Origin of the sequence: Thermovibrio sp. (assembly GCA_015488335.1) — a bacterium.
Lineage (GTDB): Bacteria > Aquificota > Aquificia > Desulfurobacteriales > Desulfurobacteriaceae > Balnearium.
In genome coordinates this window covers 1-55,445 of the sequence record WFNZ01000051.1, presented here as the reverse complement: position 1 = coordinate 55,445, position 55,445 = coordinate 1, and the positions used below count along the sequence as shown (strand labels likewise).

Genomic DNA, 55,445 nt, shown 5'->3' with positions numbered 1-55,445 from the left:
CCCCCCACCGTTCCGCAGCCGACGATTCCAACCTTGAAACTCTCCACCACCTCCTCCAGAGTCAGACGTTGATGTTCCGCAGACCATACTTCTCAAATGCCCTCTTTATTCCCCGAACTGCCTGCTTTATCCTCAGCTCATTCTCAACCAACGCAAACCGGACGTATTTGTCTCCATACTCCCCAAAGCCTATTCCAGGGGAGACTGCAACTTTACCGTCTAAGAGGAGCATCTTCGCAAATTCCAGAGAGCCCATAGACTGGAACTTCTCGGGTATTTTTGCCCAGACAAACATTGTTGCTTTCGGCTTCTCAACGTGCCAGCCTATCCTGTTTAGCCCTTCAACTAACGTGTTTCTCCTGCTCTCATAGATCTTCCTGTACTCTTCAACGCAGGACTGGTCTCCCTTTAGAGCTATTATTGCCGCTATCTGGATGGGCTGGAACATTCCGTAGTCTAAGTAGCTCTTCATTCTGTAGAGGGCGTGGATTATCTCCTTATTTCCGGCGGCAAACCCCACCCGCCAGCCGGCCATTGAGTAGGTTTTTGATAGGGAGTAGAACTCAACGGCAACTTCTTTCGCTCCTTTTACCTGGAGGATGCTTGGCGGAACGTAGCCGTCAAAGGCTATTTCTGCGTAGGCAAGGTCCTGAATCACTATGAGGTTGTTGTCTTTCGCAAAGTCAACGATCTTTTCAAAGAAAGGTAGTTCAACGGTTGCCGTTGTAGGGTTGTGAGGGAAGTTCAAAATTAAAACCTTTGGCCTTGGCCAGCTCTCTTTGTAGGCTTTTACGATGGACTCAAAGAATGCCTCTTCATCAAACCCTTCGTCTGTGAGGATGGGAACGCTCCGAACGTCTCCGCCGGCAATGATTATTGAGTAGGGGTGAATCGGATACGCCGGAGTTGGAACTATTGCTACGTCTCCCGGGTTTATGAGTGTAAGCGCAAGGTGGGCAAGCCCCTCTTTTGAGCCAATTGTTGTGATAACTTCAGTTTCAGGGTCTAAGTCAACGTCATACTTCCTCTTATACCAGAGGGCTAAGGCTTCCCTCAGTTTAAAAAGGCCTTTTGTTTGGGAATACCTGTGGTTTTTCGGGTTCTGTGCAGCTTCACACAGCTTGTCTACTATGTGCTGTGGGGTTGGAAGGTCGGGGTTTCCCATTCCAAGGTCAACGATGTCCTCTCCCGCCCTTCTCAGCTTCATCTTCAGGTCGTTTACAACTGCGAAAACGTAGGGTGGAAGCCTGTCTATCCTTGCAAACTGAAACTGGGGCATTTTCTTACTCCTACCTTTGAGTAAGACCTAATTATACAGCCCTTTTGTTAGAATTTGGCTGCACGGGTGAACGGGAAGTCCGGTGAGAGTCCGGCGCTGTCCCCGCAACCGTGAGCAGGGAATAACCGGGCCTTTGCCACTGGAGTGGAGAGGTTAAGAGCCGCCACTCCGGGAAGGCACTGGCCTAAATGAACCCTGCGAGCCGGGAGACCGGCCCGTGCGAAAACTCGTCTGCCCTGCGGGGGGTCAGGGCAGGGAGGTAGAGTGAAGAGGGTTCTTTTTGTCTTTTTCTGGGTAGTTCTATTTGGTTTAAACGGTTTCTGTTTTGACAGGGTTGTTTCTCTCTCTCCTGCCCTTACCGACATTATCGCTTACGTTGGAGCGGAGAAGAAGTTAATCGGCGTAACGGTTTTCTGTTCGGGAGAAGTCTGCAGGGGAAAGGAGAAAGTTGGCGGAATTGTTAACCCCAACGTTGAAAAAATTTACTCCCTCCATCCAGATCTTGTTATAGCCACGACTTTAACACCAAAAAGAGATGTTGAAGCCTTAAAACGTTTAGGTTTAAAAGTTCTTGTTTTCAGACTTGTTTCTCTTGAGGATGTAGTTGATGCTACCGGGAGACTGGGGGAGCTCCTTGGAGGAGATGGGGCAAAGGGGAGGAAACTCTTAAGAAGAATAAGAAGAGCTGTTCTCCCCCTCTCCCGGTGTTTAAAGGGAAAGAGGGTAGTTATTGTTATCTCTTCAAGGCCTCTATACGTTGCCGGGAGTAAGAGCTACTTAGGAGAAATCCTTAAACTGGCCGGAGCAGAGGTTGTTCCGGATACTACATTCTCTGTTATTTCTTACGAATCCCTGGTGGAGCTCCGCCCCGATACTGTTCTTCTTGTAGGGAATGGCAACCTGTATCTGTTAGCCCGTTTTCACGTTGTAAGGGTGAAGCCTGCCGATGAGCTGCTCCACCCCAGCCCTCAGGTTTTAAAGGGAATTGGGGAGCTCCGGAGGGCGGTTTGCGGAAAGTAGCTGTTGTTCTGGCAGTTTTTATACCTTCTCTTCTTCTCCTCTTCTGGGGCTTTCCCCCAACGAATATTGTTTTGGAGCTCAGACTTCCCGAGCTTCTCCTCTCCTTTGGCTTCGGCGGTTCCCTCTCTGCCGCCGGAGGCGTTTTCCAGGGAACTCTGAAGAATCCCCTTGCCGAACCTTATACCCTGGGAACAGCTGCAGGGGCTGCCCTTGGGGCGGCGGTAGCCTCTGTTTTCCGATTTCCTGTTGAGTGGGGGGCTCTTGTCGGGGGGCTCCTTTCAGTTTTCTTCATAGTTCTCTCTTTCAGGGTTTTCAGCGACCCTCTCTCCGTTCTCCTCTTCGGCGTTGGCTTAACGGCCTTCTTCTCAGCCTCAATTCTCTTCCTCTACGCGCTCTTTCCCGTTTACACCCTTCAGGAGGCACTTCTCTTTACCCTCGGCTACATTATGCCTGTGAAAATTTCCCTTTCACTGTTTCTCTTCGTCGTTTCTCTTGTTTCCCTTGCGCTCCTTATATTCCGTTCAAGGAACCTTGACCTCATCTCTTTAGGAGATGAAACCGCCTTCTTCTCCGGCGTTGACCCGAAGAGAGAGAGATTTCTCCTCTTTCTCATCTCTTCCGTTCCCGTTTCACTCTTTGTTGCCTACTGCGGTGTTATCGGCTTTGTGGGGATAGTTGTTCCCCACGCCGTCAGGTTTTTGGGATACAGAACGGGGAAACTCCTTCTCCCTGTCTCTTTCCTTGTAGGTGGTGGAGCTCTCTCCCTCTCCCAGTGGCTTGCAAGGACTCTTCTCTACCCGACTGTTCTCCCTGCTGGAGTTATTACGGCTCTTCTTGGAGTTCCACTTTTCCTCTATATCCTCTGGAGGTATACAGGTGGTAGAGGTTAGGGAGCTCTCCCTCAGGGTTTTAAAGAATATCTCTTTTACCGTTCCGGAAGGTTCTGTTGTTGGAGTTGTTGGGAAGAACGGTGCCGGGAAGACTACCCTTCTAAAGTGTTTGGGCGGTTTCTACAGCTACTCTGGGAGTGTAAAGGTTAACGGCAGAGAGATTAGGGAGCTCCCACCGGAAGAGCGAATAAAAGCGGTTAACTACCTGCCTCAGGACTTCTACCACCCGTTTCCATTCACAGTTTACGAGTTTCTCTCATCTACCACGGGAAAGAGAGATGAAGAGATAGAGGAAGTTCTCTGCCGCCTTGGAATTTCAGCTTTCAAGAACAGGCTCTTAAACGGCCTGAGCGGAGGAGAAAAGGTTAAGGTTCACCTTTCAAGACTCCTTTTGATAGACCCTGAAGTTTACCTTTTAGATGAGCCCGTTGCTTACTTAGACGTTTCTGTTGTTCCTTTAATTGGAGAGCTTGTCAGGGAAATCTCTAAAAGGGGAAAAACTGTTTTCATAACTTCCCACGATGTCAACTTCCTCTATGAACTCTGCCAGCTGTTTTTGGGGCTTAAAGAGGGGGAGCTCCGTCTGTTTGGAAGTGGAGGGGAGCTCCTTGAAAAGAGCCGTGAAATTTTCGGTGTTGAGCTGAAGGCCTTTGAGTGCAACGGAGAAATTTTCATAAAAACTGTTTAAGGAGGTGAAAAGTGAGGAGATTTTTAGCCGCTGCAACTCTTTTAGCTTTGTCGGTTCCTGCCTTTGCCCAGAGTAATGAACCGGAGATAACGGTAACCGCCACAAGGGTTTCAGTTCCACTTGAAAACGTTGGAGACGACGTTGACATCATCACACAGGAACAGATAAAAGAGATGGGCTTTACCTCAATAACAGATGTTCTTAAATACGTTGCTGGATTAACTATCTCATCAAACGGAGGCCCCGGTCAAACAACGAGTCTTTACATGTTAGGTCTTCCAACAAAGCACATTCTTTTAATGATTGATGGTGTTCCTGTTTACGATCCATCTACGACAGACGGTCAACCAAATTTGGCATATATAGATTTAAGCAACGTTGATAGGATAGAGGTTTTAAAGGGACCTCAGGGAGCTCTCTACGGCTCCGATGCAGTTGCTGGTGTGATAAATATCATTACAAAAAAACCTAAAAAAAGCACGATTTCTTTGAATTTTGAGGGAGGTAAGTATAAAACTTTTAAAGAGCGTATTTATTCGGCTTTAAAGCTCAAAGATGGTTTTCTTTCTTTCACCGGTGAAGGTTTTAAGACAAACGGTTTTAGTGCTACTAATAAGAAATCTTATTCCTACGAGCCTGATAACGACGGTTACAGATATAAAACAGGCTGGTTTAGTTTCGGATGGAATCCCATTTCCAGAGTTAAGATAACAGGAAATCTGAAGATGAAAGGGGGTTCTGCAGATTATGATTCTTCTGTTTCGGGAGCTAAAACATCTTTTAATCAGTTCTTTGCTAGTTTAAAGGTGGATACCATTCTAACGGATAAGCTTACTGTTTCTACGCTACTGGGAAATAATAGAGAGTTAAGAAATTACGGAAGTGATTATATAGGTATTGTTAGATACTTCTCATTTCAACCTGTTTACTACCTGACAGATAATCTTTTCATTACCGGTGGAGCTAACTACAGACAGGAGAAAGCAGAAATACCATCAAAACATGCAGTAAACTTGAAATCCCTCTTTTTAGAGGCGCACAGCGAATACTACGGTTTTTATCTGACCGGAGCTGTAAGAAGGGATTTTCACAGCACCTTTGGAGATAAGACAACCTATAAAGTTTCTGCAGCTTACGGAGTTGAGAAGACGAGAACGACTTTTAAGGGAGAGTACGGAACAGGATTTAGAGCTCCCTCTATCTTCCAGCTTTACGGCTACGGTGGAAATGAGAATCTTAAAGCTGAAACAAGTGAAGGCTGGATTGTAGGTATTAAACAGTCTGTTCCAGAAGTTCATGGAGTTGAAACCTCTTTTGAAGTTGATTACTTCAAGAACCACGTCTGGAATATTATTGATTGGGATTTCAACCTTCCTGTAACTCCCTGGGGAGGTTATAGAAATTACAAGAAAGCCATTACTGAGGGTGTAGAAATAAAGCTTAACGTTAAACCCTGCAGGTATTTCTCCATTTTTGGTAGCTATACCCATACAAGGGCAAAAGAGTTTGATGGCGTTAGCTGGAGTAAGCTTGCAAGAAGACCGAAGTTTAACTATACCGTTGGTCTAAAAAGTGGATATAGAAATATTAAGTTCTCTCTATGGGCTCTTCACTACTCCGATAGAGAAGATTCAAATGGTAATACTCTTGGCGGATTCACAACATACAACTGCTACGTTTCCTACGCGCTTAACGACAGGGTTAACATCTACGCTAAGGGAGTTAACCTTACAGATAAGGACTACGAGCTTGCCTACGGCTACAACACTATGGGGAGAGCTCTCTTTATCGGAACCGATTTCAGGTTTTAACTCCTTTTCGGGGCTCTGTGCCCCGCTATAATTTTTCTTATGGGAAAGAGAGTTCTGATTGCAGGGGCTTCAGGTTTCATAGGTTCCCATACGGTTAAAGTTTTATCTGAAAAGGGTTATGAGCCCATTCTGATCTCAAGGAATCCTGAAAAGCTCAGAGGAAGATTTCCCGAATTCTCTGTTTTTTCCCTTTCAGATATCAAAAAGGCCTTTTTGCTAAAACCCTTTGCAGTTGTTAACTCTGTTGGGATTTTAAAAGAGGAAGGCTCAACCTACGAGGAAGTTCACGTTGAGCTTACAAGGAAACTTGTGGGGCTCTCTAAGAAACACAGCGTTGAAAAGTTCGTCCAGATTTCAGCCCTTGGAACGTCGCCGGAAGAGAAGAGCCGCTACTTTAAAACGAAGTGGGTAGCCGAGGAGATTGTTAGAAATAGTGGAATTCCATACGCAATCTTAAGACCTTCAATAGTTCTTGGAAAAGGGCAGAAGCTCTACGACGATTTAAAGAGGCTCTCACGGTTTCTTCCGGTTCTGGGAGCTCCCCGTATGAAAGTCCAGCCCGTTAAAGTAGAGAAAGTTGTTGAGGCTGTTTTGAAAGCTGTTGAGTGCCAGATTTCTGGAACCGTTGAGCTCTGCGGAGATGAGGTTATTACAATGGGGGAGCTCTTCAGGAGAGCTTTAAAAGAGATGGGAATAAAGAGGCCTGTTGTTGAGGTTCCAAAAGTTTTCCTGTTTCCTTTTGCCGTTTTGAAAATTGGAGGCCTTGACTTAGAGCAGTTTAAGATGATTAAAGACAACACCTGCGGAGGAGAGGTTGGAAAGGTTAGATGAGCTCTTTGATACTGCAGAGAGGGTTCTGAAGGGAGAAGAGAGCGTAGAGAAGTTAAAGGAGTTCCCCGAGGGGAAACCGGTAAGGAAGCCTGTTGAGAACCCCTTTAAAAGGTCTGCACTCATCGTTTCTGGAGACCGTGTAAAACATTTAAGAAAAGTCTTCTCAAGGCCTGCCGATGTAATCATATTCAATGTTGAAGACGGGGTTTCAGATGAGAGGAAGCCCTTTGCAAGGCTCTTAATCAGAAAGCTCCTACTAAACACCGATTTTGACGGAAGTAAGGAGATAGTTGTCAGGGTTAACCCGATAGACTCCCGGTTCTTATACGACGATTTAACGGAGCTCCTTCCTACCATTCCCCACGCTTTTCGCCTCAGTAAAGTCCGCTCTCCTGAGGACGTTGTCGCTTTAGACAGGCTAATCTCCGCTTTTGAAACTTCAAGAGGAGTGGAAAAGGGCTTCATAAAGATTCAGCTCTCCATAGAGACTCCAGAGGCCGTTGAGCGTTTAGCTGAAATTCTTTCGGCATCAGAAAGGATTAACGCCGTTTACCTTGGGATTTTAGACCTCTTTGGGGAGCTCTCCCTTCCCCAGAAGTTCCAGTCTGGAAAGCTCGGGGAGTTCATAAGGGAATCATTCGTCTTCCACTCCCGTTCCCGCGGCGTTTACCCTATAGCTCCTGCGTATCAGGACTACAAAGACCTTGAGGGCTTTGAGAGAGAGGCAAAAGCTGAGAAAGAGATGGGGTTTGCCGGTAAGATGTGCATATCCGTTAAGCAGGTTGAGATTGCAAACAGGGTCTTCTCACCAACGGAAGAGGAGATAGAGGAGGCGAGAGAAATTGTTAAAGTTTACGAAGAAGCGCTGAAAGAGGGAAAGGGAGGAGTGGCCTACAGTGGGAAATTCATAGACCAGCCCATTTACAAAAGTGCCCTTAACACTCTCCGTTTTTCCCGTTCTTGAAGAGCTTGTCTAACCTCTCCCACAGCGTTCTCACTACCGGTAGGGGAGTAATATCCTTTCTCCTTACTGCGAAGAAGCACCTCTTTATTGAAAGCCCTTTAACCTTTAGAACTTTCAGCTTCCCGCACTGAACCTCATCCTCAACGGAGTATTTGGAAACCAGACCGTAGCCAGCTCCTCGCTTTACGGCCTCTTTAATTGCCGTGTTGCTCCCAAGGTAAGCAACAACGTTCAGTGTTCTCGGGTCGATTCCGGCTTTCTTCAGCTCCTCCTCAACAGTTCTCCTCGTTCCGGAGTCTGCCTCACGGAATATGAGGGGAAGTTTGGGGAGTTCCTCAAGGTTTACGGAATCCCCTTTGTGGTAGGGTGGAGCTATCAGAACTATCTCGTCGTCGTGAATCTTCTTTGCCTCAAGCTTTGGGTCTTTAACCTCAAGGCCAACAAACCCTATGTCAAAAGCGGGGAGCTGTTCTTTAAGTATTCCTATAACCTTGTTTGAGTCAAATATCTCAACGATAAACGTCACCTCAGGGAAGATATCCCTCAATCTTCTTAAAACGTGGGGAATCAGGTAATCTCCGGGAATGTTGCTGGCTGCAATCTTTACAGTTCCCGTGTGGGGTTTCTTGTCTAACGAGAGGAGCTCCGCCAGAGCCTCCTCCCTCTTCTTCAGTATCTCAACGGCGTGGCGGTAGAGTATCCTGGCCTCTGCTGTAGGAATTACCTTCCTTCCAACCCTGTCAAAGAGCTTTTTCCCTAATACGTCCTCAAGGTGCTGAATGTGGGTGCTGACAGTGGGCTGAGATAGACCCAACTGCTGTGCAGCTTTGGAAAAACTCTGGTTCTCAAAAACCCTAGCAAAAACCTCTAACTGTTTAATGTCCATCTCTTACTCTAACCCCAAAATCTTTAGTACTACGTCAACTGTTACGAAGAAGAGAACTCCAGACATGATTATTGAAATCATTGCGCCAAATCCCCAAACAATAGGTGGAAGCTTAAGGCTTTTAACGTAGCGGATATAGTAGAGAAAAGTTATGAGTGAGAAAATGGCAGCCAGTCCAATTTTCAGTCCAAAGTAGTCTTTAAGGTTTAAAACCTTTGAAAAGATACCGAGTGGAAGAAGAGAGAACATTGTCATCATGTAGAGCCCTACGATTGTTGCTCCTATCCCAAGCCCCTTGGCAAGGCCGTCGTTAAAGCTCCTGGCCATACTACACCTCCGTTAAAATGTCTGAATTTATATTCTATCAAGTTTCTGTTATTTTTTATTGAGAAGAATTTAATCCTTTGTCCTCCTTTGCTTTCAACGGGAAAAAATTTTACCTGTAGTTGACGCTTTTTCTTTAAAGTGTTAAATTAGCTTCCCAGATACGGAAGGCAGCACGACGGAAACTGAGTAAGGCCCCAGAAGGCATGCCGTTTCTGCCTTCTGGGGCTTTTAACTTTTTAAGAAACTTTTAGAGAGGTAAGGAACATGGAAAAGCTCACAGGAACAGTGAAGTGGTTTGACTCAAAGAAGGGGTACGGCTTCATCACAGCCGACAACGGACAGGACGTTTTCGTCCACTACACAGGCATCAGCGGAGAAGGATTCAGAACCCTTGAAGAGGGTGAAAGAGTATCCTTCAACGTTACAGAGAGCGAGAAAGGCCTTAAAGCTGTAGATGTAGAAAGGCTTTAACTTAGAGAACAACTTTAATTAGAATAGTTGCCACGGTTTCCGTCTGAAACGGCGGCGGGAATCGTGGCAATTTTTATTTAAGGAGGACACATGGAGTTCAGTTTTGATCAATTAGATGAGAGAATTCAGAAATCTCTGGAAGAGATGGGGTTTGAGTCGCCTACTCCCATTCAGAAAGAGGCTATCCCTGTTGCTCTTAAAGGCGAAGACATTGTTGGTCAGGCGCAGACAGGAACGGGAAAGACGGCAGCTTTTGGAATTCCCATTGTTGAGGGAATAAGCCCGAGAGAGAGGGGAGTTAAGGCGATAATCCTGACTCCAACAAGGGAGCTTGCCATTCAGGTTGCCCACGAGATTTCGCTGATAGGGAAGAACAAGGGAATTTCAGCCTACCCTATCTACGGCGGGGTTTCCATAGAGAGGCAGGCAAACATTCTGAGAAGGGGCAGAAACCAGGTAATTGTTGGAACTCCCGGAAGGGTGAAAGATCTTATAAACAGGGGAATTTTAAGGCTTGATAGAGTTCGCTACGCCGTTTTAGATGAAGCAGACCAGATGTTAGACATGGGCTTCATTGAGGACATTGAAGAGATCCTCTCAAAGACTCCCAAAGAGAAACAGACGATGCTCTTTTCGGCCACGATGCCTTACGAGATTAGAAAGCTGATAGATAGCTACCTGAAGCCCGGCTATAAGTTCATCAAGGTCAGCAAACAGCTTATCACTCCTAAGGTTAAGCAGAGGGTTTTACTTGTAAGGAGTGAGGACAAGCTGAAAGCCCTTGAGAAGATTCTGAAGGAGAACGAGGGAACGGCAACTATCGTTTTTGTGAAGACAAAGAGGGACGCTGCCGATATTGAGAGGGAGCTCCAGCGCCGGGGCATAAACGCAAGGGCCATCCACGGAGACCTTTCACAGAGGCAGAGGGAGAACGTTTTAAGGGCTTTCCGGGAAGGGAAAGTTAAAGTTCTCGTTGCTACAGACGTTGCAGCCAGAGGCCTTGACATTAAAGACGTTGGCCTTGTTATTAATTATGAACTCCCTGAAAACCCTGAGAGCTACGTCCACCGAATCGGTAGAACTGGAAGGGCCGGAAGGGAAGGAACGGCGATAAGCCTTGTTGCAGAGCCTGAGAAGAGAAGAATGTACAGGATTAAGGGACTTAAAGGCATAAGGCCTGAGAGGTTCAGGGTAAACGACGTTAAAGAGCTGAAGGAGAAGCTCCTCTCTGCAGATGTAAGCCGAGTTCCTGAAAGGGTTAGGAAACTTGCAAAGGAGCTCCTTCAGGAAAGACCTGCTGAGGAGATTGTTTCTCTCCTCCTCTCAAAGGTTATGAGGTAGGCCTTCCGCCTGCCTCTTTAAAAAGCTCCAATCTTTCTGAACTTCTGATACCTGTCTTCAACGAGTTCTTCAGGTGAGAGTTTTTTCAGTTCGTCAAGGTGTTTCTTAACGTAGTTTCTGAAGTTCTCAAATGTTGTTTCCCAGTCCCTGTGGGCACCCTCTAAAGGCTCAGGAATTACCTCATCAACGATTCCTAATTTTTTGAGCTCTTCAGCGGTCAGCTTTAGAGCCTCTGCTGCCTCCTTAACCTTATCCTGAGACTGCCAGAGAATTGCTGCACACCCTTCTGGGGAAATTACTGAGTAGATAGAGTTCTCAAACATTAAAAGCCTGTTTGCAACTGAAACTGCAAGAGCTCCTCCGCTTCCTCCTTCTCCAATAACAACGCTGATTACTGGAACTTTCAGCTTTGACATCTCAAAGAGGTTCCTTGCAATGGCCTCAGACTGGCCGTGCTCCTCTGCCTCTATTCCGGGAAAGGCTCCAGGGGTGTCAACTAAAGTGATGATGGGCCTTTTGAACTTCTCTGCCAGCTTCATAACCCTTAGGGCCTTCCTGTAGTCCTCGGGAAGGGGCATTCCGAAGTTCCTCTCTATCTTCTCCTTTGTCTCCCTTCCCTTCTCCTGGCCGATTACACAAACGCTCTCGCCTTCAAACTTTGCAAATCCTGCAACTATCGCCTTTCCGTCTCCGCAGTGGCGGTCGCCGTGGAGCTCCACAAAATCCTCAAAAACTGCCCTTATGTAGTCAACGGCGTGGGGGCGGTTGGGGTGGCGGGCAATCTGAACCCTATCCCAGGCGGAGAGGTTCCTGTAGAACTCCTCAATCTTCTTCTGGAACTTCTTTTCTATCTCCTCAATTACGGCAGGGTCGTGCTTTCCCATGCTCTTTAGTTCCTCAATCTTCTTTCTGAGTCTATCTACCTGAAGTTCAAACTCGTGCAGTCCGGCCATTTTTTCAACCTCAGTTTACCTTCACTTTTTTGAGCTGCAGGCTGTTTTGAAGCTCCTTAAGAATATGTGCATCAAGGGGTAGCTTCAAGTCCGGGTCTATTTGCAACTTTACAAAACAGTCGGGGAGCTCCGCCTCAACAACAACCGGTTTCCCGTCGGGTGAGGAGTTCTCCTCTATGAAGCTCCTGAGCTTCGTTAGGGTTTCCTCTGAAATCTGATTTCCCTCAATTGTTATAACAATCTCGTTTACCTGCCCAGAAACCGCTTCACGGACGGAAACTATCTCCCTTGCTATAACGCTCTTGCTCTCCTCCTCTTCTCTCACCTGTCCTCTGATGGCTATAAGGTTTCCTTCAGTGAGGAGCTCCGAAACCTCCCTGTAAACGTTTGGAAAGACCAGAACGGATACGGTTCCGTCAAGGTCTGTAAGTTCTAAGGTTGCCCAGAGCTCTCCCCTCTGAGTCCTCCTAAGCTTCACTTCAGTTATGGCTCCTGCAAGGAAAACCTCCTCTCCATCCTTCCACTCCTCTTTCTCAGACGAGGAGTTGAACTTCAGCTCAACAACACCCTTATACTCCTCCAACGGGTGGCCGGAGAGGTAGAATCCTATGGCTTGTCTCTCATACTCCCACTTAATCCTGTCGTTCCACTCTGGAATATCGGGAAACTCCTTTTCAACAACTGCCGTCTCATCTCCAAAGAGGCTCATAAGCCCCTTGCTCCTTGACTTCTGAATGCTCTGGGCTGCGTTCATTGCCCTGTCTAAAACCTCGTAGTTTGCAGCCCTTGAAATTCCCGTTGAATCAAAAGCTCCAGCCTTTATAAGGGCTTCAATAACCTTCCTGTTTACAATCTTCAGGTCAACCCTCTGGCAGAAGTCGTAGAGGTCTTTAAACTCCCCACCCTTCTTTCTTACCTCCTCAATGTGGAGAGCGGCTTTCTCTCCAACGCCCTTAATTCCTGCAAGCCCAAAACGAATTCCCTCACCTTCAATCTCAAAGTAGGCACCGCTCTTGTTTACGTCCGGCGGGAATACAGGAATTCCGTTCTCCTTGCAGTCCTTCATGAACTTCACAATCTCGTCTGTCTTGTCAAAATCAATAGACATCATTGTTGCCATCAGCTCTTTCGGGTAGTGGGCTTTCAGGTAGGCGGTTACGTAGGCAAGGAATCCGTAGGCTGCAGAGTGGGACTTGTTGAATCCGTATTCTGCAAACTTTGCAATATCGTCAAAGAGCTTCTCTATCTTATCTTTCGGGTATCCTCTCTCAACAGCCCTTGAGACGAAGATTCCCCTCTGCTCCTCCATTATCTCCTTCTTCTTCTTACCCATTGCCCGCCTTAAAAGGTCTGCCTCTCCTAAAGAGTAGCCTGCAAGTATGTTGGCTATCTGCATTATCTGTTCCTGGTAGATGAAGAGGCCGTAGGTTTCTTTAAGAACCGGCTCAAGCTCGGGGAAGATGTAGTCAACCTCCTCCTCTCCGTGTTTCCTCTTTATGTAGCTTTCCGCCATTCCTGAGTTAAGGGGACCGGGCCTGTAGAGGGCAACAAGGGCGATTATGTCCTCAAAAACGCTGGGCTTTAGCCTCTTCATCAGGTTTCTCATTCCCCTTGATTCTAACTGGAAGACGCCGATTGTGTTCCCCTCCTGAAGAAGCTTAAAGGTCTTCTTGTCGTCTAAAGGAAGTTTTGTCGGAACTATCTCAACGCCGTGCCTTTCCTTTATGAGCTTTATGGTTCTATCTATGATTGTTAATGTTTTAAGGCCTAAGAAGTCCATTTTCAGAAGACCCAAGGCTTCAACCTGACCCATGTCGTACTGTGTTGTGATGTCTCCGTCTTTACTCTTTGCAAGGGGGATGTAGTCTGTGAGGGTTTCAGGTGCTATAACGACGCCTGCTGCGTGGACTCCCGTCTGGCGGGCAAGCCCCTGGAGCCTTCTGGCTATTTTTATGAGCCTTTCAATTGTCGGGTTTTTCTCCATCAGGTCTTTGATTTCGGGAGCTCTCTCAACAGCATCTTCAACAGACTTTGCGTCGTTGGGAATGAGCTTTGCTAACTTATCTACCTCTTTCGGCGGGATTCCAAGAACCCTTCCAACATCCCTAACAACCATTTTTGTTTTCATGGTTCCAAAGGTGATAATCTGGCAGACCTTGTCCTCTCCGTACTTATCCCGAACGTACTGGATTACTCTGTCCCTTCCCTCCTGACAGATATCAACGTCAATATCTGGCATCGTTACCCTTTCAGGGTTCAAGAACCTTTCAAAGAGAAGATTGAATCTCAGCGGGTCTATGTCTGTAATTCCTATAGCGTATGCAACTAAAGAGCCTGCCGCCGAACCCCTTCCCGGTCCCACTGGTATTCCGTTTCTCTTTGCCCAGTTGATAAAGTCCCAGACTATGAGGAAGTAGCCCGGGAATCCCATATCACTGATGATTTTCAGCTCGTGGTTGAGCCTTTCGTAGTATTTCTGTCTCTCCTCTCCGTCTAAAATTCCCTGTTCTTTAAACCTTTTTTCAAGGCCTTCCTCTGCAAGTTTCCTTAAATAGCTTTCGTAAGTGTGACCTTCTGGAACCTCGTACTTTGGAAGCAGGTATCCTCTGTTCTCAAATGTTTCCAGTGTGTCTTCCACCTTTTCTGCTATTTTCAGCGTGTTAAAAACGGCCTGGGGAACTTCACTGAAAACTTCCATCATTTCCTGGGCGTTTTTGAAGTAGAACTCCTTGCTCGGGAACCTCATTCGTTTTTCGTCAGCAAGTTTTTTGCCTGTTTGAAGGCAGAGGAGAACGTCGTGGGCTTCCCAGTCCTTTTTGTTGAGGTAGTGGGCGTCGTTTGTTGCAACAAGGTCTATGTCAAGTTTCTTGGAGAGCTCTATCAGGAACCTGTTGGCTTTTTCCTGTTCCTTAATTCCATGGTATTGGATTTCTAAGTAGAAGTCGTCTCCGAAAAGTTCCTTATACCACTTTGCAGCTTCTTCGGCTTCTTTCTCCTTACCCATAAGGTAAAGAAGAGGAATTTCTCCCTGAATGCAGGCAGAGAGGGCTATTAAACCTTCGCTGTACTTTTCCAGAACCTCTTTGTCAATTCTCGGCTTGTAGTAGAAACCCTCAATGAACCCTATTGAGCTGAGCTTCATAAGGTTCTTGAGTCCTGTATCGTTCTTTGCAAGGAGTATCAGGTGGTAGCTCCCCTTCTCTCCCTCTTTTCCCTTGCTCTTGTCAAAGCGGGAGCCTCTGGCTATGTAGAACTCCTGGCCGATTATTGGCTTTATCCCATTATCTTTACAGGTTTTGTAGAGCTCGTAAGAGGCAAACATGTTCCCGTGGTCCGTTACTGCAACGGCAGGCATTCCATACTCTACAGCTTTATCAACAAGGTCTTTTACCTTTATTGCACCGTCTAAGATGGAATACTGTGAGTGGAGATGAAGGTGGACAAAGTCTCCGGGTTTTACTGCCATTCTTTTCTCCCTTTACGTTTCGTTAGAAAGGTCAATATACTTTGAAAGGATTTCTCTGTCCACAGAGGGAATCAGGCTTTTTTTGGTGTCCAGACAACGCTCCAGAGTAGAACTCCTATGAGGAGCAGTATGCCTATAAATATCAAAAGACCTGCAACTGTTGCCATTAATCCTCCAGTGAGTTGATTCTGTTTTTCCACTTTTTCAAACTAATCCCAACAGCCAAGATGGAGAAGTAAAAACCTACAATTCCAGCCGCAACCCAGATGGAGAAACCCTCCTTATGCCAGACGGCCAGGGTGCCAGCTCCTACAAGAATAGAAATGGAAATGAGCTTTCCCGAAATTTCTTTGTAGAACTCAATCTCTTTTTCTACTCTGCTCAAGAGCTATTCCTGATAAGAATTTCTTGAAAATTCTATCAGTTGAGTAGACTTGTTATAAAATTGGCCTGCATAAAGGCTTGGAGTTGGAGTATGGCCAAAAGCCGTGGATTCTGGGCAGACTGGACTTTCGGTAAGGTTGCAGCTCTTTCGGCAATTCTGGTCATTTTTATACTGATTGCCCTTGCAGTTGTTCTATACGGCGAATCCGAACTTGCCATTAAAACCTTTGGCGTCTGGAAGTTTATAACCTCAACGGTGTGGAATCCCCCAATGAATAAGTTTGGGGGAGCTCCCGCCATCTTCGGAAGCGTTGTCAGCACCATAATCTCCATTCTTATAGCCGTTCCCGTGGCTATCGGCGTTGCAATCTTCCTCACAGAGATTGCTCCCCACTACCTGAGAACTCCCGTTGGTGTGGCCATAGAGCTCCTCGCAGCCATTCCCAGTATCATCTACGGAATGTGGGGGCTCTTCTTCTTTGCACCCTTTATGAGGGATAAGCTCCAGCCGGTAATCCACGCCACTTTAGGGAAACTTCCCTTAATCGGCCAGTGGTTTGAAGGCTACACTCCGGGTATCGGCCTTTTAACGGCTTCAATTGTCCTTTCAATAATGATACTTCCCTACACTGCCGCCATATCCCGGGATTCCTTCAAAATGGTTCCAGACATCCTGAAAGAGTCTGCCTACGCCCTGGGAGCTACAAAGTGGGACGTTATGAAAGACGTTGTTATTCCATACGCAAAGCTCGGCGTTGTAGGTGGAGTAATCCTCTCTTTAGGAAGGGCTTTAGGCGAAACGATGGCAGTAACCTTCGTTATGGGTAACCAGCCTGTAATCCCCCACTCCCTTTTAGAGCCGGCAACCTCTATTACTGTTACTCTGGCAAACGAGTTCACAGAGGCAGATACAGACATCTACCTTTCAAGCCTGTTCTACCTTGCTTTTATTCTCTTCGTTATGAGCTTCTTTGTAATAGTTGTTGGAAAGTTCCTTTTCCTTAAAAAGGTGGAGAGGTAGATCTTGGACGCAGTTAAGAAAAGAAAGTTTGTAAACGGCTTAGTCCTTGTCCTCTCAACCCTTGCAGCCCTTTTTGGCCTTATGTGGCTCTTCTGGATACTGGGAACTCTTCTGTATAAAGGTTTAGGTTCCCTTTCCTGGGAAGTCTTCATCGGGGATCCGCCTGCCCCTGGAGACAACACCGGTGGACTGAAACACGCAATAGTTGGCCAGACGATAATTGTCTTTCTTGCAACAGTTATAGGAATTCCCATTGGAATCCTTGCAGGAACGTATCTTTCAGAATATGGGAAAGGAAGTCGATGGGCAAACTTTGTAAGGGATCTGTCTGACGTTATGATGAGCATTCCCTCAATAGTTGTGGGCACCTTTGTTTACGCCATTATGGTTAAGCCCTTCGGCCACTTTATGGGATTGGCCGGCTCAGTTTCTCTGGCCATAATGATGATTCCCATAATCCTCAGGACAACGGATGATATGCTGAGGATGGTTCCGCCGGAGCTCCGCGAGGCCGCCTACGCCCTCGGAGCAACAAAGTTCAAGGTTATAAAAGACGTTGTCTACAGGGCTGCAATAACGGGAATAGTAACCGGCGTAATACTCTCCGTTGCCAGAATAGGCGGAGAGACAGCTCCACTCCTCTTTACGTCTTTCAACAATAACTTCTTCACTTTAAACATCTTCCAGCCAATGGCCTCTTTAACCGTTACCATGTACGACTACGCAATGAGCCCCTACAAGTACTGGCAGGATCTTGCCTGGGCAGCGGCTATAATCCTCACGTTTGGCGTTTTAGGGGCAAACATTTTAGGTAGAGTTATTGCCCACTATAAGTTCAAAAAGTAGGAGGGAAAATGGCCTTTGTTATAGAGCCTTCAGAGCCTGAGAAAATAGTTGTAGACCACCTCAAGTTCTACTACGGCAACCATCAGGTCTTGAAAGACATCTCCTTCAAGGTTCCAGAGAAAAAAGTGACTGCCCTCATCGGCCCTTCCGGTTGCGGTAAAACGACACTTCTCAGGTGTTTCAACAGGATGCACGACCTCTACCCCGGGAACAGGTACGAGGGGAGAATTCTCCTTGATGGAGAGAACATACTTGACCCCAACTACGACGTTATAAAACTCAGAATAAGGGTTGGAATGGTTTTCCAGAAGCCCACGGCCTTCCCCATGTCTATCTTTGACAACGTTGCTTACGGCTTAAGGCTCCAGGGTATAAAGAACAAAACTGAGCTTGCCGATAGGGTTGAAAAGGCTCTAAAAGATGCAGCTCTCTGGGATCAGGTTAAAGATAAACTCAACAAACCGGCAACAGCACTTTCAGGCGGACAGCAACAGAGGCTATGTATCGCAAGGGCTATAGCTGTTGAACCGGAAGTTCTCCTCTTTGACGAGCCCACCTCTGCCTTAGATCCCATCTCAACTGCAAAGATTGAGGAATTAGTTGTCAGCTTCAGGGATAAGCTCACTGTGATAATCGTTACCCACAACATGCAGCAGGCTGCAAGGGTTTCTGACTACACGGCCTTTATGTATATGGGAGAGCTGATAGAGTTCAACAAAACAGAGGAGCTCTTCGTTAAGCCAAAAGAAAAGCTTACCGAAGACTACATTACAGGAAGATTTGGGTAAAATTAGAAATTCATAATCCTTGACCTTTCCGTCTCTTCTATCTTAAAATAATCTCAACCGGGATTTTTACAGATTGTTTACATTTCTTTTACAATTTGGTAATATCACCTAAACGGTAGCTCAGGAGAGGAGAGATGCTCTACAGCTTTATCGTTTTCATAGTCGTTATGGCGCTTGCAGGTCTCACTCTGTGGGTGATGTCTGTTGCTGTAGCTCCCAAAAACCCGCACCCTGTAAAGGAAGACACCTACGAGTGTGGTCTTCCAGCTCCAGAGCCTATCATTTCAAGCGTTAACTTTCAGTATTACTTCTACGCAATTATCTTCATTGCAATGGATATAGCCGGTGTCTTCTTCGTTCTCTACTCCGTTGGTAAAGGCGATCCAAAGTTCGGCTGGATATTCATCCTCTTCTCACTCCTCTTAATGATTCCACTTACCTACGTGATGGTTGGAGGAAACAGACGATGATACTTAAGTTCTTTGACTGGACAAGGTCAAACTCCCCCTGGGGAGTTCATTTCTGCAGCGGTTGTTGTTCCTTAGAAGTTCTGGCCCTTATGGGACCACGTTTTGACTGGGAAAGGTACGGCTTTATGATGACTCCCAGCCCCCGTCAGGCAGATTTCATCATCGTTACAGGGCTTGTTTCAAGGAAGGTTCTTCCCGTTCTGTTGAGGGTTTACCAGCAGATGCCTGAGCCAAGATACGTTTTCGGTATGGGTGCCTGTGCAGGAGGCGGAGGTCCTTACTGGGATTCAGACTTCGTTGCCGTTGACGTTTCTCAGTATATCCCGTTTGACGTTTTCGTTGCAGGCTGTCCACCAAACCCTGAAGCAACTCTTGAAGGTTTCTTAAGACTTAAAGAGATAATTCTCAGAGATAGAGAAAACGCTGCTAAAAAACACCCGAACCGTATGGAAGAGCTGGAGTATTAAGGAGTGGCCATGCTTGAGGAGATAAGGGAAAAAGTAAAGTCTGAGTTTGGGCTTGAATCGGAAGCTTACGATACCAATATGCTCCTTATAGAGTGTAAGAAAGAGCAGCTCAGGGATCTGATGAAGTTTCTGAAGAGCAATGGTTTTAACTACCCCCATACTGTTTCTGTTGTTGACTACACTCCAAAGGGAGAGGGTTTTCAGGTTAACTACATTCTGGAAAACCTGAACGATAAAAAGTTCGTTATGGTTAGAGTCAATTTACCGGAAGACAATTTATCAATTCCAACAGTTTCAGACATATTCCCTCCCCTTCAGCCCCACGAGAGGGAAGCGTGGGAGATGTTTGGAGTTGAGTTCATAGGGAACCCACGTCTTGAGGTTATGCTCCTTCCAGAGTGGGCAGAAGGCTGGTTTCCATTGAGGAAGTCTTACGACTTCAAAAAACACAGGAAGCCCTCTAAGGAGAAGAAGTAATGGGAAACAGCATCTCTCTTGCAGGATACACGTTTGTCGTTGAAGAGACAAAAGAGGTTTCCGGAGAGGATTTAGGTCTTTTACAGGAGAAACTTCTCCAGCTCAACTGGGGTGTTCAGCATCCAGCCTCAGGTCCTATGAGGCTGAAGGTTTGGGTTGACGGAGATGAGGTTGTAAAGGTTGACCCGGATATCGGCTACGTTCTGAGGCTCCTTGAGAAGTTGGTTGAGTATAGAACATGGCAGAACGCCATTGTAAACGTTGAGAGGGCCTGCTTCATAGATAACTTTGGAACGATGACCGGTTACTCCATTGCAGCTGAAAAGATTGCAGGCGTTGAAGTTCCAAAGAAGGCAGACTACGTGAGGACTATCCTCTGTGAGGGTGGAAGAATTGTAAGCCACCTCATAGGTCTTGGTGGCTTTATCGGTGTTCTCGGTGTTCATACCCCTATGCAATGGGCACTGATTGCCCGTGAGAAGTTCCTTGACGCCTTTGAGGTTTACTCCGGGCAGAGAATTGCAACTGCTTCTATTGTTCCTGGCGGTGTCAGGTATGAACCAACAGGAAAGTTTATAGAGAAAATGATTTCGGCTGTTGATTTCCTTGAAAAAGAGTTTATTCCAAGGTATACAGAAGTGTTTATTGATAATCCTACATTAAAACTCCGCTCCCAGGGGATTGGTGTTGTCCCAAAGGAGAAAGCTGTAGAGCTCGGTCTTGCGGGTCCTGCTCTTAGGGCTTCTGGCGTTGCTTCAGATGTTAGGAAAGACTACCCGTATACTGCTTACGGAGAGCTTGACTTTAGGGTTGTAACGAAGGAAGAAGGTGATGCCTACGCAAGGTATCTGGTCATATGGGAGGAGCTTATAGAGTCTGCAAAGATTATCAGGCAGGCTATTGAGGGACTTCCAGAGGGAGAGTGGAGAACAAAGTTCCCCATTAAAGTTCCTCCTGGAGAGGCTTACGTTAACGTTGAGTGGGCCCGTGGATGCTTCGGCTTCCACCTTATTAGCGATGGTGGAACCGGGCCTTACAGGTTGAAGATGAGAGCTCCCTCTTTTGCCAACCTCTGGGCGATGCCCGAAATGATGAAAAACGTTAAGCTTGCAGACGTTCCCGTTATCTTTGCATCACTATACATGTGTCACGGTGATATAGACAGGTAGGAGGCCTGGAATGGAAGCCTGGATTAAAGCGATATTTTTCCCCGGTTTTCTCTTTCTGTTGGTCGTTTTCCTTACAATCTTCTACATGGAGAGGAAGATTCTTGCCGATGTTCACCTGAGGACGGGACCCTACTACGTTGGTAAATGGGGAATTCTTCAGACAACAGCAGACGTTTTTAAACTCCTTCAAAAGGAGTTCATCATTCAGAGGAGGGCGAACAAACTGTTGTTCTCTCTCATTCCATTTGTTGCTTTCCTGATGGTTGCCGCTCTGATTGCCTTTATACCGTTCTCTGAGCACAGCTATATAGTAAGCACAAGTTTTGATCTCCTTATTGTTTTGGCCCTTGTTACCGGTATGCCTCCGGTTTTCTTCTACGCAGGCTGGGCTTCAAAGAGTAAGTACTCTTTCATCGGTGGTTTAAGGGTTGTTAACCAGATGATTTCGGGTGAGATCCCGCTCTGGCTCTCCGCCCTTGCTGCTGCTGTTTTCTACGGAACTCTCAACCACCTTCAGATAGTTCATGAGAGCTCCTGGTTAGGTTTCTTTATCCTTCTTCCGGCGTTTCTCATCTTTGTGACTGCAACTCTCATAGTTACAGACAGACCGCCCTTTGACATACCGGAGGCTGAGCAGGAAATTGTCTATGGTTTCCTTACAGAGTTTGGCGGGTTTAACTACGCAATCCTCGTTCTCTCTAAGCTGATAGAGCTCTTTGCTCTCTATTCTGTTGCCGTTGTTCTGTTCTTAGGAGGGTTTAAAGGGCCTGTCCTTCCGGGAATTGTCTGGTTTTTCATAAAGATTCTTGGGCTTTACGTCTTTACCTTCGTTGTAAGGGCGTCAACTCCCCGTATCAGAATGGACCAGCTCTTGAGGTTCTGTTGGAAAGTTTTAACTCCTTTAGCCCTTTTGAACCTTGCCTTCATTATTCTCGTCAAAATGTTCATCTCTTAAGGAGGTTAGATGGAAGCTAAAGACGCTTTAAAGATACCTTTTGAGGCAACGAAAAAAGTTATAAGGGTAACTAAAGCTCTCTTTGCTCCAAAGGCTACGGAAATATGGTGGGATAAAGGGATAAAGAGGGAGCTCCACTATCGTGGCAAACACATCATAAATGCGGAGCTCTGCATTGGCTGTGGAATGTGTTCAAGGGCCTGCCCCGTTAACTGTATAGATATGGTTCCAACAGGGGTTAAGAAGCCAAGGGCTGTTCCAAAGGTTAGGGCCAATGAGTGTATGTTCTGCGGGCTCTGTGAGGATGCCTGTCCAACAAAGCCAGAGAAAGCAATAAAACTTACAGACCACTACTCAATGATTCTTGAAGATGTTACCTGGGATAAGTTAACAGAGTACGTTTTTGAGCCTGAAAACCTTGAAGAGGCCCTTGAGAAGGCTAAAAAGATGGAGGAACTCCTTGAGAAGAAAAAACAGGAAGCCTTGAAGAAGAAACAGCAGGCTCAACAAGCCAAAGCAAAAGCTGAAGCTAAAAAAGAACAGCCCTCTTTAGAAAAGGGAAAAGAGGAAAAGCCACAACAGGGAGATAACTCTCAGAAAGGAAGTAAAGGAGAGGAGTAATGGGGAACGTCTACTTCTGGATTATCTATGCCGTTGTTATAGGGAGCGCCATAATAGCCCTTGAGGCGACTTCACTCCTCTGGGCGGCCGTTTCATTTGTCGTTCTCCTCTCAGAGATAGCCCTTGTCTACTTCGGTCTAAATATGCCCGTTTTGGGTGGTGTTCAGCTTGCCATTTACGCAGGTGGTGTAACGATTCTCGTTCTCTTTGCGATAATGATGATCGGTGAAAGCTACAAGAAGCCTGAAGGGAAAGCCGTTAAGGCTATAGTCTTGAGCTTGCTTCTCCTTATTCTGGGAACCTTTTTCTCTTTCTTAAGTGCTATAGATACCTTGCCATTTAAGACATTTTCAACGGAAGTTCTTGGAACTGTTTTTGTTGAGAAGTACTCTTTCTTCACTATAGTTCTGGGCTTTATCGTGTCAGCCCTCCTTTACATGGCAAACGCCATCATTACGAAAAAGAGGGAGGCTAAGTAATGCTTCTTGAAGCGGACGTTCATGCTTACCTATTTCTATCCTTTTCTCTCCTTGCTGTGGGGGTGTACGGCCTTCTCTCAAGGAGATCAGTTATCAGGATGCTCTTTGCCGTTGAGATGATTATCAACGCTGCAAACCTGAATCTTGCCATCTTTTCAGCTCAGAGGAACGTTGACGGTGAGATATTCGCGTTCTTCACCATAGGTCTTGCGGCCCTTGAGGCTGCCGTTGGTCTGGCTATAGTTATCGTCTTCTACAAGCGGTTTGGTGAGGTTATTCCATCAAAAATCAGGAACCTGAGGTGGTAGGATGGAGAAGCTGGTCTGGATAACTTATCTCACAATTGGAATCTTTTTCCTTGGAAGCATCTCCGCCTTTCTGATAGGGAAGTTTACAGAGAGATGGAACTCCTTCTGGGTGGCTGTTCTAACAGGTTTAATAGGTTTTATCCTTACCTGTTATATTGCACTTAACCTTGGTGAGCATCCGATAGTTCATAAGTTTAACTGGTTTACCTTCGGTTCCTTTAAAATTCCTCTTGGAATTTACGTTGATAGCCTTTCTGTTGTTATGGCTCTAATCGCTACAGGAATCGGTTTCTTAGATATCGTTTTCTCCAAAGGTTACATGGAAGACGATGAGTCTCCACACAGGTACTACTTTGAAAAGCTGTTCTTCATAGGCTCTATGGTGGGTCTTGTTTTTGTCAGCAACCTTGTCGGCCTCTACATCTTCTGGGAAGGTGTTGGTCTCTGCTCATACCTCCTCATCGGTTACTGGTACTGGAAGAGGAGTGCTGCAGAAGCTGCACTGAAAGCCTTTGTTATGACCCGTTTCGGTGATGTCTTTATGTTTGCAGGCATAATTGTTGCTTGGGTTCTTCTTGGAACAATTAACTTCCAGGAGCTCAACGCCCTTGCCCTTGCAGGAGCATTTTCCGTTAAGCTGGGACTCTTGATTTCACTACTCATCTTCATTGGAGCTGTTGGAAAGTCTGCCCAGTTTCCCCTCTTCCCGTGGCTTCTTGATGCTATGGAAGGTCCGACAACAGTTTCTGCTCTCATCCACGCTGCCACAATGGTTAACGCAGGTGTCTACTTGGTTGCAAGAATGTTCCCGTTCTTTGACTACTCCCATGCTTTAATAGTTGTTGGATTTGTGGGAGCTCTCTCTGCATTCATTGCTGCTACGGGAGCTCTTGCCCATACAGAGATCAAGAAAATACTTGCTTTCTCTACGATGGAACACCTTGCTCTAATGTTTGTTGCCCTTGGTGTTGGATCAGCCGCTGCAGGAATTTTCCATCTTATGAACCACGCCATCTTCAAAGCCCTCCTCTTCCTGGCAGCAGGTGCCGTTATCCACATGACCCATCAAAAAGATGCCTTTAAGTTGGGAGGGCTCTACAAATACATGCCTCAAACAGCTCTTCTCTTCCTTGTGGGTATTCTTGCCCTTGCCGGTGTTCCGCCCTTCAACGGTTTCTTCAGTAAAGACTGGATAATCGGAGCGACTTACGCTTACGGTAACCCGGTGATTTTTGGCCTTACCTTTGTTGCTGCTGTCCTTTGTATTGCTTACGGTTTCAGGCTCTGGTTTGTTGTCTTCACAGGAGAGCCTTCTGAATACTCAAAGCACGCCAGAGAGGCTTATCCCATAATGCTCGTTCCACTCTATGTTCTCGCTGTACTTACGGTAGTTATTCCCTTCTTTAAAGAGCAGATTATCCACTTCCTCTTCGGTGAAGTCCATGAGCCCTTCTTCCTGAACCTGCTGGTTGCAACTTTAACGGTAATGTTTATCCTCTTCGGTATTGTCTTCCTTATTTACTACAAGAGGGTTATCAGTACTGTCAAGTTCCTAGCCCATCCGTTAGGTAAAGGGATAAATGAGTTTCTCTACAACGGATGGTATGTTGACGCTGCAATAAAGTGGATCTGCCGCCACGTTTTCTACGGCTCAATTGCCAAAGCTGTTGAGTGGGTGGATATACACGTTGTTGACGGTGCAGTTAACGGAACTGCCAGACTTTCCCTTGCCTGCTGGGATAGGTGCAGGAAGATTCAGACTGGCGATGTTATAGATTACCTTACTTACTTTGTTGCTGGCGTAATAACACTTGTCTTGCTCATTCTCTTTGTTTAGGAGGAGTGGATGGTTCTGCTGAGTATGATTCTGCTCCCTGTTCTGGTAGCACCCTTTGCCTGGATAGGTGAGAAGGTTAACAGGGACATTCCAAAATACCTTTCTCTGGCTGTAGGTGTTTTCCTGGCTTTCTGTACAGCTTACTTAATCGCCAAGTATCCAGGAAATGGATTTGCATTTCATGAGTTCTATCAGATTTATCCACCTTTTGACTTCAACCTCCACCTTGCTGCCGACGGTATATCTCTTGTTCTTTTGGGAATAGTTGCTTTCCTTGCCATTACAGTTACCCTCTCTTCATGGCACGTTGAAAGGCCTGGGGCTTACTTTTTCTTAATTCTTATTTTCCTTGGCCCTATGGTTGGAGTTTTTGTCTCACTTAATCTTCTCTGGTTCTTCATATTCTGGGAGTTTACTTTGGTTCCTATGTTTTTCCACATCGGTATTTGGGGAGCAGAAAACAGGATTTACGCTGCGATGAAGTTCTTTATCTATACCCACCTTGCGAGCGTATTCCTCCTTCTTGGAATTATCGTTCTCTACCTGTCTACACACACATTTGAGTTTGAAAAACTACTGAACATCCACCTTGATCCTTCTGTTGCAAAGCTTGTCTGGATACTGATGTTTATAGGTTTTGCCGTTAAGATGCCCGTTGTTCCTTTCCACACCTGGCTTCCCGATGCACACGTTCAGGCACCTTCTCCAATTTCTGTTTTCCTTGCAGGACTTCTTCTTAAAATGGGTGCTTACGGTCTTTTAAGGTGGGAGATCTTCCTCTTTCCTCAAACCAGTAAGTTCTTTGCTCCGCTTATGGCCTTTATTGCCGTTCTTACGATTTTCTACGCTGGCTTCAGAGCCCTTGCAGAAGACCACATTAAGAGGATGGTTGCCTACTCAAGTATTAACCATATGGGGTTTGTCCTTTTAGGCCTTTCTGCCCTTACTGCTGCTGGAATCTCTGCTGCCGTTTATGAGATGGTTGGCCACGCCCTTGTTATTTCTCTCCTCTTTATGATTGCAGGCTACATTCACCATAAAACCCACACCTGGTACATTTCTGAGCTTGGTGGTCTTATGAAGAAGATTCCCGGCCTTATGACGATGTTCGTTATAGGAGTTCTGGCTGCCGTTGGGCTTCCTGGAACTGCAGGTTTTGTAGGGGAGCTCTCTGTCATGCTTGCTGCTTTTGACTACTATGGCTGGGTTATGGTTATCGTTCCTCTTGCCAGTGCCCTTGGTGCCGGTTTCTTTATGTGGATGCTCCAGAGGGCAGTTTTTGGTCCTTTAAGAGAGGAGTTCAAGAACCTGAAGTCACTTACGGAGCTCCCTCTAATTGAGAACATTCCTCTTGCCCTTTACATAGGGGCTTTTATACTGGTTGGAGTTATTCCGGCTGTTGTCTTTAACCTCTATAACCCTGTGGTTAACGCTTTTTCACAACTCTTTCAGTAGGGGGTAACAGGTGAACATTAACTACCTTGCAGCAACAATGGTTCTGGCCTTAACGGGAGCGTTTCTTCCCGTTATAAACAGGCTTTTCAGGATATCGGGGATTCAGGGAGCTCTCATCTCTTCTATAGGTTATGTGGTTTCCCTCTTTTTAGTTCTTATATCAGATAAGGGAAAACACGTTTTAGAAGTTTTCTACACTACAGATCCGGTTTCTATTCTGTTGGGAGCTCTTATTTTAATTGCTTCCTGGATGGTGATGCTGGTTATCTACTGGATTACGGAGAAGGATAAGTTCGTTAACGAGCTGATCTCTGCCCTTATGATATCTACGGCTGGAGCTCTCCTCCTCATTAGCGCCAACAACTTTGTCTCCCTCGCCATTGCGATGGAACTGATGACGATGCCTACCTACCTTATGGTTCTCTTTGCCTTTGACGATAAGTCTTTTGAAGCCGGTGTTAAGTACTTCTTCAACGGAGCCCTTGCAGTAGGGTTTATGCTCTTTGGAATCTCTCTTCTCTACGGAATGACCGGCAGTTTTGAGTTTTCAGCCCTTGTTAAAAACCTATTTATAGATCCTCTTGTTGCCCTTGCCGCTGTCTTCATATTCGCAGGTTTTGGCTTTAAGATCACGGCCTTTCCGTTCCACTTCTGGGGACCTGATGTTTACGATGGAACCTGTCCTGGCGTTGCTGCTCTCCTTACCGGTATCTCTAAGAGTGCTGCCTTTATAGGGCTTATGAGGGTTGTCTACGAGGCAATTCCGGTGATTGCCGGCCACTTCACCCTGATTCTTGCCATTATAGCTGCCCTTACAATGACTGTAGGTAACCTATTAGCCCTTGCTCAAAGGCGGGTTTCAAGGATACTGGCCTACTCTTCCGTTGCCCATGCAGGTTATACACTTGTAGCCTTTGCAGCCCTTTCTGTTCCGTTGAGCGTTACCGGTATCATCTACCACTCCGTTGCCTACGTTTTTATGAAAACGGCTGCATTTCTCTGTTTTGCCGTTTTCCTCTTTGTTTGGGGAGCAAGAACTATGGACGACTACAAGGGGCTTGGTAGAAGGGAACCACTCCTGGCAGCTCTCTTCCTTATTTTCCTCCTTTCCCTTGCCGGGGTTCCTCCTATGGCGGGCTTTATCAGTAAGGTTTTCGTCTTTACCGCTGCAGTTGATGCCGGTATGACCTGGTTAGCCCTTGTAGGTCTTCTCAACAGCGCCTTCTCTGTTGCTTACTACATCTGGATTGCCAAGCAGATGTACCTTGAGGAGCCTACACTTGAGAAACCGATTAACGACTCTCCCAACAAGAACTGGATTCTTCTGCCTTTAGCAGTTATGGCAATTCTTCTCATAGTTTTCGGTATCTGGGTCAACCCGGTTGTTGACGCTTCTGCGGTTTACGCAGCTAAGGTCGGGTTTTAGCGGGAGCTCCTGCTCCCTCTCCTCTATCGTTTATAATTCCCACTACCTATTTTCCCTCAAGGAGATGGTGTGCTTGTCAGGGATATTTACAGGTTGCCGGTGGGAGCTCCCTTTGAAGGCTACTTTGTCATTGAGCACGTAGAAATAAGAAAACACAGAACAGGGGAGCCCTTCTTAAGACTTGTTCTGTCAGACAAAACTGGAACATTTCAGGCTCTCTGGTGGAAGCCGCCGAAAGATGCGGATCTTACAGTTTTTAAAAAGGGAGACGTAGTATTTGTAAGGGGAAACGTTGAGTACTTCAACGGGAATCTTCAGCCAAAACTTTCAGAGATAAGGGTTGCAGAAGAGGGAGAGTACAACCCTAAGAAGTTCATCTCCGAGAGCCGTTTTTCAATAGAGAAGCAGTTTACAAAGCTCCTTGAGATTATAGAGACTGTAGAGAACGTATACCTGAAAAAACTCCTTGAGGGCTTCTTCTACGACGAGGAGTTTGTTGAAAAGTTTCTGAGAGCTCCCGGCGGTAAAACCATCCACCACGCCTGCATCGGTGGGCTTCTTGAACACACTTTGGGCGTTACAGAGATATGTGAAACTGTGGCAAAGCGCTACAGGAGTTTAGACAGAGACCTGCTCATTACTGCTGCAATTCTCCATGATATAGGAAAGGTATACGAGTATAGTGTAGAGACCTCAATTGACAGGACAAAAGAGGGAATACTCCTTGGCCACCTCTACATGAGCTGTGAAATGGTGGCATTCAAAATAGCAGAAATTAACGGATTTCCTGAAGACCTGAAGACCAAACTTATCCACTGCATACTGGCCCATCACGGCCAGTACGAGCACGGTTCTCCTAAAAAACCAAAAACCCTTGAGGCAGTTGCCCTTGCCTACGCCGATGCTCTTGATTCAAAGGTAAAGGGATTTGAGGAGTTCATAGAGAGAGAACTTGGTGGAGGAACAGGCTGGACTAAGCGCCACTTTGCCTACGAGGTTCCAATCTACTTTGACGGTAAAATTGACTACGGAGAGGAAGAATGAAGGAGAGAAAGCTTACCTATAAAGATGCAGGCGTTGACATAGAAGCCGGAGAGAAACTTGTAGACAGGATAAAAACTTTTGCAAAAAGAACTTTTGATGAGAATGTTCTGGCTGGGATAGGAGGGTTTGGAGCAGGTTATCTCCTTCCCAAAGGTTACTCAGAGCCTGTTCTGGTTTCGGGAACCGACGGCGTTGGAACGAAGCTAAAGGTTGCCCAGATGGCCAACGTCCACGACACCGTTGGAATAGACCTTGTTGCCATGTGCGTAAACGACATTCTGACTGTTGGTGCGAAACCTCTCTTCTTCCTTGACTACTTCGCTACCGGAAAGCTCTCTGTTGACGTTGCTGCAGATGTCGTTAAGGGAATTGCTAAAGGATGCGAGATTGCAGGGTGTTCCCTTATAGGGGGAGAAACAGCAGAAATGCCAGACTTCTACCCTGAAGGAGAGTATGACCTTGCCGGCTTTGTTGTAGGAATTGTTGACAGGAAGAAGTATATAACCGGAGAGGAGATAAAACCGGGAGATGTAGTTTTAGGCCTTGCCTCTTCGGGAATCCACAGCAACGGCTACTCACTCGTTAGAAAGCTCTTCTTTGAGATTTTAGGCATGAAGGTTGATGACTACGTAGAGGAGCTCCGCGGAAAAGTTTACGAGGTTCTCCTCACTCCTACGAGAATTTACGTTAAGAGCATCCTTAAACTCCTTGACCAGGTTAACGTAAAGGGGATGGCTCACATTACCGGCGGCGGTATACCTGGAAACCTTGTAAGGGTGTTGCCAAAAAGCGTTAATGCGGTTGTTGAGAAAGGTTCCTGGAAAGTTCCAGAGATATTTCGTTTCATTGAGGAGAAGGGAAACGTTCCTGAAGAGGAGATGTTTAAAACCTTTAACATGGGCATAGGCTACACCGTTGTTGTGGCGCCGGAAGATGTGGAAAGGGCCGTTGAGGTTTTAAAGTCTTCAGGCGAAGAAGTTTTCAAAATAGGGAAGATTACGGAAGGAGAGGGGAAGGTGGTTATAGAATGAGGGTTGCCGTTCTGGCTTCCGGAAGGGGAAGCAACTTTGAGGCCATTGCACGGGCGTTTTTGGAAAGGAAAATAAAGGGAGAACTGGTTGCCCTGATTGTTAATAAGAGGAACGCTCAGGCTATTAGTAGAGCTGAGAAACTTGGAGTAAACTGGCTCTTTGTTGACCCTTTCTCCTTCCCGAGCCGTGAAGACTACGACAGGCGCCTTGTAGAGATACTGAAACACCTTAAGGTTGACCTTGTCTGTCTGGCCGGCTATAAGCTCATCGTTTCAGAAATTTTCATAGACGCCTTCCCAAACAGAGTTCTGAACGTTCACCCTTCTCTCCTTCCCTCTTTCCCGGGCTTAAAACCGCACTGGCAGGCTGTTACCTACGGCGTGAAGATTTCAGGAGCTACTGTTCACATTGTTGATAAAGGCGTTGATACGGGGCCTATCGTTGTCCAGGCTGCCGTTCCGGTTTTTCCCGATGATACTCCTGAAAGCCTCTCTGAGAAAATTTTAAAGTGGGAGCACAGGATATATCCTCAGGCCGTTAAGTGGTTTGCAGACGGAAGAGTTAAGCTGGAAGGGAGGAAAGTTCTTGTTGAAGGGGCAGACTACAGCCGGCTTCCGGTAGTTCCCGCTTTAGAGGATTTCTGATGGTTGAAGAGGTTAGTCTCTCTAACGGTCTTAAGGTTTTGCTTAAAGAGGAGAAGGGATTTGAAATACTTTCGGGAACCCTTTTTATGCCGGGAGGTTCCTCTGTAGATCCTGTTGAGGGAATAACTCTCCTAACCCTTAGAACGGCTTTTAAGCGGAGTTTGAAACGGCCTGCCGGGGAGTTTTACTCACTTCAGGAGCAGATGGGGACGCCTTTTTCTCCTGAAGTTTCTGTTGACTACTCTCAGCTTCGGTTTCAGTCTGTTTCCCGGTTTTCGGCAGATTACATCTCTTTACTGGTAGAGACCATTTTAAATCCCGGTTTTTTAGAGGAGAGCTTTGAAATTGAAAAGGCCTCACTTCTGGCCTCTATAAGGGCGAAGAGGGAGAGCTCCTTCACTCTAGCCTACGAAACAATGATGAGGTTGACCTACGGTGGAGTTCCCTACAGCAAAATGCCCTACGGCAGAGAAGAGAGCATTTCCTCCCTTACTGTTGAGAGGTGTTCTGACTGGTTTGAATCAGCCTTCATACCAGAAGGTTCTTTAGTCTCTTTCTGTGGAGACTTAAGAGGAATTGACTCCATTTTAAAAGAACTTGAGGTGATTGCTCTTAAGCCGCTGGAAACTAAAAGATTTGAGTGCCCAATAATGGAGTTTAGAACAGAGTTTGTTCACAGGAAAGGCTCTGCTCAGAGCTTTATTCTTATTGCTTTAAATGCTCCTCCGGTTCGGGATTCTAAATATCCCGTTTACAAACTTTTAAATACAGTTTTGGGAGAGGGAATAGGGTCGGTTCTCTTTCAGGAGCTCCGCGAGAAAAGAGGGTTTGCCTATTCAACCGGTTCCCTCTACCCTTCAAGGATAAACTCAGGAAGACTCCTTATCTACATAGGTACCTCTCCTGAAAAAGAAGAGGCTGTGAGGGGGGAGCTCCGCAGTATTATCTCTAACCTACCTGACTTTCTGACTGAAGACCTGGTAGAAAGGGGTAAGCGCTACTTTAGAGGAACCTACCTCCTTGACCACGAAACGAGAGGGAAGAAAGCATGGTATTTCGGCTTCTGGGAGGTTTTGGGAATAGGTTATTCTTACGATACTCGGTTTTTGCAGGAGATAGAAAACGTCGGTATAAGGGATATTTTAGACGTTGCAGAGAAAGTATCGTGTGAACCGTTCCACGAGGTGGTCGTAAAAGATGAAGAGAGTTATTGTTAGTGCGTGTCTTTTAGGTATAAACTGTAAGTACAACGGAGGGAACAACAGAGACCCTCTAATAGTTGAGCTTTTTAGAAGGGGAATTGCCGTACCTCTATGTCCTGAACAGCTTGGAGGACTTCCGACTCCAAGACCTCCTGCCAAAATTACAGAAGGAGACGGATTTTCCGTCATTTCCGGAAAGGCAAAAGTTAAAACAGTTGACGGTTCAGATTTAGACGTTACAGAGAACTTTCTGAAGGGAGCTTACGAAACACTTTACGTTGCGGAACTTTTTAAAGACAGCTGTGTAGCCTGTATACTGAAAGAGAAGAGCCCTTCCTGTGGCGTCAGGAAAATCTACCGTTTTGAAAATGACGACCTGAAAGATGGAAGGGGAGTTACGGCTGCACTTTTAAGCTCTAAAGGGTTTAAAATTCTACCTTCAGAAGATAGAGAGAGTATAGAGAAACTAATAGAGGAGATAGATGAGTAGACTTCCTAAACTTAGAATAAGGCACCTTGAACCTAAGTATCCCATCATTCAGGGTGGAATGGGAGCAAAAGTTTCACTCCACAGGCTCGCCTCTGCGGTTGCAAACGCCGGTGGAATAGGCGTAATTTCGGCAGTTCTCCTCCATGAAAAGGACAGGTCAAAACCGAAAAAGACCACCTGTAAAGGGATAGATGTTGAGAGCGTTGGTCTTAAACCCTACCACTACGCTCACGAACTTGCAGAGGAGATAAGAAAAGCCAAAGAGCTTGCTCCCAACGGAATAATAGGCGTAAACATAATGTACGCCTTAACCCACTTCTATGAACTCCTGATGACAGCTATAGATGCCGGTGCAGACCTGATAATTCAGGGAGCGGGATTTGGGAAAGACGTTTTCAAAATTTGTAATACCTTTGATATGCCTTTGGTGGAAATAGTTGCAACACCTAAAGGAGCAAAACTTTCAGAAAGGTTGGGTGCCGCTGCCGTTATCGTTGAAAGCGGTGATGCCGGAGGACACCTTGGAACGATGGATAAACTCTGGGATATTCTGCCATCTATCGTTGAAGCCGTTAACATCCCCGTTATAGCTGCTGGTGGAATTTTTGACGGAAAAGATATGGCGAGGGCTTTTGAGCTTGGAGCGAAAGGAGTTCAAATAGCCACCCGTTTCATAGCTACCTACGAGTGCGATGCAGCTCAGGAGTTTAAAGACTACATAATTCAGGCGAAACCGGAAGATTCTATATACATAAAGAGCCCTGTTGGAATGCCTGCCCACGCCGTTAGAAATCCCTTTACAGAAAGGCTTGAAAGGGAAGGAAAGATTCCTCACAAGTGTCCTTTTAACTGCTTAAAAACCTGTTCCGGCGAAGATTCTATATACTGTATTGCAGATGTACTGCTGAAGTCTGTTTCGGGAGACGTAGAAAGGGGATTGGTCTTTTCCGGGAGCAACGTTGGAAGGGTTAACAGAATGTACAGCGTTAAGGAACTTATAGATGAACTTGTAAAGGAATGTGAGGAGGAGCTTGAGAAGAAAAACCTTAATTTTGGGGAGGAGTAGATGAGAAAGTTTCTTGGAATAGCTTTTCTATCCCTTTTGTCGTTCAGCTGTGCAACTGTTAATCAACAGTCTGGTGGTGAACTCTCTTCGCTGAAGGCAGAAATCCAGGCACTGAAAGCAAGGGTTTCTCAGGACGAGAAGAAAACAAACAGCCTTGAGACAAGAATCTCTAAAGTGGAAGACAGAGTTGCCACAAACGAGCAGAACATTTACGACCTGAAGAAAGAGGTTGACCAGCTGAAAAGCGTGGTTTCTCAGGTTACGGTGGGAGCTCCCTCTCAGCCACAGAAACAGCAGAAATCCCAGCCCGTTGTTCAAACAGGAGCCAGTGACCTATACCGTCAGGCCTTCAACGCAATGGAGGCAGGAGATTTTGATAAGGCGGAACAGCTCTTTCAGCAGTTAGTTCAGCAGTATCCGGACAGCGACCTTGCAGACAATGCCCTCTACTGGATAGGTGAGATCTACTACTCCCACAACGACTACGAAACTGCAGCAAAATACTTCCAGCAGGTAATAGACAAGTATCCCGATGGAAACAAAGTTCCTGCGGCAATGCTTAAGCTGGCCCTCTGCTATAGGGGAATGGGGGACATAAACAAGGCTAAGCAGATACTTCAGGAGGTTATCCAGAAGTACCCGGGAACCCCTGAGGCAGGTATAGCTAAAGTGAAACTTATGGAACTGGAGCAGTAAAATGGAAATTGACGAGAAAGGGATAAAAGGGCTTGCCTGTAGGGCTGCCGATCTGTGGTTGAACCTTGAGCTCGGAAGGTGTAGACCCGACAGTAACTACCAGCAGATTGTTGAGTTCTTAAAGCAGAGGTTTAAGGCAGAGGAAATAAATCCTCTTCTCCTTACCCTTGGGCTCCTTGAGATGGCCTTGATTGAAGATGCCCTGAAAAACAGGCAGTATCTTTCAGATGAGGAGAGAGAAAAGATTATTCAGGATGTAGTAGAATCTCTGGCTGAGAACTTCCCAAAGATAGTTGATGAGATGGTGTCTATACTTGACCTGTTAGAGAGAAAGATTGGAGAGTTTAAAGAACTCTCCAGAAAGTACCGTTCGGGAGGAGAGTAGATGTCAAAGAAGGTGAAGCTGGCAATAGTTGGAGTTGGAAACTGTGCAAGTTCGTTAGTTCAGGGGATTTACTACTACCAGAACAAGAGTAAAGATGAGATCTCCGGTCTTATGCACTACGACATCGGAGGTTATAAACCCTGGGACATAGAAGTTGTTGCAGCTTTTGACATAGATGCGAGGAAAGTGGGAAAAGACGTTAGTGAAGCTATTTTTGAAAAGCCAAACTGCACCAAAGTTTTCAATCCTGATGTTCCAAAAATGGGCGTTGAAGTCCAGATGGGCCCTGTTATGGACGGTTTTGCAGAGCACATGCTTGACTACCCTGAAGACCAGAGGTTTGTTCCAGCTGATAAGAAACCTGTTGACGTTGTTAAGGTTCTTAAGGAAAGCGGTGCAGAGGTGGTTGTTAACTACCTTCCCGTAGGTTCTGAAGAGGCTACCCGTTACTATGCTCAGTGTGCTTTAGAGGCCGGATGTGCCTTTGTAAACTGTATTCCCGTTTTTATAGCTTCAGATGAAGAATGGGCACAGAAGTTTAAGGAGAAAGGGCTTCCCATAGTTGGTGATGACATAAAGTCTCAGGTTGGAGCAACGATAACCCACAGAGTTCTTGCTACCCTCATGGCAGATAGAGGAGTTCCAATAGACAGGACTTACCAACTCAACTTCGGTGGGAATACAGACTTCCTTAACATGCTTGAGAGGAAGAGGCTCAAAACCAAGAAAGTCTCTAAGACTGAAGCTGTTCGTTCTCTAATTCCTTATCCGATTGACGACAATAACATTCACATTGGCCCCAGCGACTACGTGCCTTGGCTTAAAGACAACAAGATTGCCTACATAAGGCTTGAGGGAAGGCTCTTTGGCGATGTTCCAATGTATATAGAGCTGAAGCTCTCTGTTGAAGACTCTCCAAACAGCGCCGGTTCAGCCATAGACGCCATAAGGTGTGCAAAACTTGCCATGGATAGAGGAATTTCCGGTCCTCTCTACTCTATCTCCTCTTACACTATGAAACACCCACCCATTCAGTATCCAGACTGGAAGGCAAAGGAGTTGGTTGATAAGTTTATAGCTGGAGAAGTTGAGAGATAATTTGGGGCTCCGCGCCCCGTTTTCTAAACTAAAAGTCCTCCGGAAGTTCTGCTTACCTTAACGGGCCTGTTCTCCTTATCTACAAGGACGACGGTCGGAGAAAACTCTTTTATCTCATCCTCTGTTAACTCGCAGTAGCTTACAATTATTACAATGTCTCCCTTTTGAACTTTTCTTGCTGCTGCTCCGTTGAGGCAGATCTCACCGCTCCCCGGCTCCCCCGGTATCACGTAGGTTGAGAATCTCTCTCCGTTACTTACGTTGTATATGTCAACCTTTTCGTAAGGGTAGATGTCTGCAAGTTTTAGAAGTTCGCTGTCTATGGTTATGCTACCCTCGTAGTTGAGGTCTGCTCCTGTTACTGTAGCCCTGTGTATTTTTGACTTAAACATTATCCTTCTCATAAACCACTCCTTAAAGGGAGTTTGCACCACTAAATATAGTTTGGCAGATTCGGTGAAGAAAGATAACTATATTTAAGAATCGGAAGGACAACGGTTAAAGGAGGGAGAGATGGTAAGGTATCCAGCAGTTGCAGGTCAGTTCTACCCGGGGACGGCTGAGGAGCTCCGCCTCTTCTTAGACTCTTTCTGCAGGAGGGAGCTCCCCAAAGTTAAAGCAAAGGCGATTGTAGTTCCCCACGCAGGCTACATCTACTCGGGTAAAGTTGCAGGAGAGACCTACAGCAGAGTAGAAATACCGGCAGATTGCATTATTATGGGCCCGAACCATACAGGCCTTGGAAAGCCTGCCTCGGTTTTCCCGGAAGGTGTGTGGCTTACGCCCCTCGGAGAGGTTCCGGTAAACAGCGAGATCTCCTCGGAGCTTGTTGAACACTACCCTTACGAGCCCGACCCAACTGCCCACATCTACGAGCACTCTTTAGAAGTTCAGGTTCCGTTCTTACAGCACTGTTCCAGCTACAGGGAAGACCTCTCTATCGTTCCGGTAGTTTTCCAGCACCTTCCCTACTCAGACTGTGTTGCCGCAGGAGAAGCCCTTGTTGAAGTTCTGAAAGAGAGGGATTCGCTCGTAGTAATCAGTACAGACTTTTCCCACTACGTTTCCCAGAAAACTGCAGAAGAGCTTGATTCCCTTGCCATAGATGCAATACTGAACCTTGACCCTGAGGAGCTCTACAGAAGAGTTCACAGCTACAACATCTCTATGTGTGGCGTTATCCCTGCTACAGTTGGTCTTGTTGCGGCGAAACTCCTCGGGGCAAAGGGAGCTGAGCTGGTTATGTACAGAACCTCTGGAGATGTAACGGGAGACTACAGTCAGGTTGTTGGGTATGCAGGAATCATCATATATTAACTATGATACAATTCGCTCAAACTTTAAGAGGAGGCGTTTTTGGGGAAGGAGGAGCAGTTAGCCGAAATTTTTAAGGCACTTGCCCACCCTACACGGGTTAAGATAGTTGAGTATCTCTCTAACGGTGAAAAGTGCGTAAAGGATATATGGCAGGAGTTGGGAGTTCCCCAGCCTACCGTCTCCCAGCACATCAACATACTTAAAACGGCAGGTATTATCTCTTACAGGAAAGACGGGGTAAAAACCTGTTACAGGATAGAGAAGCCGATAGTTATTAAAATACTGCAACTTTTAAAAGAGGAGGTTGGTAATGGCTCAAGAGATTAGGACAGTTGAAGATTTTGAAAGGGAAGTTCTCCAGTCCGATATTCCCGTTCTGGTTGACTTCTGGGCACCCTGGTGTGGACCCTGTAGAATGCTTGCTCCAACAATTGAAGAGCTGGCACAGGAGTATGCCGGAAAGGTTAAAGTTGTTAAGGTAAACACAGATGAGCTTCCAATGGTTGCAATGCAGTACGGCATCAGGGGAATTCCCACAGTTATGCTCTTTGTCAATGGAGACGTTGCAGACGTTAAAGTTGGTCTTCAGCCAAAGGCCGTTTTTGAGAACATGATTCAGCGTGTTCTTGGGGAGTAATTGATGGTTAGAGATGTGTTAATAGTGGGCGCCGGTCCTGCAGGGCTGGCTGCCGCCATTTATGCAGGCCGTTCGCAGCTTGATACTCTGGTACTTGACCAGATGATGCCGGGAGGCCAGCTCCTCATAACAGAAACTATAGAGAACTACCCGGGTTTTTACGAGGGAATTACCGGTTTTGAGCTTTCTGAGAAGTTTCGCCAGCACGCTGAGAAGTTCGGAGCCAGAATAGAGAACGGCAAACCTGTTGAATCTGTTGATTTAGACGGAGATATTTTCGTTGTCAAGGCAGCTGGGGAGGAGTTTAGAGGAAAAACCCTTATCTGGGCTGCCGGTTCAACTCCGAGGAAGCTCAACGTTCCAGGTGAAGCAGAGTTTGTAGGAAGAGGGGTTTCCTACTGTGCCGTCTGCGACGGTGCTTTCTTTAAGGATAGAACCGTTGCAGTTGTTGGTGGTGGCGATTCTGCCTTAGAAGAGGCTCTCTACTTAACGAAGTTTGCAAGTAAGGTCTATCTGATACACAGGCGGGATAAGTTCAGGGCTGTAAAAATAATTCAGGACAGAGTTAAGAGGAACGAGAAGATAGAGCCGGTTCTTAACAAAGTTGTTGTTTCCATTAACGGGAAAGATTTTGTTGAGTCCCTTACCCTAAAGGATACTGTTACAGGGGAGGAGAGTGTTCTACCTGTAGATGGTGTCTTTATTTTTATTGGCAACGAACCTAACGTAGCTCCTGTTGTTCACCTTGTTGAGACAACCGAGCAGGGATTTATAGTTACTGATGAGGAGATGAAGACAAAAACTCCCGGCCTTTTTGCTGCCGGGGATGTAAGGCATAAACCGTTGAAGCAGGTTGTAACTGCGGCTTCTGACGGAGCTGTTGCTGCAATGTCTGCAAGCAAATACCTTGAGGAGAAGGAAGGATAAGATGAGAAAGCTTCTAACCGCCACGATAGTTTTTTCACTATTAGCTTTTTCTGGATGTCAGAAGGAATCTACCGGTGTAAAGCCAGTTGAAAAGAGTACTGTAAGTTCCAAAAAGACAGAAAATCAAGGCGTTAAAGCTTACGATTTCACTTTTACAGACGTAAACGGTAAGGTTCACCACCTTTCTGACTTTAGAGGGAAGGTTGTTGTTCTTCAGTTCTTTGGAACCTACTGTCCGCCCTGTAGGGCAGAGATGCCGGTTCTTGACAAAATCTACAAAGACTACAAAGGGAAGGTTGTTGTTATAGGTCTATCTGTTGACTATACGGGAGCTCCCCCTGAAAAGCTCAAACCCTTTGTTGAGAAGATGGGGGTCAGCTACCTTGTTGGGCCATCTACAGACAAGGCATGGGACGAGTATGCAGGAAGAATTACAGGCCTTGATTCAATTCCACAGACCTACATAATAGACAAAAACGGTTATATCCGCTACTACGAGGTAGGGTTTGCCCCATCTTACGAGGGGCTCTTCAGGAAGGCCATAGACCAGCTCCTCAAAGAGGAGTAATGAAGATAAGGAAGGTAAAGCTATACAGAACTGTCTATAAACCTGAAGACCTTCCCCAAACTCCCTACAACGAGGTGGCCTTTGTTGGCCGTTCAAACGTGGGGAAATCTTCCCTTTTAAACACTCTGGTTAACAACTTTAAACTTGCGAAAGTGAGTTCTGAGCCGGGGAAGACCCGTTCTGTCAACTTCTACCTTGTCAACGACCGGTTTTTCCTCGTTGACCTTCCCGGTTACGGTTTTGCAAAAGTTCCCCTTGAGGAGCAGAAGAGGTGGAGGGAGCTTATAGAGAGCTATCTGAAAGAGAGAGATAGGCTTAAAGGTGTTTTTCTCCTCGTAGATTCACGGGTTGGCCCTACAGAAAAAGATGTTCAGATGAAAGATTGGCTTGATTTTTACGGGATTCCTTACGTTGTTGTTGCCACAAAGGTTGATAAGCTAAAAAAGAAGGAGAGAGCAAAGTTAGGAGAGAGGATACGGGAAACGTTTAACGATTCTTCTGTTAAGGTGATACCTTTTTCCTCTAAAACCCGAGAGGGTAGAGACGTTCTTCTGAGAGAGATAAGAAACTTTGTAGAGTCTTGATATGCTTGAGGAGCTCCGCCTTCACAGGTTCGGTGCAATTTCCGGAGAGCTTATTCTATCTAAGGGTTTTAACGTTATTGTTGGGGAAACTGGAACGGGGAAGTCTCTTCTTCTTTCATCAATAAACTTTCTCACCGGCCACCGTTTCCCTTTCGTTTCCGACGGAACCTTTGTTGAAGCCGTTTTCCATTTAAACGGCGAGGAGGTCTGCGTCAGACGGGAAGTCTTAGGAAATCGCTCCCGTTACTTCCTCAACGGTATGAGAGTTCCCCAGCAGAAAATTAAAGAGGTTGTTTCACCCCTCTTTGTTTTCCAGTCTCAGAGACAGGGGGTAACACTCCTTAAGCCTTCTGTTCAACTCCAGCTCCTTGACACATTCTCAGAAAACATAGGACTCCTATCGGAGTACAGGGAAGTTTACGCTGAATACACAGAAGTGCTTTTAGAACTTGAAAAACTCAGGGAAGAGGAGAGGCTGAGGGACAGAGAGATTGACATACTCAGGTTCCAAATTGAAGAGATTGAAAGGGTTAATCTTCAACCCGGTGAAGAGGAAGAGCTGCGACAGTTGAAAGAGAGAGTTGAAAGGGCTGATCAGATAAGGGAGCTCCGCTCAAAATCCCTCTGCTTCCTCTACGAGTGTGAGGGTTCCGTTTTAGACAGGTTAGCTGAGGTTGTCAGGGAGTTTGAAAAAAGCGGTCTCTATTCAGAAATCCTTGATAAGCTTAACTCTGTTTACTTTGAAATAGAGAGCATCGTTTCTGAAATAGAGAGAGAAGTTGAACCCCCTGAAACAGAACTCTCCTTAGAGGAAATAGAGAACAGACTCTACCAGATAGAGCGTTTAAAGAGGAAGTACGGTTCAAGTTACGATGAGATTAACGCTTTTCTGAAAAATGTTAGAGAAAAACTTGAAAGGCTTGAAAATATAACCTTTGAAGTTGAACAGACAGAGAAAAGGGTAAAGGAGCTTGAGGAAGAGCTCTACCGGTTGGGAAGGGAGCTCTCTGAGAGGAGAAGAGAGGGAGCTGAGAAGCTTAAGGAGTACCTGAAGCGTTCATTTTCTGAGTTAGGACTTGAAAGCGCCCGCTTTGAGGTATTATTTGAAGAGCTTGAAAAGCCTTCTCCTTTTGGCCTTGAAAAGATCTCCTTTCTCTTTTCCGGAAACCCAAAACTTCCTCTCTCTCCCCTTTCAGAGTCTATTTCAGGTGGGGAGCTCTCCCGGTTTCTCCTCTCAATTCTCAGTTTCTTCTCTTTTCCCGGTGTAACGATGGTCTTTGACGAGATAGACGCTGGAATGTCGGGTAAAATACTACGGAAGGTTGCTAAGAAGCTCAGGGCTATATCGGAGAACCAGCAGGTTCTTGCCGTTAGCCACTCTCCTCAGGTTGCTGCTGCGGCAGACAGGGTTTTTAAGTTAGAGAAGGACTTTAATGGGAACGTAAACATTAGAGTCCTTGAGGGTGAGGAGGTGGTTAGGGAGCTCTCTATTATGCTCTCGGGTGAAGTTACAGAGAGCGGTATAAAAACTGCTCAAGACCTACTAAAGAGCTGGGAGGAGTGATGGAGCACGGAAGTGAAGCTGCAAAGACGGTAGGGGGACTTTTAGAAGCTTTCCACGTTCACTTAACCAAAACGGAGCTGGCAGAGCTCTCAGTCCTTCTCTTCATTCTAACCTACGCAATGATACTCCTTGAAAAGTTCTTCCACAGAACCATTGCAGCCCTTATAGGAGCTTCTCTCGTTCTCATCATTGGAGTTATAACTCCTGAAAAGGCATGGGAGTCAATTGATCAGAACACCATACTCCTTCTTTTCGGAATGATGAACATCGTTACCGTAATGGGTAAAAGCGGTTTCTTCCACCTTGTTGCAGCAAAGGCAGTTCAGATAACAAAGGGCTCACCAACGAGAGTTCTCTGGGTTTTCTCGCTTCTAACAGCTCTCTTTTCAGCCTTCCTTGATAACGTTACAACAGTTCTCTTCATGGCTCCCGTTATGATAAACATCGCTGAAAGGCTGAAGCTTAACCCCATTCCCTACCTTATAGCTATAGTTCTTGCCTCAAATACCGGTGGTACTGCAACTCTAATCGGTGACCCGCCAAACATTATCATTGGAAGTATTGCAGGTAAAACGTTTAACGATTTCCTTGAAGAAGTTGCTCCTTATGCTATTTTAGCCTTCCTTTTAGGCCTTGCCGTTATGCACTTTATGATGGCTAAAGGCGGATTCCTGAGGGCTCAGGCAACTGCTGAGGAACTTGAGGATATACTCTCTGGAAAAGTTGATGAGAAGCTCCTTGATAGAAAACTGATGAAGAAGTCTGTCAGCATTTTCGTTATAACAATACTTCTCTTTATTGTAGGTCACGACATCGGTCTTGAACCGGGAGTCATCGCTTTAACAATGGCCACAGTTCTTGCCTTTATCAGCAGTCTCTCTCCCGCCTGGATATTAGAAAAAGTTGAGTGGACAACTCTCATCTTCTTCATGGGTCTCTTTATGGTTGTTGGTGCCCTTGAAGTCAACGGCGTTTTTGACATAGCTGCAAAGTGGCTGATAGAGGCTATTGGCAACAACATCCACGAAGGGATAATCCTCGTAGGTTTCGTATCTGCTCTTATTTCAGGGTTTGTTGACAATATTCCTTTTACAATGTCTATGGCTTACGTCCTTAAGGGAATGGAGATGCAGATGGGATCTGTTATGGACCCCCTCTGGTGGGCACTCTCTTTAGGGGCCTGTTTGGGCGGTAACCTTACCCTGATAGGTGCTTCTGCTAATATCGTAACTGCAGACATTGCAGAGAGGAACGGCTACAAAATAGACTTTTTCAGGTTTATGAAGTACGGAACGCCCGTTGCAGCTGTTACTGTTATAACGGCCATACTCCTTTTCTACGTTGAGCACGCAGTTTTTGGAGGATTTTAAATGAAATTTATTGAGAGATTCTTTGAGGCTTTTCTTTGGAGAACCCGTTGGATGGTTATTATTGCTGTTCTCTTCTCTCTTCTTGCCTCTTTTGGTCTGTTTGTGGTTGCTTCTTATGAGATATACGAGCCTGTTTATGAACTTTTTGTCAACGGTTTCCACATTTCAAAAGAGGAACATGAAGTCCTTGTCAGCGCCATTGTTGGCGCCATTGACCTCTACCTTATTGCAACGGTTCTTATCATTTTCTCTTTGGGACTCTATGAACTCTTTATCAGCAAAATAGACGAGGCAGAGAACGACGAGAACTCAAGTAAGATTCTGGCGATTCACAACCTTGACGATTTGAAGGAAAAGCTTGCGAAAGTTGTTTTAATGGTTCTTATAGTTACGTTCTTTAAGTACGCTATTCACATCAGGTATGAAACTCCTCTTCAGACCCTCTATTTAGCTGTTGGTGTTCTGATGCTTGCTTTAGCACTCTACTTCAGTCATAAAAAGGACTGATTGAATTATGGCTCAGAAAGGGGAAGAGAAACACAGAACAGAGAGGATTACGGGAACTCAGAAGGCTGCAATTCTCATTCTTTCTCTGCCCGAAGATGTTGCAATTAACGTTATAAAAAAACTCAGAGAGCACGAGCTAACCCGTATTGCGAAAACTATTCTCTCCCTTGGAACGATAAAGAAGGATATGGTTAAGCTGGTTCTGAAAGAGGCTTACGATGAGCTATCAGAAATAGCCCCCCTCAGAACGGCTCCCGATGAGTTAAGGCGTTTACTTGAGAAGGCCCTTCCGCCCGATAAACTACAGGAGCTCCTTGAGGAGACAATGCTCTCTGAGTCTGGCAAGGTTGTATTTGAAGAATTGAAAAAGATGGATGCCAAGTTTATAGCAAAACTCATAGAGAAAGAGCACCCACAGATAATTGCCATTATTCTTTCCCAGCTTCCCCCTATGAAGGCTGCTGAGGTTATACAGTACCTTCCGAAACGGTTGGGTGTTACGAACGTTAGGGAGGAAGTTATAAAAAGACTTGCCCAGCTTGAGAAGATCTCTATGAAAACCTTAAAGATTGTTACGGAAGCCCTTGAAGAGGAGCTTGCAAGTATTGGTGCCGGTAAAGAGCAGACCTTGAGCGGTTTAGATATTGCAGCAGAAATAGTTAACAACCTACCTAAAGAGGTTGCTCAGGAGCTCCTTGACGAAATTCGCAAAGAGAATCCATCCCTTGCCGATTCAATTGAAGAGAGGATGTTCAAGTTTGAAGACATCATTAAGCTTGATAACAGGGCAATTATTGAAATACTCAAGGCTGTTGATAAGAACGACCTGCTTCTGGCCCTTAAGGGAGCTCCCCAGGAAATCCTTGATAAGTTCCTCTCCAACATGTCTAAGCGTGCTGCTCAGATGTTCCTTGAAGACCTTGAGGCTTTAGGACCTGTTAAGAAGTCTGACGTTGAGAGGGCCCGTAAGAAAGTCATTGCTATAATCAAGAAACTGGCAGAAGAAGGAAAAATAGAGCTTGGCGGCTCTGAGGAGCTTATTTAGGAGGCTCTGTGGCAGAAGAGTTCCTCTCTCAGGAAGAGATAGACGCCCTTTTAGGTGGCGGTAAGAAAGAGAAAAAAGAGGAAAAGAAGGTAGCTCCCTTTGACTTTGACCAGGTAGAGCACATAAAGAAAGGGGGCGTTCCCGGTCTTGAACTCCTCTTTGAACGGTGGGTCAAGGTTTACAGGGAGCGGGTGAGGGGGCTCGTTCCCCAGATAGGTATGGTAACAAAAGATTCTGTTTACATAACTCGCTTCCAGTCCTTCATGGCAAAAATACCCATGCCTGCAAGCTACAGCATAGTTGCAATGAGGCCATTTAAAGAGAACTTCCTCTTTGTTCTTGACTCCCGTCTGGTCTTTGTCATTATCAGCGTTATGTTCGGAGGTCCTGCAGAGCCCTTTAAAATAGAGGGTAGAGAGTTTACGAAGCTTGAAATGAGAGTTATTCAGGATCTGGTAAAGCTCTCTTTAGAGACCTTTGAACAGGTGTGGCAGGACGTTTACCCTGTTACGTTGGAACTCCGTGGAATAGAGCTGAACCCTGCACTTGCCAGAATAGTTTCAGGAAACGAGAAAGTTATAGTTGTAGAGTGCAGTATGGATATTGACGGTTATGAGGCTCCATTTTTCTTCTGCTTCCCTCAGGGTCTCTTTATGCCGATTAAAGAGCTCATTTTCTCTGAGTCCCTCTTTGCAGAAAGGGATCCGGTCTGGGAAGAGCACCTGAAAAATAAACTTCTGAAGACGAGACTGAAGGTTTCATTAGAGCTTACCAGGAAAACATTTTCAATGAAAGAGGTTCTTTCCTGGAGAGTTGGTGATAGGATAGATTTAGGAGTTGGTAAAGAGGATCTCCTGAAACTCTACGTTGAGGATAGTCCTAAATTCCTAGCCAGAATGGGTAAGGTTAAGGATAGATACGCTGCCCTTATCTACAATTTCATAAATGGAGATGATGATGGCAGAGGAGGAGAAGAACCAGGAGGAGCTGGCGAAGGAGTGGGAAGAAGCCCTGAAGCAGCAGGAAGGGGAGAAGAGTCAGGAGGAACTAGCGAAGGAGTGGGAAGAGGCCCTGAAACAGCAGGAGGAGAGTAAAGAAGGAGAAGAGGGTCAGGAAGAGCTGGCGAAGGAGTGGGAGGAGGCTCTAAAGCAGCAGGGAGCTCCCTCCGAAACAGAAGCCCCTTCCTCTGAAAAGGGAGAGAACTGTGATAAGGAGTTTGAACTTTTAAAGGACATTCCTCTTGAAATAAGCGTTGAGATAGGTTCTGCGAAGTTAACACTTGAAGAGATACTGAGGCTTCACTCAAACAGCGTTGTTGAGCTTGACAGGTTTGTAGATGAGCCGGTAGATATAAAGATAAACGGAAAGTTAGTGGCAAAGGGTAGGCTCTACCAGGTTGAGGATAACTACGGCGTTGAGATAGTTCAGATAATAACGCCGGAGGAGAGACTGAAACTTATTGAGGAGTAGTTATGGCGCTTACGGTTCAGCCTCTTTACGTTCTTGCTGCAGGCAGTGAAAGGGCGAAAGAGCAGCTAAACATCGTTACGAATAACATAGCCAACCTCAACACTCCCGGTTTTAAGAGAATCCTTATGGAGGAGTTTTCCCAGCACATTCCCAAGAACAGAGGAGACAGCTACAACCTTTTAATTTTTCCCAGGTTCAAGCAGACAGACGTTGTACTGGAGCAGGGAGCTCTCAGGAAAACAGGAAACCCGTTAGACGTTGCTCTTAAGGGAAGAGGGTTCTTTGCGGTGAAGACGAAGGCCGGTGAGGTCTACACCAGAAACGGCCACTTCTTTATCGGTTCAGACGGGAAGCTTGTTGATGCAAACGGCAATCCGGTTTTAGATATATCCGATAGGGAGATAGTTTTAAGTGGTGAGTCAAAAGTAACCATTACGGAAGACGGAGTTGTTTACGATGGGGATAGAAAGGTAGGCGTTTTAAAGATTGTTGATTTCTCCTCTGTAAAACCTTTAGGAAACTCCTACTACGCCGGAAATGGACAACCAATGGCTACAGATGCTGCAGTTCTTCAGGGGTACTTAGAGGATTCAAACGTGAATCCTGTAAAGGAGATGGTTGGGCTCATAGAGGCCCAGAGGAGGTTTGAGATATACGGGAATCTAATTAGAGGCCTTGACCAACTGAACCTTAAGAGCAACGAGATAGGAAAAGTTTAAAGGAGGGAGATATGCTTAGGGCTCTCTGGACTTCAGCTTCTGGAATGGAAGCTCAGCAGACAAACCTTGACGTTATCTCAAACAACATAGCAAACGTTAACACCGTAGGTTTTAAGAAATCGCGGGCTAACTTTGAGGACCTGATATACCAGGACATCAGAGACCCGGGGGTTATGAGCTCCGACGAGAACAGGGTTCCTTCTGGAATTCAGATAGGCCTTGGTGTAAAACTCTCAGACGTCAGCAAGATATTTACTCAAGGGAGTTTAATAAAGACGGACAAACCCCTTGATATAGCCATTCAGGGGCACGGCTTCTTTAAGATAGAGCTTCCCGGCGGAGGAGAGGCTTATACGAGGGCTGGAAACTTCCAGCTTGACGACCAGGGCTACTTCGTCACTCCTGAAGGATACAAACTCTCTCCAAACATTCAAATCTCATCTCCGGAGACAGTTGTAAGTATCTCAATTTCCCCCAGTGGGAAAGTTTACGTTGTAAGGAACTCCGGTGGTCAGGAGGTAACTGAAGAAGTAGGCCAGATTAAGCTCTACAGGTTTATGAACCCGGCTGGTCTGAAAGCTATAGGTGGAAACCTCTTTGTTCAGACCGACGCTTCCGGAGAGCCTATAGAGGGAGACCCGAACACAGACGGTTTTGGAAAGCTGACTCAGGGCTTCTTGGAGGCTTCAAACGTAAACATTGTTGAGGAGATGGTCAACCTGATAGTCGCCCAGAGAGCTTACGAAATTAATTCTAAAGGGATAATTGCTGCCGATGAGATGCTCAGAACTGTTGCTAGCCTTAAGAGTTAACCTTTTGACCCTCTGTTTCTTCTTTCTCCTCTCTTCTTCCATTTCCTTTGGGGCTGAAGTTTTCCTTAAAAATCACTCTCGGGTTTCCGGTCAAGAGGTAACCTTAGGAGAGATTTCAGAGATTAAGGGAAGTCCTGCTGAGAGGGAGCTCCTCTCTGCCATAAAAGTTGCCGATTCACCACCACCCTGCAGTGAGAGGAGCATTTCAAAAACAGATGTTGCAAGGGAAATAGCCGATTACCTGAGAGAGAATGGCATCTCTATAAGGGAGATAGCTGTAAAAGGGCCAGAGAGGATTCTGATAACCTCTGTCTGTTCAGTTGTTGACGGCGACCACATAAGGAAACTGATTGAAGATTTTTTCAGGAGAAACTACCCTCAGTACGAGGTGATTTCTGTTCCCGACTTAAAGTTAAAGCTTCCCTACAGTAAATATGAAGAGCACCTATCACTTGATTATTTGGGGCGGAGTTCAGCCCGATTTATCTACGAGATAACTGTTAACGGGAAAACGGTTAAAAAGTTCTGGCTCCCAGTTAGAGTTGAGAGAAAGGTGAAAGTTGTCGTTGCTGTAAAACCTATTCCCCGAGGAAGTGTTATCACTTCCGATGAAGTCTCGCTGAAAGAGGTTGTTGAAAGTAGGGCCAGAGGAGGAACTGATAGTATCTCTTCTATCGTTGGGGCTACGGCAAGGAAGGATTTTCTGCCTGGAGACGTTATAACGAAAACTGGAATCATTCCAAACTTTGCGGTGAAGAGGAATCAGCCCGTAAGGGTGGTTTACAGAAGCGGGGCTATAAGGGTGGAGCTCCTGGGAATAGCTCTGCAGGACGGCGTTGTGGGGAATATAATAAAGGTGAAAAACCCATCTACCGGAAAAGTTTTGCTATGCAGAGTTACTGGAAATGGATTGGTGGAGTTTGTATCCCATTAGTTCTCCTTTCCTCGTGTGGGGAGGAAAAAAAGGAGGTAGTTGTTTTTCCTAAAGAACCAAAGTCTATTGCTCAGGAACGAATAGTGTCTCCTGGTTCACTCTTTACCGGGAGCGGCAACCTTTTCTCAGACCCCAAAGCCCACAACGTTGGAGATGTTGTTACTATTGCCGTTTACGAAAACCTGTCAGGAGTTGGCTCTGCAAAAACCAGTTCTGGTAAGAAAAGCTCTTACAACATAAATCTCAATAAGCCTAAAGTTTTTGGAAAACCATTTCCAGGCAAGAGTAAAGACCCTCTCTTAGGTTTTTCTACTTCTCCCTCTACAAGTTTTAGTGGTAAGAGTTCTACCAGCAGGAACGCCAAACTTATAGCCACAATATCAGCAAGGGTTGTTAAGGTCTATCCCAACGGAGACCTTTTTGTCGTTGGAGAGAAGACGATAAAAATAAACGACGACTTTCAGGTTCTCAGAATATCGGGAATAGTCCGTCCGAGCGATATAGGGCCCGATAACACCGTTCCCTCTTCTAAAGTGGCCGATATGTACGTTGAATACAACGGGAAAGGCTACTTTAACAACTCCCAAAGACCCGGCTGGCTGGCAAGACTCCTTGAGAAAATATGGCCGTTTTAGGAGTTAACATGGTTATTTTGAGATTTCTACTCCTCTTTTTCCTCTTTACAGCCGTTTCGTTGGGAGCAGAGGTAAAAATAGGAACTCTGGTTAACGTTGAAGGGGTAAGGCCTAACTACCTTACCGGTTACGGAATTGTTGTTGGTTTAAACGGTAGCGGAGATGGAACTACCAGCGTTTTTACGCTCCAGAGTATTGCAAATATGCTCAGGAAAATGGGAATTTACATAGACCCTAAGGCTATAAAGACGAAAAACGCTGCTGCCGTTATCGTAACGGCAAAGCTTCCCCCTTTTGCAAAGCCGGGAATGACCTTTGACGTTGAAGTTGCCTCTTTAGGTGATGCAAAGAGCATAGCCAACGGAGTTCTTATCAGAACTCCACTTATGGGACCCGACGGAAAGATATACGCCTTTGCCCAGGGACCTGTTTCAACCGGAGGAGGTTACAGCGAGTCAAACAGAGGGGGAAAGGTTCAGAAGAACTTTCCTACGGCGGGTATTGTTCCAAACGGTGGTATCGTTGAAAGGCCTCTTCCTTTTGAACTTTCCCAGCTTAAAAATTTAACCCTTACACTGAACTCTCCCAACTTTTCCATTGCCAGTGAGATAGCCGAAAAGATAAACAGCCACTTTAAAATGAAAATAGCAAGAGCTGTAGACTCTGCAACTGTTAAGGTTAACTATCCTCCGGGAGTGGATAAAGTCCAGTTTATCTCTGAAGTTTTGAACCTTAAAGTGGATACAAATCCTGAACCCACAGTTGTTATCTACGAGAAGACGGGGACTGTTATAATGAGTGGCGACGTTAAAATAGATCCTCCTGTATACGTTTCCCACGGCAACATTTACGTTTCTGTTACAAAAACTCCTGTTGTTTCACAACCACCTCCCCTTTCTGGTGGCCAGACTAAAGTTGTTCAAAACGTTCAAACCCAGGTTGTTGAGGAGCACGGAAGGATATTTGCGATTAACTCTCCGTCACTTAAAGACCTTGTAAAGGCTTTAAACCAGTTAGGAGTTTCCCCTGGTGACCTTATAGCGATAATTCAGGCCATAAAAGCTGCAGGTAAGCTCCACGCAAAACTGATAATTATGTAGGGTGAAAGATGTTAGACGGGGTAGGTAGAGCAGAGGTTTACTGGGATCTTGCCCAGATTGAGGAAATAAAGAGCGGAAAAGAGGCGGTTAGACAGTTTGAAGTTTACCTTGTTAACCAGTTCCTCAAAGAGGCAGAAAAGTCTATGCCAGAAGGTCTTTTTTCTCCTGAAGGGAATTTCTCTACGAAGCTTTACTGGGATCTTTTCAATATGGAGCTCTCCCAGAAGATAGGAGAAGAAATTGGAAAGAGCCTTGAACCTATGTTCAGTAGAGTTTTGAAGGCTTACGGGAGAGAGGGAAGTTGATGAAAGAATCTCTAACTCTGTACTACTCGCGGGTTTACAAGTATTCAGACCTCATATTTGTCATTCTTATACTGGCCATTCTGGCTAGCATGATACTTCCCATTCCACCACTCCTTTTAGATATTCTCCTTACCTTCAGCATTTCCTTCTCTTTAGTTATCCTTATGACGACGGTTTACGTGAGGCACCCGTTGGAGCTCTCCTCTTTCCCTTCACTCCTTCTCCTTGCAACCCTTCTCCGTCTCTCCCTCAACGTGGCTACAACCAGGAGGATTCTTCTCCACGGAAACGAGGGGCCAGAGGCAGCCGGTAACGTTATAAAAGCTTTTGGTCAGTTCGTTGTTGGTGGTAACTACGTTGTTGGAATTATCGTCTTTGCCATTCTGGTCATAATAAACTACATCGTTGTTACAAAAGGTACAGAGAGGATTTCAGAAGTTGCCGCACGCTTCGTTTTGGATGCAATGCCCGGAAAACAGATGAGTATAGATGCAGATCTGAACGCCGGTCTTATAGATGAAGAAGAGGCCAGAAGGCGGAGAGAGGAAATAGCCAGAGAAGCCGACTTTTACGGAGCTATGGACGGTGCTTCAAAGTTTATCCGTGGAGATGCCATAGCTGGCATTATCATAACCCTTATAAACATCATAGGTGGTTTAATAATAGGTATGGTTCAGCACCACATGAGCTTTTCAGACGCCCTTAAAACCTTTACTATTCTCACAGTTGGAGATGGCCTTGTATCTCAAATTCCTTCTCTTATCACCTCAACTGCTGCAGGTCTTATGGTTACGCGGGCAGCAGCTGAAACAGACCTGGGGCATGAGATATTCAAACAGCTTACCAAGTACCATAAACCCCTTTTTATGGCTGCCCTGATTCTGGCCATTATCGGTATAGTTCCCGGAATGCCTACGCTTCCCTTCTCTCTTCTTGCTGCCCTTGTTGCTGCTGTCGGTTATATGGTCTATAAGTACGAAACAGTTAAAGAATTTGAAGAGGCCCAGAAGAAAGCCAAGGAACTCATAGAAAAGGGTAAGGAAGAAAAGGTAGAAGATCTGATAGTTCAACCTGAACCTATAACCCTTGAAATCGGCTACTCCCTCATTCCTTACGTTGATGAGAGCCAGGGAGGAGAGATCGTTGAGAAGATAAAGAACCTCAGGAAACAGCTTGCTAAGGAGCTTGGAATAGTTATTCCTCTTGTTCATATAAGGGATAACCTTGAGCTGAAGCCTAACGAGTACAGAATACTTTTGAGAGATGTGGAAGTTGCGAGGGGAGAGATTGAACCTGGCAAGTTTCTTGCAATTGATACTGGAGGTGTAAGGGGAGAGGTAAAGGGGAAACCTACCAAGGAGCCAGCCTTTGGTCTTACGGCATACTGGGTTGATGATTCTGAGAAAGACAGGGCAAAGCTTTTAGGTTATACGGTTGTAGATGTTCCTACCGTTATAGTTACCCATCTGTCGGAGGTTATCAAAAAGCATGCTCACGAAATTATCAGCAGGTCTGATATTAAAGAAATGGTTACAAAACTGGCTTCACGATACCCGGTTGTTAGAGATATGGTTCCAGAGCCGGTCTCTTACGGTATCCTGACAAAAGTTGTTCAGAACCTCCTGAAGGAGGGAGTTCCCGTTAAAGACCTATTAACGATTATTGAGTCTGTTGCAGATAACATTGAGAAGACCCAGGATCCCGATGTCCTTACAGAATTTGCGAGACAGTCCTTATCCCGTCTCATTACGAGCCTTTACGCTAAGAACGGTGTTTTAACAGCCCTTTCTCTCTCTCCAGAAGCTGAAGACTTTATACTAAAGAAGGTTAAGGAAAATGAAGGCTACCTTCCACCTTTAGACCCTGTTTTTGTTCAGAACTTGGTTAAAAGCGTTTCAGAAGGGGTTGGTCACTTCCTGAGTCAACAGCTGATTCCTGTTGTTCTTACCTCACCGGCTGTTAGGCGATTTGTTCGGATGATTTTTGAACCTTACCTTCCGAACGTTGCCGTTCTCTCTTATGCAGAGGTTGAACCTGGGGTTCAGCTGAATATTGTGGGGGTGGTTGACGGAAAATGAGTGTGAAGATTTATGAAGGAGAGGATTTAGATGCCCTTATAGAAAGGGCTAAAGAGGAGTTGGGTGACGTTGAGATACTCTACTACGAGGTAGAGAAGATTCCCGGTATAATTCCTTTTCTTAAGAAAAGACGTTATAGACTCTTTGTTACAAAGAAAGAAAAGAGAGAAGAAAAGGAGAGGGAGGTAGAAAAACTTGAGGAGGAGCTGAAGGAAGTTAAGGAGCTCCTTTTAACCCTCAAAGAAAACGTTTCCAAACTGCCTTCTCAACAGCCTGTGCCTATTCCATCTGTTCCAGAACACCTTGAGGATAAAGCACCCTGTTCCATTCCGCAGATTGATGAGTTTACCGGAGATGCTGTTGAGCTTATTAACATTCTTGTTAAAAAGGGAGTAGAACCCGACATTGCCGTTGAACTAGTTAAAGTTTCCTGTGGCTTAGACATAGAGGCAGAGAAATTAGACCTTAACACCAATACTTTTAAAGAAGCACTGATAAATGCTTTTGAAGAGAAACTTTCCTTTACCGGTGAATTAAAGGTAGAGAAGGGAAACCAGAGGATTTTTGCCTTCGTAGGTCCTACAGGAGTTGGAAAGACCACAAACCTGTTTAAGCTTGCCAGTAAGTTCGTTATAGAGCAGGAACTAAAAGTTGGTGTTATCTCCACAGACACTTTTAAAGTTGGGGGAACTCAACAGGCACGTATTTACGCTTCAATACTTAACGTCCCTTTCTACGTTGCTACAGATCAAAAGAAACTGAAAGAGATAGTTGAAAACCTGAAGGACTTAGACGTTATCCTGATAGATACGGTAGGCAGGAGCCACTACGACTACTTCAGATTGGGAGAGATAAAAGCCACTCTTTCTATTTTAGGAACTTCTATAGAGTACGTTCTGCTAATCTCCTGCAACTACGATACTAAAGAGGCCATAGAGGTTGTAAACCGGTACAGAAGCTTTTTCCCTGTAGATTTCCTCTTATTTACGAAGATTGATGAATCTTCAAAACCTGGTGTTATGGTTAATGTGGGTGTTAAATCGGGTCTTCCCCTTTCGTATGTAAGCACAGGTCAGAGGGTTCCTGAGGATATTAAACTCCTGACACCTACCGTAATAGCTGATATTTTACTGGGAGGCTGATGGAGAAGCAGGCAGAAAAGTTGATAGAGCTTGTAAGGGAGAGAAACAGAGGTAACAGGTGTAAAGTCCTCTCTTTTGTCAGCGGCAAAGGAGGGGTTGGAAAGACGACCGTATCAACGTCCTTTGCCTATACACTTGCTAACGTTTTTGGTAAAAGAGTTCTCCTTCTTGACTGCGATATAGGTCTTGGAAATGTTCACCTTCTACTGGGGCTTGACCCTTCAAAGAACTTGAAGGCGGTTTTGAAGGGGAGCTCCCTCAAAGAGGTTGTTCAACGGGCCTACAACTTTGACGTTGTTCTGGGATTCTCCGGTATAGACTCCTTAGAAGAGTTGGAATCTTACGAAGCGGCAAACCTGTTAATCCAGTTAGACAGAGTTATAGATAACTACGACTTTATCATTTTAGACAACTCTGCCGGCATTTCCCGGTTTACAGTTAACTTTTCAAGGGCAGCTTCTGAAACCTACGTTATAACTACTCCAGAGCCTACTGCTCTTACAGATGCCTATGCCTTTATAAAAAGCGTTTACAGGGTTTACGGTTATTCTTCATTTAAAGTCATAGTCAACTCTGCTTCGTCTAAGAACGAGGGCTTTGAGACCTTTGACAGACTCAGAACGTCTGTTGAAAAGTTCTTAGGTTTCCGTTTAAAACTTGCAGGTATTCTTCCCTACTCTTCAAGATTGAAAGAAGCCTTGAAAGAAGCCAAACCTGTAGTTCATCTATACCCTTCAGATCCGTTTTCTACAGAGCTTAAAAAGATAGTTCAGTTAGAAACGGGAGAGGTTATTCCCGAAGAGAAGGAGAGTTTTATAAGCAGGCTAATTCGGTTCTTCAGGGAAGGTGTTTGATGTATACGAAGTCAAGGAAAGACCTTGTTATGGAGCACCTTCCTCTTGTCAGGAAGGTTGCCAGTAAAATTTTCAGGAGGCTCCCTGAAGGGGTTGTTGATTTTGATGAACTGGTAAATACGGGAGTTATAGGTCTTATCAAAGCTATAGAAAAGTACGATTCAAACAGAGCGAAGTTCTCCACCTATGCTTACATAAAGATAAGGGGAGAGATATTAGATTATTTGAGGAAACTGGACTTTCTCCCACGAAATGTGAGGGAGAAGATAAAAAATGGGGAAACATCAGAATTAAGGGAAGAGATAGCCACACTTATCTCAATTGAGGAAAAGCTCTTTGGAAATTCGGAGAGATACTTTGTAAAGGATACTCTCGTTTCAGACTTTCCCGACCCGGAAGAACAGGTTTTGAGGGAAGAAGCAAAGAGAGTCCTCTCTTCCGCAATATCTCAGCTTTCAGAAAAGGAGCAGTTGGTTCTTCAGCTCATATTTGTTGAGGAGCTTGACCTTAAGTCTATAGGAGAGATACTGGGAGTTTCAGTCTCAAGAGTTTCGCAGATAAAAACAGGAGCTTTAAAGAAATTAAAGAAAACACTGGAACGTCAATTATAAGTTATAATTGAAAATGTCAATTTTTAAAGAGGGAGAGATGAACATTTTTCACGTTCTGCTGTCTGCTCCAGGATTTAGCACAAAAAAGAAAGGTAGGGCTGATGCCTTAAAAGAGCATAGTAGTGAAAACCTTTTTAGGTATATTTTACTAAACTCCTTAAAGGAGGAAGTAAAAACTGCCAATATCTCTCGTAGTTTTCCTTTGAAAAAATACTCAAATGTTTCTCTTCTCTCTTTACAGGATTACAAATCCACCTTAACAAATCTCTATTCTGGAAAGCTCCGTTCTATTAGTATAAATTCTCCTGATAAGCTTAGTAAACAAGAAAAAAAGATTACCCCAGATAAGGGACTTATGTTGAGAGTTCCACTTAAAGAGAAAGATGTTTTTGTGAAGTATAGATTGGCACGTCGGCTTTATAATGGAAAGAGCTACATTTTTCCGGTTCTGAAAGCAAAGCTGAGAAAGGAGTTACTTTCATCTTCTGCAGTAAAAAGGAAAGAAAAACTTCCTGTCTTTACTTATAAACCTTTAAAGAGGTTTTTACCCGCCAAACTTCAGTTAAAATTGATTAAAAATAGGAGTGAACGACTATTCAAATTGGATAAAGACCATGTGAGCCTTGAGGGAGCTCCCCAAAATTCAATCCACTTTTTTGGCGTAGCTCCTGGGCAAATAGTGAATCATAGTTTAGTTACCACGGTTGAAAGTTCAAAAGAGAGAACGTCTGTGCTGAAAGATCAAAAAGTGAGCTTCCATCTGAAGAACGTAACTTCCAGAAAAATTGGGACGTTGGAGCCTATAAAGATTTTAAATAAATTTAAAAATGGAGATTTAGAAAGAGATGGTTTTCTCTTAAAAAAGAAAGATTTGGCAAAGGAATCAGGATATAGATTATCAAATAGCAAAATCTATTTCTCTGTTTACCAAAGAAGTGTAATTGATGTGAGGAGCTTCTCTACTAATGAGCGACTTATAG

The 55,445-nt window shown here is 45.4% G+C and carries 62 protein-coding genes and 1 riboswitch (1 of these 63 running past the window's edge); of the genes, 54 read left to right on the top strand and 8 right to left on the bottom strand.

The window, feature by feature from the left end; all coding sequences use genetic code 11:
- Together F8H35_RS06095 and F8H35_RS06090 are read right to left on the bottom strand one after the other, a co-directional pair.
- Positions 1 to 47, bottom strand: partial view of a homoserine dehydrogenase gene (locus tag F8H35_RS06095; RefSeq protein WP_472572650.1) — the 5' end (the start) only. It extends 1,240 nt beyond the left edge of the window; the window shows 47 of its 1,287 coding nt (coding positions 1-47); its start codon is at positions 45 to 47; its stop codon lies beyond the left edge, outside the window.
- Positions 48 to 61: 14 nt separating this feature from the next.
- On the bottom strand, positions 62 to 1,279 hold the full coding sequence (locus F8H35_RS06090) for an aminotransferase class I/II-fold pyridoxal phosphate-dependent enzyme (protein ID WP_472572649.1): 1,218 nt from the start codon (positions 1,277 to 1,279) through the stop codon (positions 62 to 64).
- 47 nt (positions 1,280 to 1,326) lie between these two features.
- Positions 1,327 to 1,512, top strand: a riboswitch (cobalamin riboswitch).
- Between the two features lie 31 nt (positions 1,513 to 1,543).
- On the opposite strand from F8H35_RS06090, the gene F8H35_RS06085 reads away from it, so the two are divergent.
- Genes F8H35_RS06085 through F8H35_RS06060 form a run of 6 tightly spaced genes read left to right on the top strand, consistent with a single transcriptional unit; the run spans position 1,544 to position 7,483 of the window.
- A complete protein-coding gene (locus tag F8H35_RS06085) occupies positions 1,544 to 2,299 on the top strand; it encodes a helical backbone metal receptor (protein ID WP_472572648.1) in 756 nt (251 codons plus the stop codon).
- On the top strand, positions 2,287 to 3,189 hold the full coding sequence (locus F8H35_RS06080; protein WP_472572647.1) for a FecCD family ABC transporter permease: 903 nt from the start codon (positions 2,287 to 2,289) through the stop codon (positions 3,187 to 3,189). The genes F8H35_RS06085 and F8H35_RS06080 overlap by 13 nt, the downstream gene beginning before the upstream one ends.
- Positions 3,176 to 3,877, top strand: coding sequence for an ABC transporter ATP-binding protein (locus F8H35_RS06075; RefSeq protein WP_472572646.1), 702 nt, complete (start codon positions 3,176 to 3,178; stop codon positions 3,875 to 3,877). Before F8H35_RS06080 ends, F8H35_RS06075 begins: the two co-directional genes overlap by 14 nt.
- A gap of 11 nt (positions 3,878 to 3,888) precedes the next feature.
- Positions 3,889 to 5,688 (top strand): TonB-dependent receptor plug domain-containing protein, encoded by a 1,800-nt coding sequence (locus F8H35_RS06070; RefSeq protein WP_472572645.1) that lies wholly within the window; start codon positions 3,889 to 3,891, stop codon positions 5,686 to 5,688.
- A 39-nt stretch (positions 5,689 to 5,727) separates the two neighbouring features.
- Entirely contained in the window at positions 5,728 to 6,519 is a 792-nt protein-coding gene (locus tag F8H35_RS06065; RefSeq protein ID WP_472572644.1) for an NAD(P)H-binding protein, read from the top strand.
- Positions 6,503 to 7,483 carry an HpcH/HpaI aldolase/citrate lyase family protein gene (locus F8H35_RS06060; protein ID WP_472572643.1) on the top strand — a complete coding sequence of 327 codons (981 nt, stop codon included), beginning with the start codon at positions 6,503 to 6,505 and terminating at the stop codon, positions 7,481 to 7,483. Before F8H35_RS06065 ends, F8H35_RS06060 begins: the two co-directional genes overlap by 17 nt.
- On the opposite strand, the gene F8H35_RS06055 is transcribed toward F8H35_RS06060, so the two are convergent.
- Both F8H35_RS06055 and F8H35_RS06050 read right to left on the bottom strand, forming a co-directional pair.
- Complete coding sequence (locus F8H35_RS06055) at positions 7,455 to 8,369, bottom strand: selenium metabolism-associated LysR family transcriptional regulator (protein WP_472572642.1); 915 nt, start codon at positions 8,367 to 8,369, stop codon at positions 7,455 to 7,457. The genes F8H35_RS06060 and F8H35_RS06055 overlap by 29 nt on opposite strands.
- A 3-nt stretch (positions 8,370 to 8,372) precedes the next feature.
- Entirely contained in the window at positions 8,373 to 8,696 is a 324-nt protein-coding gene (locus F8H35_RS06050) for a hypothetical protein (RefSeq protein WP_472572641.1), read from the bottom strand.
- A 264-nt stretch (positions 8,697 to 8,960) separates the two neighbouring features.
- Here F8H35_RS06050 and F8H35_RS06045 point away from each other — a divergent pair, with 264 nt between their 5' ends.
- Positions 8,961 to 9,167, top strand: coding sequence for a cold-shock protein (locus tag F8H35_RS06045; protein ID WP_472572640.1), 207 nt, complete (start codon positions 8,961 to 8,963; stop codon positions 9,165 to 9,167).
- Between the two features lie 90 nt (positions 9,168 to 9,257).
- Positions 9,258 to 10,508: a DEAD/DEAH box helicase gene (locus F8H35_RS06040; protein WP_472572639.1), complete on the top strand. Its 1,251-nt coding sequence runs from the start codon at positions 9,258 to 9,260 to the stop codon at positions 10,506 to 10,508.
- Positions 10,509 to 10,525: 17 nt separating this feature from the next.
- Here the strand turns inward: F8H35_RS06040 and F8H35_RS06035 are convergent, their stop codons facing one another.
- The 3 genes from F8H35_RS06035 to F8H35_RS06025 form a co-directional block, all read right to left on the bottom strand.
- Entirely contained in the window at positions 10,526 to 11,461 is a 936-nt protein-coding gene (locus F8H35_RS06035) for an acetyl-CoA carboxylase carboxyltransferase subunit alpha (RefSeq protein ID WP_472572638.1), read from the bottom strand.
- A 10-nt stretch (positions 11,462 to 11,471) separates the two neighbouring features.
- Positions 11,472 to 14,927, bottom strand: coding sequence for a DNA polymerase III subunit alpha (gene dnaE / locus F8H35_RS06030; RefSeq protein ID WP_472572637.1), 3,456 nt, complete (start codon positions 14,925 to 14,927; stop codon positions 11,472 to 11,474).
- 166 nt (positions 14,928 to 15,093) lie between these two features.
- Positions 15,094 to 15,312: a hypothetical protein gene (locus F8H35_RS06025; protein WP_472572636.1), complete on the bottom strand. Its 219-nt coding sequence runs from the start codon at positions 15,310 to 15,312 to the stop codon at positions 15,094 to 15,096.
- Between the two features lie 90 nt (positions 15,313 to 15,402).
- On the opposite strand from F8H35_RS06025, the gene pstC reads away from it, so the two are divergent.
- The 23 genes from pstC to F8H35_RS05910 all read left to right on the top strand — a co-directional run bounded on the left by pstC (position 15,403) and on the right by F8H35_RS05910 (position 35,286).
- Entirely contained in the window at positions 15,403 to 16,332 is a 930-nt protein-coding gene (gene pstC / locus F8H35_RS06020; protein WP_472572635.1) for a phosphate ABC transporter permease subunit PstC, read from the top strand.
- Between the two features lie 3 nt (positions 16,333 to 16,335).
- Positions 16,336 to 17,178 carry a phosphate ABC transporter permease PstA gene (gene pstA, locus F8H35_RS06015; protein ID WP_472572634.1) on the top strand — a complete coding sequence of 281 codons (843 nt, stop codon included), beginning with the start codon at positions 16,336 to 16,338 and terminating at the stop codon, positions 17,176 to 17,178.
- 8 nt (positions 17,179 to 17,186) lie between these two features.
- Positions 17,187 to 17,966 (top strand): phosphate ABC transporter ATP-binding protein PstB, encoded by a 780-nt coding sequence (gene pstB, locus F8H35_RS06010; RefSeq protein WP_472569008.1) that lies wholly within the window; start codon positions 17,187 to 17,189, stop codon positions 17,964 to 17,966.
- Between the two features lie 134 nt (positions 17,967 to 18,100).
- Positions 18,101 to 18,436, top strand: coding sequence for an NADH-quinone oxidoreductase subunit A (locus tag F8H35_RS06005; RefSeq protein ID WP_472572633.1), 336 nt, complete (start codon positions 18,101 to 18,103; stop codon positions 18,434 to 18,436).
- On the top strand, positions 18,433 to 18,903 hold the full coding sequence (locus tag F8H35_RS06000) for an NADH-quinone oxidoreductase subunit B (protein WP_472572632.1): 471 nt from the start codon (positions 18,433 to 18,435) through the stop codon (positions 18,901 to 18,903). Before F8H35_RS06005 ends, F8H35_RS06000 begins: the two co-directional genes overlap by 4 nt.
- A gap of 9 nt (positions 18,904 to 18,912) precedes the next feature.
- Positions 18,913 to 19,380 (top strand): NADH-quinone oxidoreductase subunit C, encoded by a 468-nt coding sequence (locus F8H35_RS05995; protein WP_472572631.1) that lies wholly within the window; start codon positions 18,913 to 18,915, stop codon positions 19,378 to 19,380.
- On the top strand, positions 19,380 to 20,549 hold the full coding sequence (locus F8H35_RS05990) for an NADH-quinone oxidoreductase subunit D (protein WP_472572630.1): 1,170 nt from the start codon (positions 19,380 to 19,382) through the stop codon (positions 20,547 to 20,549). The genes F8H35_RS05995 and F8H35_RS05990 overlap by 1 nt, the downstream gene beginning before the upstream one ends.
- 10 nt (positions 20,550 to 20,559) lie before the next feature.
- Entirely contained in the window at positions 20,560 to 21,504 is a 945-nt protein-coding gene (locus tag F8H35_RS05985; protein ID WP_472572629.1) for a complex I subunit 1/NuoH family protein, read from the top strand.
- 9 nt (positions 21,505 to 21,513) lie between these two features.
- Positions 21,514 to 22,125 carry a 4Fe-4S binding protein gene (locus F8H35_RS05980; RefSeq protein ID WP_472572628.1) on the top strand — a complete coding sequence of 204 codons (612 nt, stop codon included), beginning with the start codon at positions 21,514 to 21,516 and terminating at the stop codon, positions 22,123 to 22,125.
- Positions 22,125 to 22,604, top strand: a complete 480-nt coding sequence (locus F8H35_RS05975) for an NADH-quinone oxidoreductase subunit J (protein WP_472572627.1) — start codon at positions 22,125 to 22,127, stop codon at positions 22,602 to 22,604. The genes F8H35_RS05980 and F8H35_RS05975 overlap by 1 nt, the downstream gene beginning before the upstream one ends.
- Complete coding sequence (gene nuoK / locus F8H35_RS05970; RefSeq protein ID WP_472572626.1) at positions 22,604 to 22,912, top strand: NADH-quinone oxidoreductase subunit NuoK; 309 nt, start codon at positions 22,604 to 22,606, stop codon at positions 22,910 to 22,912. Before F8H35_RS05975 ends, nuoK begins: the two co-directional genes overlap by 1 nt.
- Before the next feature lies 1 nt (position 22,913).
- A complete protein-coding gene (locus F8H35_RS05965) occupies positions 22,914 to 24,749 on the top strand; it encodes an NADH-quinone oxidoreductase subunit 5 family protein (RefSeq protein WP_472572625.1) in 1,836 nt (611 codons plus the stop codon).
- Between the two features lie 9 nt (positions 24,750 to 24,758).
- A complete protein-coding gene (locus tag F8H35_RS05960; protein WP_472572624.1) occupies positions 24,759 to 26,204 on the top strand; it encodes a complex I subunit 4 family protein in 1,446 nt (481 codons plus the stop codon).
- Between the two features lie 10 nt (positions 26,205 to 26,214).
- Entirely contained in the window at positions 26,215 to 27,630 is a 1,416-nt protein-coding gene (locus F8H35_RS05955; RefSeq protein ID WP_472572623.1) for an NADH-quinone oxidoreductase subunit N, read from the top strand.
- A gap of 69 nt (positions 27,631 to 27,699) precedes the next feature.
- Positions 27,700 to 28,674, top strand: a complete 975-nt coding sequence (locus F8H35_RS05950) for a 3'-5' exoribonuclease YhaM family protein (protein WP_472572622.1) — start codon at positions 27,700 to 27,702, stop codon at positions 28,672 to 28,674.
- A complete protein-coding gene (gene purM / locus F8H35_RS05945; protein ID WP_472572621.1) occupies positions 28,671 to 29,705 on the top strand; it encodes a phosphoribosylformylglycinamidine cyclo-ligase in 1,035 nt (344 codons plus the stop codon). Before F8H35_RS05950 ends, purM begins: the two co-directional genes overlap by 4 nt.
- Positions 29,702 to 30,349 (top strand): phosphoribosylglycinamide formyltransferase, encoded by a 648-nt coding sequence (gene purN, locus F8H35_RS05940; protein WP_472572620.1) that lies wholly within the window; start codon positions 29,702 to 29,704, stop codon positions 30,347 to 30,349. The genes purM and purN overlap by 4 nt, the downstream gene beginning before the upstream one ends.
- Complete coding sequence (locus tag F8H35_RS05935; RefSeq protein WP_472572619.1) at positions 30,349 to 31,566, top strand: M16 family metallopeptidase; 1,218 nt, start codon at positions 30,349 to 30,351, stop codon at positions 31,564 to 31,566. Before purN ends, F8H35_RS05935 begins: the two co-directional genes overlap by 1 nt.
- Positions 31,547 to 32,041, top strand: coding sequence for a 2-thiouracil desulfurase family protein (locus F8H35_RS05930; RefSeq protein WP_472572618.1), 495 nt, complete (start codon positions 31,547 to 31,549; stop codon positions 32,039 to 32,041). Before F8H35_RS05935 ends, F8H35_RS05930 begins: the two co-directional genes overlap by 20 nt.
- On the top strand, positions 32,034 to 33,107 hold the full coding sequence (locus tag F8H35_RS05925; protein ID WP_472572617.1) for an NAD(P)H-dependent flavin oxidoreductase: 1,074 nt from the start codon (positions 32,034 to 32,036) through the stop codon (positions 33,105 to 33,107). The genes F8H35_RS05930 and F8H35_RS05925 overlap by 8 nt, the downstream gene beginning before the upstream one ends.
- Positions 33,108 to 33,803 carry a tol-pal system protein YbgF gene (gene ybgF / locus F8H35_RS05920; RefSeq protein ID WP_472572616.1) on the top strand — a complete coding sequence of 232 codons (696 nt, stop codon included), beginning with the start codon at positions 33,108 to 33,110 and terminating at the stop codon, positions 33,801 to 33,803. It begins immediately after the preceding gene.
- 1 nt (position 33,804) lies between these two features.
- Complete coding sequence (locus F8H35_RS05915) at positions 33,805 to 34,188, top strand: hypothetical protein (protein WP_472572615.1); 384 nt, start codon at positions 33,805 to 33,807, stop codon at positions 34,186 to 34,188.
- Entirely contained in the window at positions 34,189 to 35,286 is a 1,098-nt protein-coding gene (locus tag F8H35_RS05910) for an inositol-3-phosphate synthase (protein WP_472572614.1), read from the top strand.
- Between the two features lie 23 nt (positions 35,287 to 35,309).
- Here the strand turns inward: F8H35_RS05910 and panD are convergent, their stop codons facing one another.
- A complete protein-coding gene (panD, locus tag F8H35_RS05905; protein WP_472572613.1) occupies positions 35,310 to 35,690 on the bottom strand; it encodes an aspartate 1-decarboxylase in 381 nt (126 codons plus the stop codon).
- A 109-nt stretch (positions 35,691 to 35,799) separates the two neighbouring features.
- On the opposite strand from panD, the gene amrB reads away from it, so the two are divergent.
- The 23 genes from amrB to F8H35_RS05790 all read left to right on the top strand — a co-directional run.
- The gene (gene amrB, locus F8H35_RS05900) at positions 35,800 to 36,603 is read left to right on the top strand and encodes an AmmeMemoRadiSam system protein B (protein ID WP_472572612.1); all 804 of its coding nucleotides are present in this window, start codon (positions 35,800 to 35,802) and stop codon (positions 36,601 to 36,603) included.
- A 39-nt stretch (positions 36,604 to 36,642) separates the two neighbouring features.
- Positions 36,643 to 36,930, top strand: coding sequence for an ArsR/SmtB family transcription factor (locus tag F8H35_RS05895; RefSeq protein ID WP_472572611.1), 288 nt, complete (start codon positions 36,643 to 36,645; stop codon positions 36,928 to 36,930).
- Positions 36,914 to 37,240, top strand: coding sequence for a thioredoxin (gene trxA, locus F8H35_RS05890; RefSeq protein ID WP_472572610.1), 327 nt, complete (start codon positions 36,914 to 36,916; stop codon positions 37,238 to 37,240). Before F8H35_RS05895 ends, trxA begins: the two co-directional genes overlap by 17 nt.
- Positions 37,241 to 37,243: 3 nt before the next feature.
- The gene (gene trxB, locus F8H35_RS05885; RefSeq protein WP_472572609.1) at positions 37,244 to 38,167 is read left to right on the top strand and encodes a thioredoxin-disulfide reductase; all 924 of its coding nucleotides are present in this window, start codon (positions 37,244 to 37,246) and stop codon (positions 38,165 to 38,167) included.
- A gap of 1 nt (position 38,168) precedes the next feature.
- Positions 38,169 to 38,735, top strand: coding sequence for a TlpA family protein disulfide reductase (locus F8H35_RS05880; protein WP_472572608.1), 567 nt, complete (start codon positions 38,169 to 38,171; stop codon positions 38,733 to 38,735).
- Entirely contained in the window at positions 38,735 to 39,319 is a 585-nt protein-coding gene (gene yihA / locus F8H35_RS05875; protein ID WP_472572607.1) for a ribosome biogenesis GTP-binding protein YihA/YsxC, read from the top strand. The genes F8H35_RS05880 and yihA overlap by 1 nt, the downstream gene beginning before the upstream one ends.
- 1 nt (position 39,320) lies before the next feature.
- Positions 39,321 to 40,883 (top strand): DNA repair protein RecN, encoded by a 1,563-nt coding sequence (locus F8H35_RS05870; protein WP_472572606.1) that lies wholly within the window; start codon positions 39,321 to 39,323, stop codon positions 40,881 to 40,883.
- Positions 40,883 to 42,253, top strand: coding sequence for an ArsB/NhaD family transporter (locus F8H35_RS05865; protein ID WP_472572605.1), 1,371 nt, complete (start codon positions 40,883 to 40,885; stop codon positions 42,251 to 42,253). The genes F8H35_RS05870 and F8H35_RS05865 overlap by 1 nt, the downstream gene beginning before the upstream one ends.
- Entirely contained in the window at positions 42,254 to 42,760 is a 507-nt protein-coding gene (locus F8H35_RS05860; protein WP_472572604.1) for a YqhA family protein, read from the top strand.
- A gap of 7 nt (positions 42,761 to 42,767) precedes the next feature.
- A complete protein-coding gene (gene fliG, locus F8H35_RS05855; protein WP_472572603.1) occupies positions 42,768 to 43,805 on the top strand; it encodes a flagellar motor switch protein FliG in 1,038 nt (345 codons plus the stop codon).
- A gap of 8 nt (positions 43,806 to 43,813) precedes the next feature.
- Positions 43,814 to 44,899, top strand: a complete 1,086-nt coding sequence (fliM, locus tag F8H35_RS05850; RefSeq protein ID WP_472572602.1) for a flagellar motor switch protein FliM — start codon at positions 43,814 to 43,816, stop codon at positions 44,897 to 44,899.
- A complete protein-coding gene (fliN, locus tag F8H35_RS05845) occupies positions 44,793 to 45,275 on the top strand; it encodes a flagellar motor switch protein FliN (protein ID WP_472572674.1) in 483 nt (160 codons plus the stop codon). Before fliM ends, fliN begins: the two co-directional genes overlap by 107 nt.
- 2 nt (positions 45,276 to 45,277) lie before the next feature.
- A complete protein-coding gene (locus F8H35_RS05840; RefSeq protein WP_472572601.1) occupies positions 45,278 to 45,994 on the top strand; it encodes a flagellar hook-basal body protein in 717 nt (238 codons plus the stop codon).
- Between the two features lie 11 nt (positions 45,995 to 46,005).
- Positions 46,006 to 46,806: a flagellar basal-body rod protein FlgG gene (gene flgG / locus F8H35_RS05835; RefSeq protein ID WP_472572600.1), complete on the top strand. Its 801-nt coding sequence runs from the start codon at positions 46,006 to 46,008 to the stop codon at positions 46,804 to 46,806.
- Complete coding sequence (gene flgA / locus F8H35_RS05830; RefSeq protein ID WP_472572599.1) at positions 46,787 to 47,740, top strand: flagellar basal body P-ring formation chaperone FlgA; 954 nt, start codon at positions 46,787 to 46,789, stop codon at positions 47,738 to 47,740. Before flgG ends, flgA begins: the two co-directional genes overlap by 20 nt.
- Before the next feature lie 83 nt (positions 47,741 to 47,823).
- The gene (locus F8H35_RS05825) at positions 47,824 to 48,375 is read left to right on the top strand and encodes a flagellar basal body L-ring protein FlgH (protein WP_472572598.1); all 552 of its coding nucleotides are present in this window, start codon (positions 47,824 to 47,826) and stop codon (positions 48,373 to 48,375) included.
- Positions 48,376 to 48,383: 8 nt separating this feature from the next.
- On the top strand, positions 48,384 to 49,475 hold the full coding sequence (locus tag F8H35_RS05820; RefSeq protein WP_472572673.1) for a flagellar basal body P-ring protein FlgI: 1,092 nt from the start codon (positions 48,384 to 48,386) through the stop codon (positions 49,473 to 49,475).
- Positions 49,476 to 49,483: 8 nt separating this feature from the next.
- Entirely contained in the window at positions 49,484 to 49,780 is a 297-nt protein-coding gene (locus tag F8H35_RS05815) for a flagellar biosynthesis protein FlgJ (protein WP_472572597.1), read from the top strand.
- Positions 49,780 to 51,858, top strand: a complete 2,079-nt coding sequence (gene flhA, locus F8H35_RS05810; protein WP_472572596.1) for a flagellar biosynthesis protein FlhA — start codon at positions 49,780 to 49,782, stop codon at positions 51,856 to 51,858. The genes F8H35_RS05815 and flhA overlap by 1 nt, the downstream gene beginning before the upstream one ends.
- On the top strand, positions 51,855 to 53,000 hold the full coding sequence (locus F8H35_RS05805) for a flagellar biosynthesis protein FlhF (RefSeq protein ID WP_472572595.1): 1,146 nt from the start codon (positions 51,855 to 51,857) through the stop codon (positions 52,998 to 53,000). The genes flhA and F8H35_RS05805 overlap by 4 nt, the downstream gene beginning before the upstream one ends.
- On the top strand, positions 53,000 to 53,854 hold the full coding sequence (locus F8H35_RS05800) for a MinD/ParA family protein (protein WP_472572594.1): 855 nt from the start codon (positions 53,000 to 53,002) through the stop codon (positions 53,852 to 53,854). Before F8H35_RS05805 ends, F8H35_RS05800 begins: the two co-directional genes overlap by 1 nt.
- The gene (locus F8H35_RS05795; RefSeq protein ID WP_472572593.1) at positions 53,854 to 54,465 is read left to right on the top strand and encodes a sigma-70 family RNA polymerase sigma factor; all 612 of its coding nucleotides are present in this window, start codon (positions 53,854 to 53,856) and stop codon (positions 54,463 to 54,465) included. Before F8H35_RS05800 ends, F8H35_RS05795 begins: the two co-directional genes overlap by 1 nt.
- Positions 54,466 to 54,502: 37 nt before the next feature.
- Positions 54,503 to 55,445, top strand: a 943-nt coding sequence (locus tag F8H35_RS05790; RefSeq protein ID WP_472572592.1) for a hypothetical protein, incomplete at its 3' end; no start/stop codon positions are given.

What these genes read in the sequence shown, in the direction of transcription:
- F8H35_RS06040 (WP_472572639.1), top strand. Translation starts at nt 9,258, where the DNA reads ATGGAGTTCAGTTTTGATCAATTAGATGAGAGAATTCAGAAATCTCTG.
- yihA (WP_472572607.1), top strand. Translation starts at nt 38,735, where the DNA reads ATGAAGATAAGGAAGGTAAAGCTATACAGAACTGTCTATAAACCTGAA.
- F8H35_RS06000 (WP_472572632.1), top strand. Translation starts at nt 18,433, where the DNA reads ATGATACTTAAGTTCTTTGACTGGACAAGGTCAAACTCCCCCTGGGGA.
- flhA (WP_472572596.1), top strand. Translation starts at nt 49,780, where the DNA reads ATGAAAGAATCTCTAACTCTGTACTACTCGCGGGTTTACAAGTATTCA.
- dnaE (WP_472572637.1), bottom strand. Translation starts at nt 14,927, where the DNA reads ATGGCAGTAAAACCCGGAGACTTTGTCCACCTTCATCTCCACTCACAG.
- F8H35_RS05980 (WP_472572628.1), top strand. Translation starts at nt 21,514, where the DNA reads ATGGAAGCTAAAGACGCTTTAAAGATACCTTTTGAGGCAACGAAAAAA.
- F8H35_RS05990 (WP_472572630.1), top strand. Translation starts at nt 19,380, where the DNA reads ATGGGAAACAGCATCTCTCTTGCAGGATACACGTTTGTCGTTGAAGAG.
- amrB (WP_472572612.1), top strand. Translation starts at nt 35,800, where the DNA reads ATGGTAAGGTATCCAGCAGTTGCAGGTCAGTTCTACCCGGGGACGGCT.
- F8H35_RS05930 (WP_472572618.1), top strand. Translation starts at nt 31,547, where the DNA reads ATGAAGAGAGTTATTGTTAGTGCGTGTCTTTTAGGTATAAACTGTAAG.
- F8H35_RS05915 (WP_472572615.1), top strand. Translation starts at nt 33,805, where the DNA reads ATGGAAATTGACGAGAAAGGGATAAAAGGGCTTGCCTGTAGGGCTGCC.
- pstC (WP_472572635.1), top strand. Translation starts at nt 15,403, where the DNA reads ATGGCCAAAAGCCGTGGATTCTGGGCAGACTGGACTTTCGGTAAGGTT.
- F8H35_RS05965 (WP_472572625.1), top strand. Translation starts at nt 22,914, where the DNA reads ATGGAGAAGCTGGTCTGGATAACTTATCTCACAATTGGAATCTTTTTC.
- F8H35_RS05805 (WP_472572595.1), top strand. Translation starts at nt 51,855, where the DNA reads ATGAGTGTGAAGATTTATGAAGGAGAGGATTTAGATGCCCTTATAGAA.
- F8H35_RS05795 (WP_472572593.1), top strand. Translation starts at nt 53,854, where the DNA reads ATGTATACGAAGTCAAGGAAAGACCTTGTTATGGAGCACCTTCCTCTT.
- pstB (WP_472569008.1), top strand. Translation starts at nt 17,187, where the DNA reads ATGGCCTTTGTTATAGAGCCTTCAGAGCCTGAGAAAATAGTTGTAGAC.
- F8H35_RS06005 (WP_472572633.1), top strand. Translation starts at nt 18,101, where the DNA reads ATGCTCTACAGCTTTATCGTTTTCATAGTCGTTATGGCGCTTGCAGGT.
- trxA (WP_472572610.1), top strand. Translation starts at nt 36,914, where the DNA reads ATGGCTCAAGAGATTAGGACAGTTGAAGATTTTGAAAGGGAAGTTCTC.
- F8H35_RS06090 (WP_472572649.1), bottom strand. Translation starts at nt 1,279, where the DNA reads ATGCCCCAGTTTCAGTTTGCAAGGATAGACAGGCTTCCACCCTACGTT.
- trxB (WP_472572609.1), top strand. Translation starts at nt 37,244, where the DNA reads ATGGTTAGAGATGTGTTAATAGTGGGCGCCGGTCCTGCAGGGCTGGCT.
- F8H35_RS05820 (WP_472572673.1), top strand. Translation starts at nt 48,384, where the DNA reads ATGGTTATTTTGAGATTTCTACTCCTCTTTTTCCTCTTTACAGCCGTT.
- F8H35_RS06045 (WP_472572640.1), top strand. Translation starts at nt 8,961, where the DNA reads ATGGAAAAGCTCACAGGAACAGTGAAGTGGTTTGACTCAAAGAAGGGG.
- F8H35_RS05995 (WP_472572631.1), top strand. Translation starts at nt 18,913, where the DNA reads ATGCTTGAGGAGATAAGGGAAAAAGTAAAGTCTGAGTTTGGGCTTGAA.
- F8H35_RS05860 (WP_472572604.1), top strand. Translation starts at nt 42,254, where the DNA reads ATGAAATTTATTGAGAGATTCTTTGAGGCTTTTCTTTGGAGAACCCGT.
- F8H35_RS06065 (WP_472572644.1), top strand. Translation starts at nt 5,728, where the DNA reads ATGGGAAAGAGAGTTCTGATTGCAGGGGCTTCAGGTTTCATAGGTTCC.
- F8H35_RS05935 (WP_472572619.1), top strand. Translation starts at nt 30,349, where the DNA reads ATGGTTGAAGAGGTTAGTCTCTCTAACGGTCTTAAGGTTTTGCTTAAA.
- purN (WP_472572620.1), top strand. Translation starts at nt 29,702, where the DNA reads ATGAGGGTTGCCGTTCTGGCTTCCGGAAGGGGAAGCAACTTTGAGGCC.
- F8H35_RS05840 (WP_472572601.1), top strand. Translation starts at nt 45,278, where the DNA reads ATGGCGCTTACGGTTCAGCCTCTTTACGTTCTTGCTGCAGGCAGTGAA.
- F8H35_RS05800 (WP_472572594.1), top strand. Translation starts at nt 53,000, where the DNA reads ATGGAGAAGCAGGCAGAAAAGTTGATAGAGCTTGTAAGGGAGAGAAAC.
- ybgF (WP_472572616.1), top strand. Translation starts at nt 33,108, where the DNA reads ATGAGAAAGTTTCTTGGAATAGCTTTTCTATCCCTTTTGTCGTTCAGC.
- F8H35_RS05925 (WP_472572617.1), top strand. Translation starts at nt 32,034, where the DNA reads ATGAGTAGACTTCCTAAACTTAGAATAAGGCACCTTGAACCTAAGTAT.
- F8H35_RS05910 (WP_472572614.1), top strand. Translation starts at nt 34,189, where the DNA reads ATGTCAAAGAAGGTGAAGCTGGCAATAGTTGGAGTTGGAAACTGTGCA.
- F8H35_RS06035 (WP_472572638.1), bottom strand. Translation starts at nt 11,461, where the DNA reads ATGGCCGGACTGCACGAGTTTGAACTTCAGGTAGATAGACTCAGAAAG.
- F8H35_RS05975 (WP_472572627.1), top strand. Translation starts at nt 22,125, where the DNA reads ATGGGGAACGTCTACTTCTGGATTATCTATGCCGTTGTTATAGGGAGC.
- F8H35_RS05960 (WP_472572624.1), top strand. Translation starts at nt 24,759, where the DNA reads ATGGTTCTGCTGAGTATGATTCTGCTCCCTGTTCTGGTAGCACCCTTT.
- F8H35_RS05870 (WP_472572606.1), top strand. Translation starts at nt 39,321, where the DNA reads ATGCTTGAGGAGCTCCGCCTTCACAGGTTCGGTGCAATTTCCGGAGAG.
- F8H35_RS06050 (WP_472572641.1), bottom strand. Translation starts at nt 8,696, where the DNA reads ATGGCCAGGAGCTTTAACGACGGCCTTGCCAAGGGGCTTGGGATAGGA.
- panD (WP_472572613.1), bottom strand. Translation starts at nt 35,690, where the DNA reads ATGAGAAGGATAATGTTTAAGTCAAAAATACACAGGGCTACAGTAACA.
- flgG (WP_472572600.1), top strand. Translation starts at nt 46,006, where the DNA reads ATGCTTAGGGCTCTCTGGACTTCAGCTTCTGGAATGGAAGCTCAGCAG.
- fliG (WP_472572603.1), top strand. Translation starts at nt 42,768, where the DNA reads ATGGCTCAGAAAGGGGAAGAGAAACACAGAACAGAGAGGATTACGGGA.
- nuoK (WP_472572626.1), top strand. Translation starts at nt 22,604, where the DNA reads ATGCTTCTTGAAGCGGACGTTCATGCTTACCTATTTCTATCCTTTTCT.
- F8H35_RS05880 (WP_472572608.1), top strand. Translation starts at nt 38,169, where the DNA reads ATGAGAAAGCTTCTAACCGCCACGATAGTTTTTTCACTATTAGCTTTT.
- F8H35_RS06055 (WP_472572642.1), bottom strand. Translation starts at nt 8,369, where the DNA reads ATGGACATTAAACAGTTAGAGGTTTTTGCTAGGGTTTTTGAGAACCAG.
- purM (WP_472572621.1), top strand. Translation starts at nt 28,671, where the DNA reads ATGAAGGAGAGAAAGCTTACCTATAAAGATGCAGGCGTTGACATAGAA.
- F8H35_RS05865 (WP_472572605.1), top strand. Translation starts at nt 40,883, where the DNA reads ATGGAGCACGGAAGTGAAGCTGCAAAGACGGTAGGGGGACTTTTAGAA.
- F8H35_RS05815 (WP_472572597.1), top strand. Translation starts at nt 49,484, where the DNA reads ATGTTAGACGGGGTAGGTAGAGCAGAGGTTTACTGGGATCTTGCCCAG.
- F8H35_RS05985 (WP_472572629.1), top strand. Translation starts at nt 20,560, where the DNA reads ATGGAAGCCTGGATTAAAGCGATATTTTTCCCCGGTTTTCTCTTTCTG.